The 53,787-nt window shown below is 66.6% G+C and carries 60 protein-coding genes and 1 tRNA gene (1 of these 61 only partly in view); 39 read left to right on the top strand and 22 right to left on the bottom strand.

Going from position 1 to position 53,787, the window contains the following annotated elements:
* The first annotated feature begins 3 nt into the window (after nt 1–3).
* Nucleotides 4–507: a Dps family protein gene (locus tag AC3RCE_RS23440; RefSeq protein WP_492254068.1), complete on the top strand. Its 504-nt coding sequence runs from the start codon at nt 4–6 to the stop codon at nt 505–507.
* 172 nt (nt 508–679) lie between these two features.
* Complete coding sequence (locus AC3RCE_RS23435; protein ID WP_218296811.1) at nt 680–1,048, top strand: response regulator; 369 nt, start codon at nt 680–682, stop codon at nt 1,046–1,048.
* Between the two features lie 20 nt (nt 1,049–1,068).
* Here AC3RCE_RS23435 and AC3RCE_RS23430 read toward each other — a convergent pair whose 3' ends face one another.
* Genes AC3RCE_RS23430 through AC3RCE_RS23415 form a run of 4 tightly spaced genes read right to left on the bottom strand, consistent with a single transcriptional unit; the run spans nt 1,069 to nt 7,176 of the window.
* Nucleotides 1,069–2,205: a hybrid sensor histidine kinase/response regulator gene (locus AC3RCE_RS23430; RefSeq protein WP_492255430.1), complete on the bottom strand. Its 1,137-nt coding sequence runs from the start codon at nt 2,203–2,205 to the stop codon at nt 1,069–1,071.
* Nucleotides 2,206–2,261: 56 nt separating this feature from the next.
* Entirely contained in the window at nt 2,262–2,873 is a 612-nt protein-coding gene (locus tag AC3RCE_RS23425) for a chemotaxis protein CheB (RefSeq protein ID WP_370627856.1), read from the bottom strand.
* Nucleotides 2,870–3,709, bottom strand: coding sequence for a CheR family methyltransferase (locus AC3RCE_RS23420; protein ID WP_218296812.1), 840 nt, complete (start codon nt 3,707–3,709; stop codon nt 2,870–2,872). Before AC3RCE_RS23420 ends, AC3RCE_RS23425 begins: the two co-directional genes overlap by 4 nt.
* 14 nt (nt 3,710–3,723) lie before the next feature.
* Nucleotides 3,724–7,176 (bottom strand): response regulator, encoded by a 3,453-nt coding sequence (locus AC3RCE_RS23415; RefSeq protein ID WP_492254067.1) that lies wholly within the window; start codon nt 7,174–7,176, stop codon nt 3,724–3,726.
* 129 nt (nt 7,177–7,305) lie between these two features.
* Between AC3RCE_RS23415 and ubiA the strand changes: the two genes are divergently transcribed.
* Nucleotides 7,306–8,193, top strand: a complete 888-nt coding sequence (gene ubiA, locus AC3RCE_RS23410; protein ID WP_492254066.1) for a 4-hydroxybenzoate octaprenyltransferase — start codon at nt 7,306–7,308, stop codon at nt 8,191–8,193.
* Nucleotides 8,194–8,287: 94 nt separating this feature from the next.
* Here ubiA and proC read toward each other — a convergent pair whose 3' ends face one another.
* The 4 genes from proC to AC3RCE_RS23390 all read right to left on the bottom strand — a co-directional run bounded on the left by proC (nt 8,288) and on the right by AC3RCE_RS23390 (nt 12,748).
* The gene (gene proC, locus AC3RCE_RS23405) at nt 8,288–9,124 is read right to left on the bottom strand and encodes a pyrroline-5-carboxylate reductase (RefSeq protein ID WP_218296815.1); all 837 of its coding nucleotides are present in this window, start codon (nt 9,122–9,124) and stop codon (nt 8,288–8,290) included.
* A gap of 34 nt (nt 9,125–9,158) precedes the next feature.
* Nucleotides 9,159–9,983: a VOC family protein gene (locus AC3RCE_RS23400; protein ID WP_492254065.1), complete on the bottom strand. Its 825-nt coding sequence runs from the start codon at nt 9,981–9,983 to the stop codon at nt 9,159–9,161.
* Nucleotides 9,984–10,000: 17 nt separating this feature from the next.
* Entirely contained in the window at nt 10,001–10,978 is a 978-nt protein-coding gene (locus AC3RCE_RS23395; protein ID WP_218296817.1) for a Bug family tripartite tricarboxylate transporter substrate binding protein, read from the bottom strand.
* A gap of 72 nt (nt 10,979–11,050) precedes the next feature.
* Nucleotides 11,051–12,748, bottom strand: a complete 1,698-nt coding sequence (locus tag AC3RCE_RS23390; protein WP_492254064.1) for a thiamine pyrophosphate-binding protein — start codon at nt 12,746–12,748, stop codon at nt 11,051–11,053.
* Nucleotides 12,749–12,841: 93 nt separating this feature from the next.
* On the opposite strand from AC3RCE_RS23390, the gene AC3RCE_RS23385 reads away from it, so the two are divergent.
* Nucleotides 12,842–13,561 (top strand): GntR family transcriptional regulator, encoded by a 720-nt coding sequence (locus AC3RCE_RS23385; protein ID WP_492254063.1) that lies wholly within the window; start codon nt 12,842–12,844, stop codon nt 13,559–13,561.
* 15 nt (nt 13,562–13,576) lie between these two features.
* Here the strand turns inward: AC3RCE_RS23385 and glpK are convergent, their stop codons facing one another.
* Nucleotides 13,577–15,070: a glycerol kinase GlpK gene (glpK, locus tag AC3RCE_RS23380; protein ID WP_492254062.1), complete on the bottom strand. Its 1,494-nt coding sequence runs from the start codon at nt 15,068–15,070 to the stop codon at nt 13,577–13,579.
* Between the two features lie 159 nt (nt 15,071–15,229).
* Nucleotides 15,230–15,994: a DeoR/GlpR family DNA-binding transcription regulator gene (locus AC3RCE_RS23375; RefSeq protein WP_492254061.1), complete on the bottom strand. Its 765-nt coding sequence runs from the start codon at nt 15,992–15,994 to the stop codon at nt 15,230–15,232.
* Nucleotides 15,995–16,184: 190 nt separating this feature from the next.
* On the opposite strand from AC3RCE_RS23375, the gene AC3RCE_RS23370 reads away from it, so the two are divergent.
* The 26 genes from AC3RCE_RS23370 (at nt 16,185) to AC3RCE_RS23245 (ending at nt 33,892) form a co-directional block, all read left to right on the top strand.
* Complete coding sequence (locus AC3RCE_RS23370) at nt 16,185–17,264, top strand: ABC transporter ATP-binding protein (RefSeq protein ID WP_218296822.1); 1,080 nt, start codon at nt 16,185–16,187, stop codon at nt 17,262–17,264.
* Between the two features lies 1 nt (nt 17,265).
* Complete coding sequence (locus AC3RCE_RS23365) at nt 17,266–18,342, top strand: ABC transporter ATP-binding protein (protein ID WP_492245055.1); 1,077 nt, start codon at nt 17,266–17,268, stop codon at nt 18,340–18,342.
* On the top strand, nt 18,339–19,235 hold the full coding sequence (locus AC3RCE_RS23360) for a carbohydrate ABC transporter permease (RefSeq protein ID WP_218296824.1): 897 nt from the start codon (nt 18,339–18,341) through the stop codon (nt 19,233–19,235). Before AC3RCE_RS23365 ends, AC3RCE_RS23360 begins: the two co-directional genes overlap by 4 nt.
* Complete coding sequence (locus tag AC3RCE_RS23355) at nt 19,228–20,040, top strand: carbohydrate ABC transporter permease (RefSeq protein ID WP_218296825.1); 813 nt, start codon at nt 19,228–19,230, stop codon at nt 20,038–20,040. Before AC3RCE_RS23360 ends, AC3RCE_RS23355 begins: the two co-directional genes overlap by 8 nt.
* Before the next feature lie 12 nt (nt 20,041–20,052).
* Nucleotides 20,053–20,361: a DUF2160 domain-containing protein gene (locus AC3RCE_RS23350; protein ID WP_218296826.1), complete on the top strand. Its 309-nt coding sequence runs from the start codon at nt 20,053–20,055 to the stop codon at nt 20,359–20,361.
* A 114-nt stretch (nt 20,362–20,475) separates the two neighbouring features.
* Nucleotides 20,476–22,206, top strand: coding sequence for an ABC transporter substrate-binding protein (locus tag AC3RCE_RS23345; RefSeq protein ID WP_218296827.1), 1,731 nt, complete (start codon nt 20,476–20,478; stop codon nt 22,204–22,206).
* Nucleotides 22,207–22,394: 188 nt separating this feature from the next.
* The gene (locus AC3RCE_RS23340; protein ID WP_492254060.1) at nt 22,395–23,987 is read left to right on the top strand and encodes a glycerol-3-phosphate dehydrogenase/oxidase; all 1,593 of its coding nucleotides are present in this window, start codon (nt 22,395–22,397) and stop codon (nt 23,985–23,987) included.
* 195 nt (nt 23,988–24,182) lie between these two features.
* Complete coding sequence (gene rplN, locus AC3RCE_RS23335) at nt 24,183–24,551, top strand: 50S ribosomal protein L14 (protein WP_007861702.1); 369 nt, start codon at nt 24,183–24,185, stop codon at nt 24,549–24,551.
* Between the two features lie 9 nt (nt 24,552–24,560).
* Nucleotides 24,561–24,881, top strand: coding sequence for a 50S ribosomal protein L24 (gene rplX / locus AC3RCE_RS23330; protein ID WP_184860255.1), 321 nt, complete (start codon nt 24,561–24,563; stop codon nt 24,879–24,881).
* A 9-nt stretch (nt 24,882–24,890) separates the two neighbouring features.
* Nucleotides 24,891–25,430, top strand: a complete 540-nt coding sequence (gene rplE / locus AC3RCE_RS23325; RefSeq protein WP_005793632.1) for a 50S ribosomal protein L5 — start codon at nt 24,891–24,893, stop codon at nt 25,428–25,430.
* Between the two features lie 8 nt (nt 25,431–25,438).
* Nucleotides 25,439–25,744 (top strand): 30S ribosomal protein S14, encoded by a 306-nt coding sequence (gene rpsN, locus AC3RCE_RS23320; protein WP_007861712.1) that lies wholly within the window; start codon nt 25,439–25,441, stop codon nt 25,742–25,744.
* A gap of 20 nt (nt 25,745–25,764) precedes the next feature.
* Entirely contained in the window at nt 25,765–26,160 is a 396-nt protein-coding gene (gene rpsH / locus AC3RCE_RS23315) for a 30S ribosomal protein S8 (RefSeq protein WP_008906523.1), read from the top strand.
* 25 nt (nt 26,161–26,185) lie between these two features.
* The gene (gene rplF, locus AC3RCE_RS23310; RefSeq protein WP_218296829.1) at nt 26,186–26,719 is read left to right on the top strand and encodes a 50S ribosomal protein L6; all 534 of its coding nucleotides are present in this window, start codon (nt 26,186–26,188) and stop codon (nt 26,717–26,719) included.
* A gap of 11 nt (nt 26,720–26,730) precedes the next feature.
* Nucleotides 26,731–27,096, top strand: coding sequence for a 50S ribosomal protein L18 (gene rplR / locus AC3RCE_RS23305; RefSeq protein WP_005793639.1), 366 nt, complete (start codon nt 26,731–26,733; stop codon nt 27,094–27,096).
* 16 nt (nt 27,097–27,112) lie between these two features.
* Complete coding sequence (gene rpsE / locus AC3RCE_RS23300; RefSeq protein ID WP_218296830.1) at nt 27,113–27,631, top strand: 30S ribosomal protein S5; 519 nt, start codon at nt 27,113–27,115, stop codon at nt 27,629–27,631.
* Between the two features lie 14 nt (nt 27,632–27,645).
* On the top strand, nt 27,646–27,828 hold the full coding sequence (gene rpmD, locus AC3RCE_RS23295; RefSeq protein ID WP_007861725.1) for a 50S ribosomal protein L30: 183 nt from the start codon (nt 27,646–27,648) through the stop codon (nt 27,826–27,828).
* 10 nt (nt 27,829–27,838) lie between these two features.
* A complete protein-coding gene (rplO, locus tag AC3RCE_RS23290; RefSeq protein WP_055395677.1) occupies nt 27,839–28,270 on the top strand; it encodes a 50S ribosomal protein L15 in 432 nt (143 codons plus the stop codon).
* Between the two features lie 24 nt (nt 28,271–28,294).
* Nucleotides 28,295–29,614: a preprotein translocase subunit SecY gene (gene secY / locus AC3RCE_RS23285; protein WP_218296831.1), complete on the top strand. Its 1,320-nt coding sequence runs from the start codon at nt 28,295–28,297 to the stop codon at nt 29,612–29,614.
* Nucleotides 29,615–29,763: 149 nt separating this feature from the next.
* The gene (gene rpmJ, locus AC3RCE_RS23280; RefSeq protein ID WP_005793651.1) at nt 29,764–29,877 is read left to right on the top strand and encodes a 50S ribosomal protein L36; all 114 of its coding nucleotides are present in this window, start codon (nt 29,764–29,766) and stop codon (nt 29,875–29,877) included.
* A 23-nt stretch (nt 29,878–29,900) separates the two neighbouring features.
* On the top strand, nt 29,901–30,266 hold the full coding sequence (gene rpsM, locus AC3RCE_RS23275; RefSeq protein ID WP_008906516.1) for a 30S ribosomal protein S13: 366 nt from the start codon (nt 29,901–29,903) through the stop codon (nt 30,264–30,266).
* A gap of 18 nt (nt 30,267–30,284) precedes the next feature.
* Entirely contained in the window at nt 30,285–30,689 is a 405-nt protein-coding gene (gene rpsK, locus AC3RCE_RS23270) for a 30S ribosomal protein S11 (RefSeq protein ID WP_005793662.1), read from the top strand.
* Nucleotides 30,690–30,781: 92 nt separating this feature from the next.
* Nucleotides 30,782–31,405 carry a 30S ribosomal protein S4 gene (gene rpsD / locus AC3RCE_RS23265; protein WP_218296832.1) on the top strand — a complete coding sequence of 208 codons (624 nt, stop codon included), beginning with the start codon at nt 30,782–30,784 and terminating at the stop codon, nt 31,403–31,405.
* A gap of 112 nt (nt 31,406–31,517) precedes the next feature.
* Complete coding sequence (locus AC3RCE_RS23260; protein ID WP_008906514.1) at nt 31,518–32,510, top strand: DNA-directed RNA polymerase subunit alpha; 993 nt, start codon at nt 31,518–31,520, stop codon at nt 32,508–32,510.
* A 122-nt stretch (nt 32,511–32,632) separates the two neighbouring features.
* The gene (gene rplQ / locus AC3RCE_RS23255; RefSeq protein WP_008906513.1) at nt 32,633–33,025 is read left to right on the top strand and encodes a 50S ribosomal protein L17; all 393 of its coding nucleotides are present in this window, start codon (nt 32,633–32,635) and stop codon (nt 33,023–33,025) included.
* A 22-nt stretch (nt 33,026–33,047) separates the two neighbouring features.
* A tRNA-Met gene (locus AC3RCE_RS23250) sits at nt 33,048–33,124 on the top strand.
* A 123-nt stretch (nt 33,125–33,247) separates the two neighbouring features.
* On the top strand, nt 33,248–33,892 hold the full coding sequence (locus AC3RCE_RS23245) for a LysE family translocator (RefSeq protein ID WP_492254059.1): 645 nt from the start codon (nt 33,248–33,250) through the stop codon (nt 33,890–33,892).
* Nucleotides 33,893–34,046: 154 nt separating this feature from the next.
* Here AC3RCE_RS23245 and AC3RCE_RS23240 read toward each other — a convergent pair whose 3' ends face one another.
* The 8 genes from AC3RCE_RS23240 to AC3RCE_RS23205 all read right to left on the bottom strand — a co-directional run bounded on the left by AC3RCE_RS23240 (nt 34,047) and on the right by AC3RCE_RS23205 (nt 43,376).
* Entirely contained in the window at nt 34,047–35,516 is a 1,470-nt protein-coding gene (locus AC3RCE_RS23240) for an N-acyl-D-amino-acid deacylase family protein (protein WP_492254058.1), read from the bottom strand.
* On the bottom strand, nt 35,516–36,481 hold the full coding sequence (locus AC3RCE_RS23235; protein WP_492254057.1) for a MurR/RpiR family transcriptional regulator: 966 nt from the start codon (nt 36,479–36,481) through the stop codon (nt 35,516–35,518). The genes AC3RCE_RS23240 and AC3RCE_RS23235 overlap by 1 nt, the downstream gene beginning before the upstream one ends.
* Before the next feature lie 15 nt (nt 36,482–36,496).
* Nucleotides 36,497–37,786, bottom strand: coding sequence for an amino acid deaminase (locus AC3RCE_RS23230; RefSeq protein WP_492254056.1), 1,290 nt, complete (start codon nt 37,784–37,786; stop codon nt 36,497–36,499).
* Between the two features lie 42 nt (nt 37,787–37,828).
* A complete protein-coding gene (locus AC3RCE_RS23225; protein ID WP_492254055.1) occupies nt 37,829–38,821 on the bottom strand; it encodes an ABC transporter ATP-binding protein in 993 nt (330 codons plus the stop codon).
* Nucleotides 38,818–39,870, bottom strand: coding sequence for an ABC transporter ATP-binding protein (locus AC3RCE_RS23220; protein WP_007849591.1), 1,053 nt, complete (start codon nt 39,868–39,870; stop codon nt 38,818–38,820). The genes AC3RCE_RS23225 and AC3RCE_RS23220 overlap by 4 nt, the downstream gene beginning before the upstream one ends.
* A 61-nt stretch (nt 39,871–39,931) precedes the next feature.
* Complete coding sequence (locus AC3RCE_RS23215; protein WP_218341252.1) at nt 39,932–40,801, bottom strand: ABC transporter permease; 870 nt, start codon at nt 40,799–40,801, stop codon at nt 39,932–39,934.
* A gap of 1 nt (nt 40,802) precedes the next feature.
* Nucleotides 40,803–41,750, bottom strand: coding sequence for an ABC transporter permease (locus tag AC3RCE_RS23210; RefSeq protein WP_007849607.1), 948 nt, complete (start codon nt 41,748–41,750; stop codon nt 40,803–40,805).
* A gap of 27 nt (nt 41,751–41,777) precedes the next feature.
* Nucleotides 41,778–43,376: an ABC transporter substrate-binding protein gene (locus AC3RCE_RS23205; RefSeq protein WP_492254054.1), complete on the bottom strand. Its 1,599-nt coding sequence runs from the start codon at nt 43,374–43,376 to the stop codon at nt 41,778–41,780.
* A gap of 111 nt (nt 43,377–43,487) precedes the next feature.
* Here AC3RCE_RS23205 and AC3RCE_RS23200 point away from each other — a divergent pair, with 111 nt between their 5' ends.
* Both AC3RCE_RS23200 and AC3RCE_RS23195 read left to right on the top strand, forming a co-directional pair.
* Nucleotides 43,488–43,880 carry a RidA family protein gene (locus tag AC3RCE_RS23200; protein WP_007849612.1) on the top strand — a complete coding sequence of 131 codons (393 nt, stop codon included), beginning with the start codon at nt 43,488–43,490 and terminating at the stop codon, nt 43,878–43,880.
* Nucleotides 43,881–43,935: 55 nt separating this feature from the next.
* Nucleotides 43,936–44,823 (top strand): sugar kinase, encoded by an 888-nt coding sequence (locus AC3RCE_RS23195; protein WP_492255429.1) that lies wholly within the window; start codon nt 43,936–43,938, stop codon nt 44,821–44,823.
* 142 nt (nt 44,824–44,965) lie between these two features.
* Here the strand turns inward: AC3RCE_RS23195 and nhaR are convergent, their stop codons facing one another.
* Entirely contained in the window at nt 44,966–45,862 is an 897-nt protein-coding gene (nhaR, locus tag AC3RCE_RS23190) for a transcriptional activator NhaR (protein WP_218341255.1), read from the bottom strand.
* A gap of 157 nt (nt 45,863–46,019) precedes the next feature.
* Between nhaR and AC3RCE_RS23185 the strand changes: the two genes are divergently transcribed.
* Nucleotides 46,020–46,565, top strand: coding sequence for an Rrf2 family transcriptional regulator (locus AC3RCE_RS23185; protein WP_218296843.1), 546 nt, complete (start codon nt 46,020–46,022; stop codon nt 46,563–46,565).
* Between the two features lie 42 nt (nt 46,566–46,607).
* On the opposite strand, the gene AC3RCE_RS23180 is transcribed toward AC3RCE_RS23185, so the two are convergent.
* Nucleotides 46,608–47,201, bottom strand: a complete 594-nt coding sequence (locus AC3RCE_RS23180; protein ID WP_218296844.1) for a MarC family protein — start codon at nt 47,199–47,201, stop codon at nt 46,608–46,610.
* A complete protein-coding gene (locus AC3RCE_RS23175; RefSeq protein ID WP_218341256.1) occupies nt 47,198–47,611 on the bottom strand; it encodes a VOC family protein in 414 nt (137 codons plus the stop codon). Before AC3RCE_RS23175 ends, AC3RCE_RS23180 begins: the two co-directional genes overlap by 4 nt.
* 113 nt (nt 47,612–47,724) lie before the next feature.
* On the opposite strand from AC3RCE_RS23175, the gene AC3RCE_RS23170 reads away from it, so the two are divergent.
* Complete coding sequence (locus tag AC3RCE_RS23170; protein WP_218296846.1) at nt 47,725–48,534, top strand: enoyl-CoA hydratase/isomerase family protein; 810 nt, start codon at nt 47,725–47,727, stop codon at nt 48,532–48,534.
* A gap of 133 nt (nt 48,535–48,667) precedes the next feature.
* Here AC3RCE_RS23170 and AC3RCE_RS23165 read toward each other — a convergent pair whose 3' ends face one another.
* On the bottom strand, nt 48,668–49,306 hold the full coding sequence (locus tag AC3RCE_RS23165) for a glutathione S-transferase (RefSeq protein ID WP_218296847.1): 639 nt from the start codon (nt 49,304–49,306) through the stop codon (nt 48,668–48,670).
* 123 nt (nt 49,307–49,429) lie between these two features.
* On the opposite strand from AC3RCE_RS23165, the gene AC3RCE_RS23160 reads away from it, so the two are divergent.
* The 5 genes from AC3RCE_RS23160 to AC3RCE_RS23140 all read left to right on the top strand — a co-directional run.
* A complete protein-coding gene (locus tag AC3RCE_RS23160; RefSeq protein ID WP_218341257.1) occupies nt 49,430–49,798 on the top strand; it encodes a DUF2946 family protein in 369 nt (122 codons plus the stop codon).
* 80 nt (nt 49,799–49,878) lie between these two features.
* Complete coding sequence (locus AC3RCE_RS23155) at nt 49,879–52,182, top strand: TonB-dependent receptor (protein ID WP_218341258.1); 2,304 nt, start codon at nt 49,879–49,881, stop codon at nt 52,180–52,182.
* 125 nt (nt 52,183–52,307) lie between these two features.
* On the top strand, nt 52,308–52,868 hold the full coding sequence (locus AC3RCE_RS23150) for a YcnI family copper-binding membrane protein (RefSeq protein ID WP_255591613.1): 561 nt from the start codon (nt 52,308–52,310) through the stop codon (nt 52,866–52,868).
* A 61-nt stretch (nt 52,869–52,929) separates the two neighbouring features.
* Nucleotides 52,930–53,418, top strand: a complete 489-nt coding sequence (locus AC3RCE_RS23145; RefSeq protein WP_218296851.1) for a copper chaperone PCu(A)C — start codon at nt 52,930–52,932, stop codon at nt 53,416–53,418.
* Between the two features lie 88 nt (nt 53,419–53,506).
* Nucleotides 53,507–53,787 carry the 5' portion of a PhaM family polyhydroxyalkanoate granule multifunctional regulatory protein gene (locus AC3RCE_RS23140; protein ID WP_492254053.1) on the top strand. Its footprint extends 604 nt past the window's final position, so the window shows 281 of its 885 coding nt (coding positions 1–281); it begins with the start codon at nt 53,507–53,509; its stop codon lies off the right edge, out of view.

Below are 53,787 nucleotides of genomic sequence, written 5' to 3'. Positions count from 1 at the left end.
CCCATGGCCAAGGCCCCCAAGACCACCGCAGCCCCCAGCATCAACATCGGCATCAGCGACAAGGACCGCGCCGCGATCGCGCAAGGCCTCTCGCGCCTGCTGGCCGACACCTACACGCTGTACCTGACCACGCACAACTTCCACTGGAACGTGACGGGCCCCATGTTCAACACGCTGCACACCATGTTCATGGCGCAGTACACCGAACTGTGGAACGCGGTGGACCCGATCGCCGAGCGCATCCGCTCGCTGGGCCATGTGGCGCCCGGCTCGTACGCCGAGTTCGGCAAGCTCGCCACGGTGCCCGACGCGCCCACCAAGCCGCCCAAGGCGCTCGATATGGTGCGTGTGCTGGTCGAAGGCCACGAGGCCGTGGCCCGCACCGCCCGCAGCCTGTTCCCGCTGGCGGACAAGGCCAGCGACGAGCCCACGGCCGACCTGCTGACGCAGCGCCTGACGGTGCACGAGCAGACGGCGTGGATGTTGCGCTCGCTGCTGGAGGAGTAGCCGCACCGCAGCCCTGGACGCGGGGCGGCGCCCGCGTGCGCCCCCAGGGGACGGAAGTGCGCGTTGTCCTACAGGGGGCCGCCTGGCTTGTGTGGATGATCCGGGCTTGGGCATGCCGCCTGCTGCCGTGGGGCGACGTCAGGGGCATGGAGGACAAGAAAATCTGTGATGTATGCGAATCCTCTACGTGGAAGACAACGCCGAACTGCGCGAGACCATTGGCATGCTGATGGAGGGCGAAGGCCAGACGGTGACTTCGTGCGCCACGGCCGAAGAGGCCCTGGAGCTTGATGCCCTGCAGTCCTACGACCTGCTGGTCTCGGACGTGAGCCTGCCCGGCATTTCGGGGACGGATCTCGCGCGCCGGCTGCTGGCCCAGGACCCGCAACGCTGGGTGGTCCTGTGCTCGGGCTATGAACTGGGCCACTATCCCGGCGCCTGGGGCCCCAATGTCCGGACCTTGCTCAAGCCCTTCGACCTGGAGGACCTGGAGCAGCTGCTGAGTTCCATCCGCGAGGCCGTGGCGCGCCCCGTCGCCTGACGCGCCACCGCCGTGCCGGCTCAGGCCGGCGATGCCTTGCGATCGCCGGGTGCAGGCGAGACCCGGGGCAGGGTCACGCGAAAAGAGGTGCTTGCGTCCTGTGAGCACACCTCGATGTTCCCCGAGTGCGCGCGAACGATCTGGTGCGCGATGAACAGTCCCAGCCCCAGCCCCTGGTGGCGTCCCGGCTCTCTTTCCCGTCCGTGGAACGGGTCGAAAAGATGGGGCAGCAGGCCTGGCGGTATCACGCCCCCGTTGGCCACCGAGACCGACACGCTCCCCGCCTGGGTTCCGTCCACCGCGATGCGCACGGGTTGTGCGGGATCGCCGTGGTGGATGGCATTGCCCACCAGGTTGGTCATCACCTGGCACATGCGCTCGGCGTCCCAGACCCCGGCCAGGTCCCCCGCCAGCGTGGACTCGATGCGGTGGGCCGGGAACCCGGTCTGCACCTCGTCCAGCGCGCGCTGCACCACGGCCTGCATGCCGACGGGGCCCAGCTGCAGGGCCAGCCCGCCCGCGTGGCGTATGCGGGTGACGTCCAGCAGGTCTTCGATCATCCGGCCCATGCGCTGGCTGCTGCTGAGCACCCGGTCGGCCATCGCGCCCACCTTCTCGGCATCGGGCTGGCGCTTGAGCACCGTGGCGGCCGCCGTGATCGACATCAGGGGCGTGCGCAGGTCGTGGCTCAGCACCGCCATGAACATCTCGTTGATGCGCAGCGCCGCCGTGCGCTCCTTCAGTTCGTGGGCCAGGGCCTGCTTGCGCCGGTGCAGCTCGAAGAACACGTTGGCCTTGCTGGTGAGCACGTGCGGTTCGATGGGCTTGTACAGAAAGTCCACCGCACCGCTTTCGTAGCCCCGGAACTGCCAGTTCTGCTCGCGGGAACCGGCGGTCATGAAGATCAGCGGAATATGGCGCGTGCGCTCGCTGCCGCGGATCAGTTCGGCCAGCTCGAAGCCATTCATCTCCGGCATCTGCACATCGAGCAGGGCCAGCGCCACGTCCCCGTGGGCGAGCAGCAGCTCCAGTGCCTGAGGGCCGGACTGGGCCTTCAGGATGTCGAGGCCGTCGCGCTGCAGCAGTGCTTCCAGCGCGATCAGGTTTTCAGGAATGTCATCGACGAGCAGGCATTTGATGCGGTCGGTGTGTGGCATGGTCTTCGCGTGCGGGGAGAGGATGTGGGCGTCGGGGTGGGTAAGGGCGCGGTGCATCACAGCAGGCGCTGGCGGTGCAGGTCTGCGAGCAGATCGGCAATGCCTTTGGGGGGCAGGACGTGGTGGGCCTCGGTGCAGGCCAGCGCGGCCTGCGGCATGGTGGGCATGGCCGCGCTGGCGGGTTCCTGGACGATGGCCAGCCCGCCCGCGGCGCGGATGGACCGCAGGCCGTGGGCCCCGTCCTCGTTGGCGCCCGAGAGCAGGATGCCCACCAGGCGGCCGCCATACTGGTCGGCCGCGGATTCGAAGAGCACGTCGATCGAGGGGCGCGAGAAATGCACGGGCGCGTCCACGGACAGCGCGATGCCCGGCCCCGCATCCACCAGCAGGTGGTAGTCCGGCGGCGCGAAGTACACCGTGCCCGGGGCGATGGACTGCTTGTCCTGCGCTTCGTGCAGGGGGAGCGCGCAGCGTTGCCGGAAGATCTCCGCCAGCAGGCTGCGCCGGTCGCGGGGCAGGTGCAGCACGATCAGCACCGCGGCGCGCAGGCTGGCGGGCAGCGCGGGCAGCACCTGCATGAGCGCATCGATGCCGCCGGAGGACCCGCCCACCACGATGGCGTCGTAGCCCTCCAGGGGCTCGGCTGGCGGGTGTCGTGGCCGCGTCACAGGCCCGCCTTCTTGCGGTAGATGCGGTCCTCGGGCACGAGGTCGTCAAAGGCATCCGCCTGGCCGGAGAACCGCAGCGACTCCTTGGAGCCCAGGCCCAGGAAGCCCCGGTGGCACAGCGCATCGCGGAACAGCCCCAGCGCCCGGTCCTGCAGTTCGCGCTCGAAGTAGATGAGCACGTTGCGGCAGGAGACCAGGTGCATCTCGGCGAACACGCTGTCGGTGGCCAGGCTGTGGTCCGAGAACACCATGTGCTCCTTGAGCGACTTGTCGAACACCGCCCGCCCGTAGTGGGCCGAGTAGTAGTCCGACAGGGAGCTGCGCGCGCCCGAGCGGGCATGGTTCTCGGTGAAGGACGCGACACGGGCCACGTCGAACACGCCGGCCTCGGCGGCATGCAGCGCATGGGGGTTGATGTCGGTGGCGTAGATCAGCGTGCGCTCGAGCAGGCCTTCCTCGTGCAGCAGGATGGCCAGCGAATACACCTCTTCGCCCGCGCTGCAGCCCGCCACCCAGACCTTGAGCGACGGGTAGGTGCGCAGCAGGGGCACCACCTCGTTGCGCAGCGACAGGAAGTAGCTTGGGTCGCGGAACATGTCGCTGACCTGCACCGTGAGGTACTCGAGCAGTGCCGGGAACACCGCGGGCTCGTGCAGCACGCGGTCCTGCAGCTGCGACAGCGTCTGGCACTGGAACTGCAGCAGGGCCGTGTTCAATCGCCGCTTGAGGGACGCCTGCGCATAGCCCCTGAAATCGTAGTGGTAGCGGTGGTAGATCGCATCGATCAGCAGGCGCTGCTCGATGTCCGCCGTGCGTGCCTTCTTGCGGTGGGGCATGGTGCGCTGCCGGGTTACTTGGGCATCCAGACCCGCACCAGCGACAGCAGCTTTTCCACGTCGAGCGGCTTGGCGATGTAGTCGTTGGCCCCGGCCGCCAGGCATTTTTCCTGGTCGTCCTTCATGGCCTTGGCGGTGAGCGCGATGATGGGCAGGCGCCGCCATTCCGGGCGGGCGCGAATCTCGCGCATGGCGGTGTAGCCGTCCATCTCCGGCATCATGATGTCCATGAGCACGAGGTCGATGGCATGGGCGCTTGCGCCGCTGTCGGCGCGGGCCAGGGCGTCCAGCGCTTCGCGGCCGTTGCGGGCGATCTCCACGCGGATGCCCGAGGGCTCGAGGATGCTGGAGAGCGCGAACACGTTGCGCACGTCGTCCTCCACCACGAGCACGGTGCGCCCTTCCAGGGCCGTGTCCCGGTTGCGGGCCACCTGCAGCATCTGGCGGTGTTCGGCGGACAGCTCGGACTCCACCTGGTGCAGGAACAGCGTGACTTCGTCCAGCAGCCGCTCGGGCGAGCGGGCGTCCTTGATGATGATGGACTTGGAGAAGCGCCGCAGCAGCTGTTCCTCGTCGCGCGACAGCGCCCTGCCGGTGTACACGATGACGGGCGGGAACGACACGCCGTCCTGCTCGGTCATCTGCTGCAGCAGCTCGTAGCCGTTCAGGTCGGGCAGGTTCAGGTCCATCACCATGCAGTCGAAGGTCGCGCCGCGCAGGTGTTCGAGGGCGGCGGCGGCGGTGCCGGCGCAGACGATCTCCACGCCATCGCGGCTGAGCAGGTGGCGCACGCTTTCCCGCTGGCGCTCGTCGTCTTCGACCACCAGCACGCGGTGCATGTTCTGGGTGAACTTGGCCTCCAGGCGCTCCAGCGCATGCACCAGTTCCTCGCGCTTGACCGGCTTGAGCGCGTAGCCCACGGCGCCCCGGCCCATGGCTTCCTGCGAATAGTCGGCCACCGACACCACGTGCACGGGAATGTGGCGCGTGGCCGGGTTGCGCTTGAGCTGGTCGAGCACGCCCAGTCCCGAGAAGTCCGGCAGGTTCACGTCCAGCACGATGGCGCTGGGCAGGCTCTGCGTGGCGGCCAGCATGCCGTCGGCGGCGTTCAGGGCCACGGCGCACTCGAAGCCCATTTCCTGGGCCAGGTCGCGCAGGATGTGCGCAAAGCGTTCGTCGTCCTCGATGATGAGAATGCTGCGCGCACCGGCGCGCGGCAGTGGCGCCGGGCCCGCGTGGGTGCCCGGAGGGGGCGGGGCGTCCTGCGGCGCCGCGGCAGGCAGCCGCGCGGGCGCATCGGCGGGCGGGGCGGACTCCGCGCGCACGCTCGCGGGCAGGAGGGGCGCCACCGGCATGGCCGCTTCCAGCTGCAGGGGCAGGACCAGTGTGAACACGCTGCCCTGGCCGGGCGTGCTTTCCACGGTGATGTGCCCGCCCAGCAGCTGCGCCAGGTCGCGTGAGATCGACAGGCCCAGGCCCGTGCCGCCGTACTTGCGGTGGGTGCTGCCATCGGCCTGGCGGAAGGCTTCGAAGATCAGTTCCTGCTGGTGCGCGGGAATGCCGATGCCGGTGTCTTTGACCACGAACGACAGCGTGTCGCCGGGGTTGCGGGACACGTGCAGCGCCACCGAGCCCTGCTCGGTGAACTTGATCGCATTCGACAGCAGGTTCTTGAGCACCTGTCCCAGGCGCAGGGGGTCGGTGTCCATGGTCGCGGGCACGTCCGGGGCCACGGTGGCGTTGAGCGCCAGGCCCCTTTCCTGGGCCAGCGGGCGCAGCGGGTCCACCAGTGCCTGCACGGCCCGTGCGATGGAAACCGGCTCCACGGCCACGGTGGCCTGGCCCGCCTCGATCTTGGACAGATCCAGGATGTCATTGATGAGCGCCAGCAGGTCGTTGCCGGCCGCGTAGATGGTCTGCGCGTACTTCACCTGGTCGCTGCTGAGGTTGCCGGGCTTGTTGTCCGACAGCAGCTTGGCCAGGATCAGCGTGGAGTTGAGGGGCGTGCGCAGCTCATGGCTCATGTTGGCCAGGAATTCGCTCTTGTACTGGCTCGACAGTTCCAGCTCGCGGGCCTTGTCGGTCAGCGCGCTCTGGGCGCGCAGGAGCTGTTCGCGCTGGTGCTCGAGCTGCTGGGTCTGCTCTTCCAGGTGCGCATTGGTCTGCTCCAGCTCGGTCTGCTGCACTTCCATCTGCGCCTGCGATTCCTGCAGCACGCGGCTTTGCTGCTCCAGCTCCTCGTTGTTGACCCGCAGCTCTTCCTGCTGCATCTGCAGCTCCTCGGACTGGCGCTGGGTTTCTTCCAGCAGGGATTCAAGGCGCGTGCGGTCGATGCCCGAGCGGATGGCCACGGCCAGCATCTCCGAGGCGCGCTCCATCAGGTCGCGCTCGGCCTCGCCCACCGGCCGGTAGAAGCCCAGCTCGATCACGGCGAAGACTTCGCCGTTTTCCACTGCGGGCGCCACCAGCAGCTCGGCCGGGCCGGACTGCCCGGTGCCCGAGGCGACCTGCAGGTGGCCCGGCGGCACATCGCGCACATGCAGCAGCTGGCGCGAGCGCACGGCCTGCCCGACGAGGCCCTCGCCCGCGAGGAGCTTCTGCTCCAGGCGTTCGCGCGGCAGGGCATAGCCGCCAAACAGCGCGAAGCTGCCGTGGCCATTGGCCGCATAGCCCGCGCCGACGGAGGCCTTGAGGTAGGTGGCCAGGTATTCCAGGGCCAGCTCGCCGATGTCCTCGAGCCGGTGGTCGCCCTGGATGCGCTGGCCCAGGCCGGTGAGGCCCGCCGCCACCCAGGACTGCAGGGCCTTGGCGCGGTATTCGCGCGCGGTCAGCGCGGCGGAGACGCAGATCAGCACCAGCAGCACCAGCGAGCCGCCCCACGAGTAGTAGGCGGAGGCCGTGGCGGCATCCACCCACTGCTGGCGGCGGGCTTCCAGCTGCTGGCTTTGCAGCGTGAACAGGTCGGCGGCCAGGTCGCGCACGCGGTCCATGAGGTTCTTGCCGGCATCGGTGCGCACGAGCGCCATCGCGCCGTCGGCATTGCCGGCCTTGCGCAGCTCGATGGTTTCGTTCAGCTCGCGCAGCTTTTGCTGGGCCAGGTCATCGATCTGCACCACCAGCCGCCGCTGCACGGGGTTGTCCGCCGTGCTGGCCTTCAGGGCGGACATCTGCCGCTCCACCGCGGTGAGCGCGAGCTGGTAGGGCTGCAGGTAGGGGGCTTCGCCCGTCAGCAGGTAGCCCCGCTGGCCCGTCTCCGCGTCCTTGAGGGCCGAACTCAGCAGATTGAGCTGGCGCATCGCCAGGGTGGTCCGGTCCATCGCATCGACCGCGTCGGCGCGCAGTTCGGAGGCGCGGAAATTGACCAGAGCGATGACCAGCGTGGCCAGGGCCGCCACCACGAAACCCGCCAGCAGCGTGCGGGGGATGGCAAAGCGCGTGGCGGCCTGGGGGCTCGATGATCGGGGCATGCGGGCTGGTCCGTAGTGGAAGGGAACGGGAGACTTTACCGGTTCTTCGGGCTGCCCGTACCCTCCCTGCTACATTCGGTGCGCCCGCGTGTCCGGCGGGTTTCCACCGTCCTTTTCCGCTCAGCCCGCATGCCGTCCGTATCTTTGCGCAGCCGCTTCGCCCTGTACCTTGACCTCATCCGCTGGGACCGCCCCGCCGGCTGGCTGGTATGCCTGTGGCCCACGCTCAGCGCGCTGTGGATCGCAGCGGAAGGGTTTCCGGGCTGGCACCTGCTGGCGGTGTTCGTGCTGGGCACCATCCTCATGCGCAGCGCGGGCTGCTGCGTGAACGACGTGGCCGACCGCGACTTCGACAGGCATGTCAAGCGCACGGCGCAGCGCCCGGTCACCACGGGCGCCGTGGGCGTGAAGGAAGCCCTGGCCCTGGGCGCGGTGCTGGCGCTGCTGGCGTTCGGCCTGGTGCTCACCACCAACGCCGCGGCCATCGCCTGGTCGGTGCCCGCGCTGCTGGTGGCCATCGCCTACCCGTTCTCCAAGCGCGTGATCTCCATGCCGCAGGCGGTGCTGGGCATCGCGTTCAATTTCGGCATCGTGATCGCGTTCGCCGCGGTGCAGGGCGCGGTGCCTGCCGTGGCCTGGTGGATGTGGCTGGGCAACCTGTTCTGGGTGCTGGCCTACGACACCGAATACGCCATGGTGGACCGCGACGACGACCTGCGGATCGGCATCAAGACCTCGGCCATCACGCTGGGCCGCCTGGACGTGGCGGCCATCGTGGCGTTCTATCTGCTCTTCCTGTCCATTTGGGCTGTAGCGCTTTATCGGCATGCGCTAGGTGCTATGTTTTGCATAGCAATCGCCGGGGCGCTCGCGCAGGTGCTGTGGCATTGGCGCCTGATCCGCCACCGCACCCGCGAGGGGTGCTTCAAGGCCTTCCGGGTCAACCACTGGCTCGGCGCCACGGTGTTCGCGGGGATCGCCGGCAGCTATCTGCTGCGCCAGCTGGCGGCCCATTGACCCGTTTGCAGACGGTGTCTCCGCTTGTCACGGGGCTGCGCGGTACCCGCTGGCCGCGGACGGCATGGCCCCGGCCAGGGCAGCGCCTCGGGGCTTAGCCGCCGAATTCATCGCCCAGTTCAAGCGCCCGCTGCTCGGCGGCGCGCATGGCGGCCTCGAAGCTCGCGCCCATGCCCGCGGCCTCCATGGACTGCAGCGCCGCGTAGGTGGTGCCGCCTTTGGAGGTGACGCGCTGGCGCAGCACGGCGGGCGGCTCGTCGGAGCGGCGCGCCAGCTCCGATGCGCCCACGAACGTGCCCACGGCCAGCTGGTGCGCCTGCTGCTGCGACAGCCCCATGCCGACGCCCGCGCGGGTCATGGCTTCCAGGAAGTAAAAGACATACGCCGGGCCCGAACCCGACAGCGCCGTGACCGCGTCGAGCTGCTTTTCGCTTTCCACCCACAGGAATTCCCCGGTGGACGCCATGATGGACTCGACCTGCACGCGGGCGGCCGCGTCCACGGCGGGGCGGGCATACAGCGCGCTCATGCCCTTGCCCACCAGCGCCGGCGTGTTGGGCATGGTGCGCACGATGCGTTCGGTGCCCAGCCATTGGGCGATGCTGTCCGAGCGGATGCCGGCGGCCACGCTCAGGTGCAGCGCGTCCTGCGTGTGGGCCCGGGCCTGGGCGGCCGCGTCCTTGAAGGTCTGGGGCTTGACGGCCCAGACCACGATGCGGGCGCGCTGCAGGGCGGGGCCGGCTTCGGGCTGGGCCTCGATCCCGTAGTTCTTGCGCAGCGCCTCGCGCGCTTCGGGCCAGGGCTCGACCACTTCGATGTCGCGGGCGGGGTGGCCCTGGTGGATCAGCCCGCCAATGATGGCGCTGGCCATGTTGCCACCGCCGATGAAGGCGATGACGGGCAGGGAGGTGGGAGCGGCGGTGGTGTTCATGTCGGGCAGGCGGAGGGAATCAAAAGCTGGCAGTTTAGGGAATCTCGGCGGCCAGCCATTGGAGCGCGACGCCGTGGGTGGCCGCGGTGCCGGGCGGGAGCGTGTCAGCGCGGCGGCGAAGGACCAGCGCGCAGGGCCCTTCGCCGCGCGAGGCCAGCCGCTCGCGCAGCGCCTGGGCGGCGGGCGGTTCTGCCGCGCCGGGGGCGCTGGCCGCGCGCTCGGGGCTCTGCAGCCACAGCAGCGTGCTGCCCAGCGGGAGCCGCGCGGTGCGGATTCCGCCTGCGCTGGCCAGGGTGGCGGCCTGCGCCTGCGCGCCCAGCAGGGCCTGGTAGCGCGCCAGGGTGGCATCCAGGTCGTGCACGGCCACCGTCAGCGCCGCAGCGCCCTCTGCGCCGTTGGGGTGGACCCGGGCGGCGCCTTCGGGCACGCGCAGGGCCCGGGGGGTGATGTCGCCGCACAGGAAGGGAACGTCCGGCGTGGCGTGGCGCGCGGTCTGCCAGCGAAGCTGCGCGCCGTCGGGCCGCAGCCGGCCGCCGTCGACCGGGCCGGTCAGGGTGCCGAGCCCGCGCGCGCGTGCGTCCGCCAGCGCCTGCACGGTGTCCGGCGCACGCAGCGCGAAGTCCACCAGGCCCTCGCCATGGTCGCGCAGCGTGCGGTACCAGCGCTCTTCGGGGGCCGGGGCCCGCCATGCGATGAGTTCCAGGTAGGCGCCGTCCGCAAACACCACCAGGGCGTTGTGCGAGGTGCGCCCCGGGTGCTGCCCGCCGGGAAGCACCTGCAGGCCCAGGGCGCGATAGTCGGCGATGGCGGCTTGCAGGTCGGCCACGGCGATGACGATGTGGTCCAGGGCGAAGGGCATGGCGTGGGGCTCCATGGTCATTCGTCCAGCTTCAGCCGGGTTTCGCGCACGAATTTGCCCCAGCGCTCGTATTCCTCGCGCACGTGGCGCTCCAGGCCCGGCCCGTCGCTGGCGACGACTTCAAAGCCCGCCTGCGTGAGCCTGGCCTTGATGTCGGGCGTCTGCAGGGTGGCCTGGAAGTCCTCGGTCAGCTGGTGCACCGTGGCGGCCGGTGTCGCGGCGGGCACGAACAGCCCGATCCAGGAATAGGCCTCGAAGCCGGGGAATCCCGATTCGGCCACGGTGGGCACGTCGGGCAGTTCGGGCAGGCGCCGGGCGCCCGTCACGGCCAGCGGCTTGATCTTGCCCGCGGCGATCTGGCCGCGCAGCGCCGCATAGCTGAGCAAGGTCAGGCTGGCCACGTCGCCCAGCACCGCCTGGACGGCGGGGCCGCCGCCGCCAAAGGGCACATGCAGCACGAAGGTGCCGGAGCGGCGCTTGATGTCCTCCATTACCAGGTGGTTCATCGAGCCGAGGCCGGTGGATGCGTAGCTGTATTTGCCGGGCGCCTTGGCGGCCAGGTCGAGAAAGCCGCGCAGGTCCTTGGCCGGCACGGAGGCGGCGGCGCCGATCACCAGCGGAAACCGCAGCGCCAGCGAGACGCCCGCGAAATCCTTGAAGGTGTCGTAGGGCAGCCGGGGCTTGGCGATGGGGTTGATGGCGTGGGTGTCGAAGCTCACCAGCACGGTGTTGCCGTCCGGGGCCGACTTGGCCACGTACTGCGTGGCGATCTGGCTGGCCGCGCCGGGCCGGTTCTCCACGACCACCGGGCGGCCCGCCTTCTCGGCCAGGCGGGGCTGCAGGATGCGCGCCGCGATGTCGGTGCTGCCCCCCGGTGGAAAGGTGATCACCAGCTTGAGGTTGGCATCGTTGCTGGCCAGCGCGGGGCCGCCCAGCCCCAGGGCGGATGCAAGGGCGGCCGACAGGATCTGGCGGCGGGACGCGGTGCGGGTCATGGAAACTCCTCTTCAAGTGAATCAGCGGCGGGCGCCAAGGCTGGCGCCCGCGGACATGCCGGGGGGCGGGCCTCAGCCCATCCACTGGCTCACGGGCACGGCCGTGTCCTGTAGTTCCTGCGAGACCACGTCGACCAGCGCCGGGCCGTCGTGCAGGAGGGCCGCCCTGATGGCGCCCTCGAGGTCGGCGGGGTCCTCCACCTGCCAGGCCTTCACGCCGAAGGCCTCGGCCACGCGCGCATGGTGGGTGCGGTTGAAGTCCACGGAGAAGTAGCGCCCGTCGTAGCCGGTTTTCTGGCTGGCCTTGATCCAGCCATAGACCGCATTGGAGAACACGATCATCTTCAGGGGCACGTTGCGGCGCACGATGGTCTCCAGCTCCCCGCAGGTGAAGCCGAAGCTGCCGTCGCCCATGACGGAAACCACCACCGAGTCCGGCTGCCCGAACGCCGCGCCCACGCCGGCCGACATGGCGAAACCGAGCGCGCCGTGCGCCCGGTTGGTGATGAAGTGGCGCCCTGATTGCGGTGCGTTGAAGTAGGCGGTGAAGTAGGGGCAGGGCGTGCCGGGGTCGGCCACCACGATGGCGCGGGGCGGCAGCAGCCGGTTGAGCACGTCCACCACGCGCTCGGGCTTGATGGGGCGGTCCAGCGATGCCGCCAGCGGTGCGAAGAAGGCCTGCTTGCGGGCGCGTGCCTCGCCGGCCAGCGCCCCGCCATCGGCCGCGTGGGCGGGGCGGCGCCCGATGCGCGCCTGCACCGCGGCGTGCAGCGCCTGCAGGCCGAGCAGCGCATCCCCGACCAGCGCCACGTCGGTGCGGTAGTTGGTGCCGATGGTCATCGCATCCACGTCAAGGTGCAGGATGGTGACCTTGCGGGACGGCATCTGCCAGTGCTCGGTGGTGGTGGAGCCCGCGCGCGCGCCGATGAACAGGACGAGGTCGGCCTGCGCCACCACGGCGCGGGTGGCATCGATCCCGCCATTGGTGCCGACCACGCCCGCGTTCAGCGGGTGCGTGTCGGCCAGGCTGCCCTGGCCGCTCACGCTGGTGCAGACCGGCGCGTTGAGCAGCGTGGCCAGGGCGTCGAGCGCCGCGCTGGCGCCAGCGATCACCACGCCGCCGCCGCAGATGAGCACGGGCGACGTAGCCGCCACGAGGCGGTCGGCGGCCTCGTCCACCGCCGCGGGGTCGGGTGCCGAGCGGTGGGCGGGAAACTCGCCATGCCCTGGCTGCGCCCAAACCTCCGAGGGGTCGATGGCATGTTTTTGCACGTCGTAGGGCAGGCAGATGTGGGCCGCGCCGGGGCGGCCCGTGGTCATGGCACGGAAAGCACTGCGCACGGCATGCGGAATCTGGTCCACCCGGTCGATGGTGGTGTTCCATTTGGTCAGGGGGCGGTAGAGCGCCTGCTGGTCGAGTTCGGTCAGCGGGAATTTGCCGCGCGCGCCCACCGACACATCCGAGGTGATGCCCAGCACCGCCACGGAGGACTCGTTGGCCTCCACCAGCCCGGGCAGCAGGTAGGTGGCGCCCCCGCCGCTGGGGCCCTCGCACACACCCACCTTGCCGGTCACGCGGGCGTAGGCGTCGGCCATGTAGCCGGCGCTGCGCTCGTCGCGGGTAAGGATGTGGTCGATGCCGTGGTCCAGGCGCGCCAGGGCGTCATAGAACGGCAGGCTGGTGTCGCCGCACAGGCCGAAGATGTGCTTCACGCCGTTGTGCTGCAGCATGCGCACCATCGCATCGGCGCCATTGAAAGGGGTCGTCATGTCGGAGGGCCTTCGTCGGGTTGGGTGATTCGCGAGAATTCATTTAAGTATACCTAAATGAATTCTGAAAGAGCGCGTGCACAATACACCCTCATGACAGCTCCCATAGCCAAAATTCGCCGCGAGAGAGGTTCCAGCGTCTACAACACGCTGCGGCACATGGCGATTGCCTACCAGTTCAAGCCCGGAGAGCGCCTGAGCGAAATCGAGCTGGCCGAGCGCCTGGGCGTGAGCCGCACGCCCGTGCGCGAGGCCCTGGGGCGGCTGGTGACGGAAGGGTTCCTGCAGCCGGCCACGCGGGGCTACATGCGCCGCCCGCTCGACGTGCAGGAAACGCTGGACCTGTATGAAGCGCGCGTGGCGATCGAGCGCGAATGCATGCGGCTGGCGATCGAGCGGGCAACGGACGCCGAGGTGGAAGAGGCCTGTTCCTACCTGGAGGAGAGCCGGCGCGTTCCCGCCGCGGCTGCGGTGCAGCGGCTGGTGGAGCTGGACGAGGGCTTTCACATGCGCATCGCGGACATGGCGGGCAATTCCGAATTGCGGCGAATGCTGCTGAGCCTCAATGAACGCATCCGGTTCATCCGCTGGATTGACATGGAAAACGTCGGGCGCGATTCCACCCAGCATGAGCACCAGGACATCCTGCAAGCCCTGCGCGCGCGGGACCCGGCCCTGAGCGAGCGTCTGCTGTCCGCGCACATCGCATTGCGGCGCGACCAGATCGTGGACGCGATCACGCGGGGGCTGGCGCGCATCTACCTGCCGCAGGAGCAGGCGCAGCCGCCCGGGGCCATGCCGCCCGCGGCCTGAAGGCGGTGAGCCTGCCTATGCGGCCGTGGTCTGCCGCACGGCGTGTTCCCAGTTCGCCATCAGCTCCTGCGCGCGCGCGCTGCCCAGCGTGGGCACGAAGCGGCGGTCGGCGCGCCACAGCTGCGAGAGTTCGTCCGTGCTGCGGTACACGCCGCTCGACAGCCCCGCCAGGTAGGCCGCACCGAGGGCCGTGGTTTCGATGACGGCCGGGCGCACCACGGGGATGCCCAGCAGGTCGGCCTGGAACTGCATCAGCAGGTCGTTGATGCAGGCGCCGCCGTCCACGCGCAGCTCGCTGACCGGTGCGCCGCCGGCGGCCACGGCATCGCGGCTCATGGCCAGGAGCAGGGCGGCGCTCTGGTAGGCGATGCTTTCCAGCGCTGCGCGGGCGATGTGGCCCAGCGTGGTGCCGCGCGTGAGGCCCGTGATGGTGCCGCGCGAATCGGGCTTCCAATACGGGGCGCCCAGGCCCGTGAAGGCGGGCACCATCATCACGCCGCCCGAGTCGGGCACGCTCTGCGCCAGCGACTCGACCTCGTTGCTAGTGGAGATGGCGCGCAGGCCGTCGCGCAGCCACTGCACCACGGCGCCGCCCACGAAGACACTGCCCTCCATGGCGTATTCGGGCGCCGTGCCTGCCTGCGCCGCGCTGGTGGTGAGCAGGCCGTTCTGGCTGGTCTGGAACACGCCGCCCGTGTGCATCAGCATGAAGCAGCCGGTGCCGTAGGTGTTCTTGGCCATGCCGGCCGTGAAGCAGGCCTGGCCGAACAGCGCGCTTTGCTGGTCGCCCGCCACGCCGCCGATGCGGATGGAGTGGCCCAGCAGGTCGGGGGCGATGTCGCCAAAGTGGGCGCTCGACGGCAGCACTGCGGGCATCAGCGCCCTGGGAATGCGCAGCAGCGCCAGCAGCTCGTCGTCCCACTGGTTGGTGTGCACATTGAAGAGCATGGTGCGCGAGGCGTTGCTCACGTCCGTCACATGCACCTGGCCATGGGTGAGTTTCCACATCAGCCAGCTGTCCACCGTGCCAAAGGCCAGGTCGCCGCGCTCGGCGGCTTCGCGCGCACCGGGGACATGGTCCAGCAGCCACTGCAGCTTGGTGCCCGAGAAGTAGGCGTCCACCAGCAGCCCGGTCTTGGCCTGGATGGTGGCTGCGTGGCCTTGTTCGCGCAGCTGTGCGCAGGCGGGTTCGGCACGCCGGTCCTGCCAAACGATGGCGTGGTGCACGGGCTGGCCGGTCCTGCGGTTCCACAGCACCGTGGTCTCGCGCTGGTTGGTGATGCCCACCGCGCGCACGGCGCTCGCCGCTATGCCCGCCTTGGCAAGCGCATCGCGTGCCGTGGCCAGCTGGGTGCGCCAGATCTCCAGCGGGTCATGCTCGACCCAGCCGGGCTGTGGGTAGATCTGCGGCAGCTCCAGCTGCGCCTGCGCCACGATGTGGCCGCCTTCGTCAAAAACGATGCTGCGGGAGCTGGAGGTGCCTTGGTCGAGGGCGAGCAGGTAGGTCATGGTGACGAGGGGCTCCGAAATGTATGAATCCACGTAGTGTCCACGGCGGTCGATCAGCGCGCGGCCCAGGCCAGCGGACGCCGAGCAAGGGCCGCCCCGCAGCGAGGGCGTCGTCCACCACCGGGGGAAGGCGCCGCAGGCGACTCGGGGGGCCTTCTGTCATGCAGCGACCATGCAGATGACCTCGGCGTCCTGGAGCAATACGGGAAAGGGCTCGGGCGGTGGCGCATCGGTGAACAGGCGGTCGATCTGCTGCAGCGTGGCCAGCTGCACCATGGCCGGGCGGTTGAACTTGCTGTGGTCGGCCGCCAGCCAGACCTCGCGCGACTGCTCAATGATGGTTTGCGCCACCTTCACCTCGCGGTAGTCGAAGTCGCGCAGCGAGCCGTCGGGCTCGACGCCCGAGATGCCGATGAGCGCGATGTCCACCTTGAACTGGCGGATGAAATCCACCGCCGCCTCGCCCACGATGCCGCGGTCGCGCGCGCGCACCACGCCGCCGGCCACGATGACCTCGCACTCGGGGTTGCCGCTCAGGATGGCAGCCACGTTCAGGTTGTTGGTGATCACGCGCAGGCCGCGGTGGTGCAGCAGCGCCTTGGCGATGGCTTCCGTGGTCGTGCCGATGTTCAGGATCAGCGAGCAGTCGTTGGGCACCTGTTCGGCCACGGCGCGCGCAATGCGTGCCTTGCCTTCGGCATGCAGCGTCTCGCGCTGGGTGTGGGCCAGGTTCTCCACCGTGGAGCTGGGCACGCGCACGCCGCCATGGAAGCGCGTGAGCAGGCCGGACTCGGCCAGGCGCTGCACATCGCGGCGCACGGTCTGCAGCGTCACGCCCAGCGTGTCGGCCAGTTGTTCGACCGTGGCGGACTTGCGCGCGCGGACTTCTTCGAGAAGCAGCAGTTGTCGGGGGTTCGTATTCACGCGAATCAATGGTCTGAGGATTGGAGATACTTTAAATCGAACAAAAAGGAACCTGTTAAGGGTAAACCTTGATTCAATACGATCAAAAAAGAACAAAAATGAACGCAATCGAAAACGAGGCGTTTTGCTGCGTGCGCGGCAGGGAGCCAGATCCACCCGGCCCTCAGGGGCCCATTAGAAAGGTTGCGTGATGCAGCTGGCACTGGACAGCATCAGCAAGAAGGTTGGTCCGCAGACCTGGCTCCATGACATGAGCCTGGCGCTGCACAGCGGCGCCGTGACGGTGCTGCTGGGCGCCACGCAGGCAGGCAAGACCAGCCTCATGCGCATCATGGCCGGGCTGGACACGCCGACCGCGGGCCGCGTGACGGTCGATGGCGTGGATGTGACCGGCATGCCCGTGCGCGACCGCAACGTGGCCATGGTGTACCAGCAGTTCATCAACTACCCCTCGATGAAGGTGGCGGCCAACATTGCGTCGCCGCTCAAGCTGCGCGGCGAAAAGAACATCGACGCCCGGGTGCGCGAGATCGCCAGCCGCCTGCACATCGACATGTTCCTGGACCGCTATCCTGCCGAGCTGTCGGGCGGGCAACAGCAGCGCGTGGCGCTGGCCCGCGCCCTGGCCAAGGGTGCGCCCCTGATGCTGCTGGACGAACCCCTGGTGAACCTGGACTACAAGCTGCGCGAAGAGCTGCGTGAAGAACTGACGCAGCTGTTTGCCGCCGGCCAGTCCACGGTGGTCTATGCGACCACCGAGCCGGGCGAGGCCCTGCTGCTGGGCGGCTACACCGCCGTGCTGGACGAGGGGCAGCTGCTGCAGTACGGCCCGACGGCGGAGGTGTTCCATGCGCCCAACTCGCTGCGCGTGGCGCGTGCCTTCAGCGACCCGCCCATGAACCTGATCGCCGCATCGGCAACCCCGCGTGGCGTGCGCCTGGAGGGCGGCGTGGAGCTGGCCGTGCCGCTGCCGCAGGGTGTGGCCACGGCCGCGGGGCTCACCGTGGGCGTGCGCGCCAGCGCGCTGCGCGTACATGCCCGCCCTGATGACATCAGCGTGGGGGGCGTGGTGGAGCTGGCCGAGATTTCCGGGTCCGACACTTTCGTGCACGCCACGACGCCCTGGGGTGACCTGGTCGCCCAGCTGACGGGGGTGCATTACTTCGAACTGGGCACGCCCCTCACGCTGCATCTGGACCCGGCGCAGGCCTATGTGTTTGGCGCTGACGGCCGGCTGGCATGGGCGCCCGCGCGCCAGGGAGGGCGCTGAAATGGCGCGCATTAGTCTGGATCTGGCGCATTCCTACAAGCCCAACCCGCAGCAGGACAGCGATTACGCGCTGCTGCCGCTCAAGATGGAGTTCGAGGACGGCGGTGCCTATGCGCTGCTCGGCCCCTCGGGCTGTGGCAAGACCACCATGCTCAACATCATGTCGGGCCTGCTCGTGCCCTCGCACGGCAAGGTGCTGTTCGATGGCCGCGACGTGACGCGCGCCAGCCCGCAGGAGCGCAACATTGCGCAGGTGTTCCAGTTCCCCGTGATCTACGACACCATGACGGTGGCCGAGAACCTGGCCTTCCCGCTGCGCAACCGCAAGGTGCCCGAAGACCAGATCAGGCAGCGCGTGGGCGTGATCGCCGAGATGCTGGAGATGAGCGGGCAGCTCAACCAGCGCGCGGCCGGCCTCGCGGCCGATGCCAAGCAGAAGATATCGCTGGGCCGTGGCCTGGTGCGCGCCGATGTGGCGGCCGTGCTGTTCGACGAGCCGCTCACGGTGATCGACCCGCACCTCAAGTGGCAGCTGCGGCGCAAGCTCAAGCAGATCCACCACGAACTCAAGCTCACGCTGATCTATGTGACGCACGACCAGGTCGAGGCACTGACCTTTGCCGATCAGGTGGTGGTGATGACGCGCGGCAAGGCGGTGCAGGTGGGCTCGGCCGACGCGCTGTTCGAGCGGCCCGCACACGTGTTTGTGGGCCACTTCATCGGCTCGCCCGGCATGAACTTCCTGCCCGCCCAGCGCGATGGAGCCGCGTTGTCGGTGGCGGGCCACCGCCTGGCCGCGCCGGTGGACCGCGCCCTGCCCGAAGGTATGTTGCAGGTGGGCGTGCGGCCCGAGTACCTGGCCCTGGCCGAGCCCGGCCAAGCCGGTGCGTTGCCCTGCACGGTGGTGCAGGTGCAGGACATCGGTACCTACCTGATGCTGACCGCCAAGGTGGGTGAGCACACGCTCAAGGCGCGCTTCAGCCCGGAAGCACGGCTGCCTTCCGCGGGGGATGCCGTCTGGCTGCAGGTGCTCGGTGAGCACACGTGCTTCTATCAAAACGAGGAGCTGCTGGCATGAGCACCACCACCAAGCCCGTGAACCAGAAGGCCTGGTTCCTGATCCTTCCGGTCATCATCTGCGTGGCTTTCTCGGCCATCCTTCCGTTGATGACGGTGGTCAATTACTCCGTGCAGGACATCATCTCGCCCGAGCGGCGCGTGTTCGTGGGCACCGAGTGGTTCGCCGCCGTGATGCGCGACGAGGAGCTGCACGCCGCGCTGTGGCGCCAGATCACGTTCTCGCTGGCCGTGCTGGCGGTGGAGATCCCGTTGGGCATCCTGCTCGCGCTGTCCATGCCCGCGCAGGGGTGGAAGTCGTCCGCCGTGCTGGTAGTGGTGGCGCTGTCGCTGCTGATTCCCTGGAACGTGGTAGGCACCATCTGGCAGATCTATGGCCGCGCGGATATCGGCCTCATGGGGCGCCTGCTGCAGGAGGCGGGCATCGAGTACAGCTACACCGGCAACGCCGCGCATGCGTGGCTCACGGTGCTGCTGATGGACGTGTGGCACTGGACGCCGCTGGTGGCGCTGCTCGCCTTCGCCGGCCTGCGCTCCATTCCTGATGCGTACTACCAGGCCGCCCGCATCGACGGCGCCAGCAAGTTCGCGGTGTTCCGCTACATCCAGCTGCCCAAGATGCGTGGCGTGCTCATGATCGCGGTGCTGCTGCGCTTCATGGACAGCTTCATGATCTACACCGAGCCCTTCGTGCTCACGGGTGGCGGGCCGGGCAATGCCACCACCTTCCTGAGCCAGTACCTGACGACCAAGGCCGTGGGCCAGTTCGACCTGGGTCCCGCCGCAGCGTTCTCGCTGATTTATTTCTTCATCATCCTGCTGCTGTGCTTCATCCTCTACAACTGGATGCAGCGCGTGGGCACCGCCAGCAACGAAGGGGCCGGCCATGAATGAAAAACGCTTCCACAAGCGGTCGGTGTTCCTGATCGCCTACCTGGTCTTCGCCGTGCTGCCCATCTACTGGATGGTCAACATGAGCTTCAAGACCAACGCGGAGATCCTCTCGACGTTCTCGTTCTTTCCCCAGAACTTCACGTGGGACAACTACAAGACCATCTTCACCGACGAGTCCTGGTACTCGGGTTACATCAACAGCCTGATCTACGTGGCCATCAACACGGCGATATCGCTGACCGTGGCGCTGCCGGCGGCCTATGCGTTCTCGCGCTACCAGTTCCTGGGCGACAAGCATGTGTTCTTCTGGCTGCTGACCAACCGCATGACGCCGCCGGCCGTGTTTTTGCTGCCGTTCTTCCAGCTCTACACCACCGTGGGGCTGATGGACACGCACATTGCCGTGGCGCTGGCGCACCTCTTGTTCAACGTGCCGCTGGCGGTGTGGATCCTGGAAGGCTTCATGAGCGGCATTCCGCGCGAGATCGACGAGACGGCCTATATCGATGGCTACAGCTTTCCGCGGTTTTTCATGACGATCTTCCTGCCGCTGATCAAGGCCGGCGTGGGCGTGGCGGCGTTCTTCTGTTTCATGTTCAGCTGGGTGGAGTTGCTGCTGGCGCGCACGCTGACCAGCGTGAATGCCAAGCCCATCGTGGCCACCATGACGCGCACGGTGAGCGCGAGCGGCATGGACTGGGCCACGCTGGCCGCCGCCGGCGTGCTGACCATCGTGCCGGGTGCCATCGTGATCTGGTTTGTTCGGCACTACATCGCGAAGGGTTTCGCGATGGGCCGGGTTTGAGGAGATATCGCCATGTTTGAGTGGATGGCTTGGACGCTGCCCGTGGCGGTGTTCTTCATTTGCATCGTACTGATGCTGATTGGCATGACGGTGTGGGAGATCAAGTCGCCCACGACGATGCGCAAGGGTTTTTTGCCGCTGGAGACGACGCGCGGTGATCGGCTGTTTATTGGGCTGTTGTCAGCGGCCTACGTGAATCTGATTTTTGTGGGCATCAGCGGCAAGCTGGCCCAGTGGTTCAGCCTTCAGGGCGATCCTTCGATCTGGATCAGCTTCGTGCTGTCGATGGCGCTGCTGGCGCTGATCCTGCGCAAGGGGTAGCGCGTTCGCAGGCAGCTTTCATTCCGTTGGTTCCCGTCGCGCGGCTCAACCCTTCCCCGGAGCCGGGCGACCCTTGCATCCAAAAGGGGAGATGACTATGAGGAGACAGGCACTATGAAGACGCGGTACACAGCGCTGGCATTGGCAGTTGCGGTCATGACGGGCCAGGCCGCCATGGCGGGCGAGGCGGAAGCCAAGAAGTGGATTGACAGCGAGTTCCAGCCTTCCACGCTGAGCAAGGACCAGCAGATGGCCGAGATGAAGTGGTTCATCGATGCGGCCAAGAAGCTGCAGGCCAAGGGCGTGAAGGAAATCTCGGTGGTGTCTGAAACCATCACCACCCACGAATACGAATCCAAGACGCTGGCCAAGGCGTTCGAGGAAATCACGGGCATCAAGGTCAAGCACGACCTGATCCAGGAAGGCGACGTGGTCGAGAAGCTGCAGACCTCCATGCAGTCCGGCAAGTCGATCTATGACGGCTGGATCTCGGATTCGGACCTGATCGGTACGCACTACCGCTACGGCAAGATCATGAGCCTGACCGACTACATGGGCGGTGCGGGCAAGGAATTCACCAACCCCGGCATCGACCTCAAGGACTACATCGGTACCAAGTTCACGACCGGCCCGGACGGAAAGATGTACCAGCTGCCCGACCAGCAGTTCGCCAACCTGTACTGGTTCCGCGCCGACCTGTTCGACCGCAAGGACATCAAGGACAAGTTCAAGGCCAAGTACGGCTACGACCTGGGCGTGCCGCTCAATTGGAGCGCCTATGAGGACATCGCCGAGTTCTTCACCAACGACGTGAAGAACATCGACGGCAAGCCCATCTATGGCCACATGGACTACGGCAAGAAGGACCCTTCGCTGGGCTGGCGCTTCACGGATGCATGGCTGTCCATGGCGGGTACGGCGGACATTGGCGCGCCCAACGGCCTGCCGATCGACGAGTGGGGCATCCGCGTGGCCGACGACAAGTGCACGCCCGTGGGCGCCTCGGTGGCCCGTGGCGGCGCTACCAACTCGCCTGCGGCGGTCTACGCGCTGACCAAGTACGTGGACTGGATGAAGAAGTACGCGCCCAAGGAAGCCACGGGCATGACCTTCGGCGAAGCCGGCCCCGTGCCCGCCCAGGGCCAGATCGCCCAGCAGATCTTCTGGTACACCGCCTTCACGGCCGACATGACCAAGCCCGGCCTGCCTGTGGTGAATGCCGACGGCACGCCCAAGTGGCGCATGGCCCCCGGCCCGAACGGCCCGTACTGGAAGCAGGGCATGCAGAACGGCTACCAGGACGTGGGCAGCTGGACCTTCTTCAAGGACCACGACGCCAACAAGACCGCCGCCGCCTGGCTCTACGCCCAGTTCGTGACGGCCAAGACCACGTCGCTCAAGAAGACCATCGTGGGCCTGACCCCGATCCGCGAGAGCGACATCCAGTCCAAGGCCATGACCGACATGGCGCCCAAGCTGGGCGGTCTGGTCGAGTTTTATCGCAGTCCCGCCCGCGTGGCATGGTCGCCCACCGGTACCAACGTGCCTGACTACCCCAAGCTGGCACAGCTGTGGTGGAAGAATGTGGCGCAGGCGGTCACGGGTGAGAAGACGCCCCAGGGCGCCATGGACACGCTGGCCGACGAAATGGACCAGGTGATGGCCCGTCTGGAACGTGCCGGCATGGCGCATTGCGCCCCCAAGCTCAATCCGAAGAGCGACAACGCCAAGTGGCTGAGCGACAAGCAGGCGCCTTGGGCCAAGCTGGCCAATGAGAAGCCGAAGGGCCAGACGATTGCGTACGGCACGCTGCTGCAGGCTTGGAAGGACGGCAAGGCACGTTGAGACCCTGAAGCGGTCGCTTCTTGACGACTGATGCCACCGGCAGCCAGGGCTCACAAGGTCTCTGGCTGCCTTTTTTACTCCATGCCGCCCCCCGGAGTTCCTTCCCCTTGGGCGGTTTCTCATCCCGGAAGTGCCAAGAATTCAAGGGTAAACCCTTAATTTTTGTTCCGCCCATGGACAATCACCCCATGACCATCGCCACTGCCCCCCTTCCTACGCGACGCGCCGACCTGCTGGCCCGTCTGGCCCAGCCGCACCACTACGACCTTGCCGTGATTGGTGGCGGGGCGACGGGGCTGGGAGTCGCTGTGGATGCGGCCGCGCGCGGTTTCAGCGTGGTCCTGGTGGACTCGCACGACTTCGCCAAGGGGACCTCGTCCCGCGCCACCAAGCTGGTGCATGGCGGTGTCCGCTACCTGGCTCAGGGCAACATCGCGCTGGTGCGCGAGGCGTTGCACGAGCGCACAACCTTGCTGAACAACGCGCCGCATCTGGCCCAGCCCCTGCCTTTCGTGATGCCCTCGTACCGTTTCTGGGAGACGCCCTTTTATGGCATCGGGCTCATGATGTACGACGCCTTGGCCGGAAAAGCCGGACTGGGTGCCACCCAGTTCCTGGGCCGTGCGCGCACCCTGGAATGCCTGCCCACGGCCCGGACCGAGGGGCTCAAGGGAGGGGTCAAGTACTGGGACGGGCAGTTCGACGATGCCCGGCTGGCCCTGGCGCTGGCGCGGACGGCGGCGGGTCTGGGCGCCCTGGTGGTCAACTACTGTCCTGCGCGGGCCCTGGTCCATGAGGCGGGAAAGGTGGCGGGCCTTGTCTGCGAGGACGCCGACAGCGGCCAGCAGTTCACTGTTCGCGCCCGCACCGTGGTGAATGCCACCGGCGTGTGGGTGGATGCCCTGCGCCAGATGGACGGCGAGGCCATTGGCCGCCCCGTCAAGCCGATCGTGGCGCCAAGCCAGGGCGTGCACATCGTGGTGGATCGCGAGTTCCTTCCCTCCGACCATGCCCTCATGGTGCCCAAGACGGCCGATGGCCGGGTCCTGTTTGCAGTGCCCTGGCTGGGCAAGCTCATTCTGGGGACGACGGACAGCCCGCGCCAGGACATCGTGCGGGAGCCGGAGCCTTTCCACGAGGAAGTCCAGTTCATCCTGGAAGAATCGGCGCGCTACCTCACCCGCGCCCCCAAGATCGGGGACATCCGCAGCATCTGGGTGGGCCTGCGTCCCTTGGTGAAGCCGCAGGACGACGATGGCGACAACACCAAGAAAATCAGCCGCGAGCACACCGTCCTGGCCAGCCGCAGCGGCCTGATCACCGTGACCGGTGGCAAATGGACCACCTACCGCGCCATGGCTGAAGATGTGTTGCAAAAATGCTTCACCACGGGCCTGCTGCCCGAAAAACCCGCGGGCGTGACCAATCATTTGCCCCTGGTGGGAACGCCCCCGGGGCCTGTGCGGCACCGCATCAGCGATGCACAGGGGCTGCACTCCTATGGCAGCGAAGCGGCGGCCGTTCAGGAAATGCCGGGTGCACAGACGGATCTGGGCGGCGGCCTGACGGAGGCGATGGTGCGGTTCGCGGCGCGGCATGAATACGCCCGCACGGTGGAAGATGTGCTGGCGCGCCGCTGCAGGCTGCTGTTCCTCGATGCCCGCAAGGCCATTGAACTGGCGCCCGCCGTCGCTGACCTCCTGCAGGAGGAACTGGGTTCGGACCCTCGTCTCGGCGACTTTCTGGCGCTGGCGCAACAGTATCTGCACGCCCCTGGCTGATGCGGCGCTTGACTTCCTGGAAGTCCTTTGCAATAATCGAGGGCTTCGCGTTTCCTACGTGAAGTTTCTGCCCAGCGGGAAGTGCTGCAAATGGTTTGCGGTGCGGACGACGGGCCCAAGACTGACTGGCTGATCCGCAGCCCTTGAGAAGTTCTCTGGGGCTGTTGTCTTCTGGTGCAAGTTGGGAATATTGAAATGATCCAGACAGAATCTCGGTTAGAGGTTGCCGACAATACCGGCGCTAAGTCCGTCCTTTGCATCAAGGTGCTGGGTGGTTCCAAGCGTCGCTATGCAAGCGTTGGCGACATCATCAAGGTGAGCATCAAAGAAGCCGCTCCACGTGGCCGCGTCAAAAAAGGCGAGGTTTACAGTGCGGTGGTCGTTCGCACGGCGAAGGGTATTCGCCGTGGCGACGGTTCGCTCGTCAAATTCGATGGCAACGCTGCAGTGTTGCTGAACGCAAAGTTGGAGCCTATCGGCACCCGCATCTTTGGACCCGTGACGCGTGAATTGCGTACCGAGAAGTTCATGAAGATCGTGTCCCTGGCTCCTGAAGTTCTCTAAGGACGCGCCATGAACAAGATTCGCAAGGGCGACGAAGTCATCGTGCTGACCGGCCGTGACAAGGGCAAGCGTGGCACGGTGTCGCTGCGCAAGGATGACTCCCACCTCGTCATCGACGGCATCAACCTCGTCAAGAAGCACGCCAAGCCAAACCCCATGAAGGGTACGACGGGCGGCATTGTTGAAAAGGCCATGCCCATTCACCAGTCCAATGTGGCCATCTTCAATGCCGCGACCGGCAAGGCTGATCGCGTGGGCATCAAGGTGCAGGCTGACGGCACGCGCGTTCGCGTGTTCAAGTCCAGCGGCGCTGAAATCAAGGCGGCCTAAGGGGTAAACATGGCACGACTCCAAGAAATTTACCGCGACAAGATCGCTCCCGAACTGACCAAGCAGTTCGGTTACACCTCGCCGATGCAGGTTCCCCGTCTGACCAAGATCACCCTGAACATGGGCGTGAGCGAGGCAGTCTCGGACAAGAAGGTGATGGACAACGCCGTGGCCGACCTGACCAAGATTGCTGGTCAGAAGCCCGTGGTGACCAAGGCCAAGAAGGCTATCGCCGGTTTCAAGATCCGCGAAGGCCAGGCCATCGGTTGCATGGTCACGCTGCGCGGCGTGCAGATGTATGAGTTCCTGGACCGTTTCGTGACCGTGGCTCTGCCCCGCGTTCGTGACTTCCGTGGTATCTCCGGCCGCGCTTTCGACGGCCGCGGCAACTACAACATCGGCGTCAAGGAACAGATCATTTTCCCTGAAATCGAGTACGACAAGGTGGATGCCTTGCGCGGTCTCAATATCAGCATCACCACGACGGCCAAGTCGGACGAAGAAGCCAAGGCTCTCCTCGCTGGTTTCCGTTTCCCGTTCAAGAACTGAGGCGAAGCATGGCTAAAGTAGCTTTGATCCAGCGCGAACTGAAGCGCGAAAAACTGGCAGCCAAGTACGCAACCAAGTATGCGGAACTGAAGGCAATCGCTGGCGATGCCAAGCGCAGCGACGAAGAGCGCGATGCAGCCCGCCTGGGCCTGCAAAAGCTCCCCCGCAATGCCAACCCGACGCGTCAGCGCAACCGTTGCGAAATCACCGGTCGTCCTCGCGGCACCTTCCGTCAATTCGGTCTGGCTCGCGCCAAGATCCGTGAACTGGCTTTTGCAGGCGACATCCCTGGTGTCACCAAGGCCAGCTGGTAAGCAGGCAGGAGAGATTAAACATGAGCATGAGTGATCCCATCGCTGACTTGCTGACCCGCATCCGTAATGCACAGATGGTCGCCAAGGCCACGGTTCTGGTGCCTTCTTCCAAAGTGAAGATTGCCATCGCCCAGGTGCTGAAGGACGAAGGTTATATCGACGGCTTCCAGGTGAAAACCGAAGCTGGCAAGTCGGAACTCGAAATTGCCCTGAAGTACTACGCAGGCCGTCCCGTGATTGAGCGCATCGAGCGCGTCAGCCGCCCCGGACTGCGTGTCTACAAAGGCCGTGATTCCATTCCACAAGTCATGAACGGTCTGGGTGTGGCAATTGTCACGACGCCCAAGGGCGTGATGACCGATCGCAAGGCGCGCGCTACCGGTGTCGGTGGCGAAGTGCTCTGCTACGTGGCCTAACCCGCGGCATTGAGGAGAAACTGAAATGTCCCGAGTAGGAAAAATGCCCGTGACCATCCCCGCTGGCGTGGATGTGTCCGTGAAAGATGACCAGATCTCTGTCAAGGGTTCTGGTGGCGCACTCTCGCTCGCACAGAATGTGCTGGTGAAGGTGTCGAGCAATGAAGGCAAGCTGAGCTTTGCGCCTGTCAACGACTCCCGCGAAGCCAATGCCATGAGCGGCACGATTCGCCAGTTGGTCAACAACATGGTGGTCGGTGTCAGCAAGGGCTTTGAAAAGAAGCTGAGCCTGGTGGGTGTGGGTTACAAGGCTGCTGCTTCCGGTTCCAAGCTGAACCTGGCTGTGGGCTATTCGCACCCGGTCAATATCGAAATGCCCGCTGGCATTACGGTCGCAACCCCCACGCCCACGGAAGTGGTGATCAAGGGTGCTGACCGCCAGCGTGTGGGGCAAATCGCTGCTGAGATCCGTGCTGTTCGTCCACCCGAGCCCTACAAGGGCAAGGGTATCCGCTATGCGGACGAAAAGATCACGATCAAAGAGACCAAGAAGAAATAAGGAGCTGCAACATGTTGACCAAGAAAGAGCAGCGTCTTCGTCGTTCGCGCCAGACCCGCATCCGCATTGCACAGCAAGGCGTGGCGCGTCTCACCGTGAACCGTACGAACCTCCATATCTACGCCAGTGTGATCTCCGGCGATGGCAGCAAGGTGCTGGCAAGTGCATCGACGGCAGAAGCCGACGTGCGCAAGTCGCTCGGCGGTTCGGGCAAGGGTGGCAATGCCGCTGCAGCCCAGATCATCGGCAAGCGCATCGCTGAAAAAGCGAAGGCTGCGGGTGTCGAGAAGGTTGCATTTGATCGCGCAGGCTTTGCCTACCACGGTCGCGTCAAGGCCCTGGCCGACGCAGCCCGTGAAGCCGGCCTGCAGTTCTAAGCGGAGCGAATAAAAAATGGCTAAATTTCAACCCAAAGTGCAGAGCGAAGGTCAGGACGACGGTCTGCGCGAAAAAATGATCGCGGTCAACCGCGTGACCAAAGTCGTGAAGGGCGGCCGTATCCTCGGCTTCGCCGCACTGACGGTGGTTGGCGACGGTGACGGCCGTGTTGGCATGGGCAAGGGCAAGTCCAAGGAAGTGCCTGCTGCCGTGCAAAAGGCGATGGAAGAAGCCCGCCGCAACATGGTCAAGGTATCGCTCAAGAACGGCACCATCTACCACAACGTGACGGGCCACCATGGCGCTGCTGTCGTGATGATGGCTCCCGCTCCCAAGGGTACCGGCATCATTGCTGGCGGCCCCATGCGCGCCGTTTTCGAAGTGCTGGGCGTGACGGACATCGTGGCCAAGAGCCATGGTTCCTCCAACCCCTACAACATGGTCCGTGCCACTTTTGATGCGCTCGTCAATTCGACCACTCCGTCGAATGTGGCAGCCAAGCGCGGCAAGACGGTCGAAGACATCTTCGCCTGAATCGGAGCCTGAAAATGACAACGCAACAAACCGTCAAGATTCAATTGGTGCGCAGCCCTATCGGCACCAAGGAATCGCACCGCGCCACCGTCCGTGGCCTGGGCCTGCGCAAGCTCAACAGCGTGAGCGAACTGCAGGACTCGCCCGAAGTGCGCGGCATGATTAACAAGATCAGCTATCTGGTCAAAGTCCTCTGAGAGATAGATCATGGAACTCAATAGCATCAAGCCCGCAGACGGTGCCAAGCATGCCAAGCGCCGTGTAGGCCGTGGTATCGGCTCCGGCCTGGGCAAGACCGCTGGCCGTGGTCACAAGGGTCAGAAGTCGCGCGCCGGTGGCTACCACAAGGTGGGCTTCGAAGGCGGTCAAATGCCTCTGCAACGTCGCTTGCCCAAGCGCGGCTTCAAGTCGCACCTGCTCAAGTTCAATGCAGAAGTGACGCTGACGGCGCTCGATCAGCTCGGCCTGGCCGAAGTGGACGTGCTGGCACTCAAGCAAGCTGGCCTCGTGGGCGAGCTGGCCAAGGTGGTCAAGGTCATCAAGAGCGGTTCCCTCACCAAGGCTGTCAAGCTCAATGGCGTGGGCGCTACGGCAGGTGCCAAGGCAGCGATCGAAGCTGCTGGCGGCAGCGTCGCCTGAGTGTGGCTCTGAAGGAAGGCATCTGTGGCTACTAGCGCAGCTCAAATTGCAAAGACCGGCAAGTTCGGCGACCTGCGTCGCCGTCTGGTTTTTCTGTTGCTTGCGCTGGTCGTGTATCGCATAGGGGCTCATATCCCTGTGCCTGGTATCGATCCAGCCCAACTCCAGCAGCTGTTCAGTGGCCAGCAAGGCGGCATCCTGAACCTGTTCAACATGTTCTCGGGTGGTGCGCTGTCGCGTTTCACGGTCTTCGCTCTGGGGATCATGCCGTACATCTCGGCATCGATCATCATGCAGCTGATGACTTACGTGATTCCCACGTTCGAGCAGTTGAAGAAGGAAGGCGAAGCCGGTCGCAGGAAGATCACGCAGTACACCCGCTACGGAACGTTGGGCCTGGCCCTGTTCCAGTCGCTGGGTATTGCCGTCGCGCTGGAAAGCTCCGCAGGCCTGGTGCTGAGCCCTGGTTTCGGGTTCCGCATGACCGCCGTCGTCAGCCTGACCGCCGGCACGATGTTCCTGATGTGGCTGGGTGAGCAGATCACTGAACGTGGTTTGGGCAACGGTATCTCGATCCTGATCTTTGCAGGTATCGCAGCCGGATTGCCCAGTTCCATCGGTGGTCTCCTTGAACTGGTTCGTACGGGTGCCATGAGCATCCTGGCCGCCATCTTCATCGTCCTCGTGGTCGGTCTGGTGACCTACTTCGTGGTGTTTGTGGAGCGTGGTCAGCGCAAGATTCTGGTGAACTACGCCCGTCGGCAGGTAGGTAACAAGGTCTACGGCGGTCAGTCGTCGCACTTGCCCCTCAAGCTGAACATGGCTGGCGTGATTCCTCCGATCTTTGCTTCGTCGATCATCCTGTTGCCCGCCACGGTGGTGAACTGGTTCAGTGCAGGCGAGTCGATGCGCTGGTTGAAGGACATCTCGGGTGCGTTGACTCCTGGTCAGCCCATCTATGTGATGTTCTACGCTGCCGCGATTGTGTTCTTCTGCTTCTTCTATACGGCACTGGTGTTCAACAGCCGTGAGACTGCAGATAACCTGAAGAAGAGCGGTGCGTTCATCCCAGGCATCCGGCCCGGTGAGCAGACGGCCCGTTATATCGACAAGATCCTGGTTCGCCTGACCTTGGCAGGCGCTGTGTACATCACCTTCGTGTGCTTGCTGCCAGAGTTCCTGATCTTGAAGTACAACGTTCCGTTCTACTTTGGTGGGACATCGCTGCTGATCATTGTGGTGGTGACAATGGACTTCATGGCCCAGGTTCAGAACTACATGATGTCGCAACAGTACGAATCGCTGCTCAAGAAAGCGAATTTCAAGGGCAACGCAGGCGGTTGATGATGATGAAGGAAGGCAGTTGGTCGCGTAGCGGCGACTGCCTGCAGAACTGGATATCGGTTGAGTTGGCGCCCCACGATTTTTCGCGGGCACAAATTGTGTTCCGTGCGAAACAGCCGGGACGGATGGAAAAGTTTTAGGAGAATGCAATGAGAGTTTCGGCTTCGGTCAAAAAAATCTGCCGCAACTGCAAGATCATCCGCCGCAAGGGTGTGGTGCGCGTGATCTGCACGGATCTGCGTCACAAGCAGCGCCAAGGTTGATTGGAAAGTATTAGAGGACGCATATGGCACGTATCGCTGGCATTAACATTCCGCCGCACAAGCACGCGGAAATCGGTTTGACCGCCATTTTTGGCATTGGTCGCACCCGCGCTCGCAAGATCTGCGAAGCAACTGGTATCGCTTACTCCAAGAAGATCAAGGATCTGACGGATGGTGATCTGGAAAAAATTCGCGAGCAAATCGAGCAGTTCACCATTGAAGGTGACCTGCGCCGCGAAACCACGATGAACATCAAGCGCTTGATGGACATCGGCTGCTATCGTGGCTTCCGCCATCGCCGCGGTCTGCCAATGCGTGGTCAGCGCACCCGTACCAATGCACGCACTCGCAAGGGTCCGCGCAAGGGTGCAGCTGCACTGAAGAAATAAAGAGATTGAAAGATCATCATGGCTAAGTCTCCTGCCAATAACGCAGCTCAGCGCGTTCGCAAGAAGGTCCGGAAGAATGTTTCGGACGGCATTGCACACGTGCACGCCTCGTTCAACAACACCATCATCACGATCACCGATCGCCAGGGCAATGCCCTGTCGTGGGCATCGTCCGGTGGCCAAGGTTTCAAGGGCTCGCGCAAGTCCACTCCCTTCGCGGCCCAAGTGGCTTCGGAAGTGGCTGGCCGCGCTGCCATCGACCAAGGCATCAAGAACCTTGACGTTGAAATCAAGGGTCCTGGCCCAGGCCGTGAATCCTCGGTGCGCGCTCTGGGCGCCCTGGGCATTCGCATCACGTCCATCTCCGATGTGACCCCCGTGCCTCACAACGGCTGCCGCCCTCAAAAGCGCCGTCGTATCTAATCTCTCTCTAAGCCCACCGCCGCCTGTGAACGCGCAAGCGCCTCAGGCGGCTCCCGCAATGGTTTGCGGTAGATGACACAAAGGAAGCTCAAGTGGCACGTTACCTCGGCCCCAAGGCCAAACTCTCCCGCCGTGAAGGCACGGACCTGTTCCTCAAGAGCGCCCGCCGCTCGATTGCCGACAAGTCCAAGTTCGACTCCAAGCCAGGCCAGCACGGCCGCACCTCCGGTGCCCGCACGTCCGACTACGGCCTGCAACTGCGTGAAAAGCAGAAGGTCAAGCGCATGTACGGCGTGCTGGAAAAGCAGTTCCGCCGCTACTTCGAAGCCGCCGAAGGCAAGAAGGGCAATACCGGCGCCAACCTGCTGTTCCTGCTGGAATCCCGTCTCGACAACGTGGTGTACCGCATGGGCTTCGGCTCGACCCGCGCCGAAGCGCGCCAGCTGGTCTCGCACAAGGCGATCACGGTGAACGGCAAGTCCGTGAACATCGCGTCCTACCTCGTGAAGACGGGCGATGTGGTGGCCGTGCGTGAAAAGTCCAAGAAGCAGAACCGCATTGTTGAAGCCCTGCAATTGGCTGCCCAGGTCGGCATGCCTGCGTGGGTGGAAGTGAACGCCGAGAAGGCCGAAGGTATCTTCAAGAAGGTGCCGGACCGTGATGAGTTTGGCGCCGACATCAACGAATCCCTGATCGTTGAGTTGTACTCGCGCTAATCGCTCGGTACATATTTCAAGAAAACCGTCCCTGAACCGCGAGGCATCGCGGTTTAGGCGCTTCACCAGCCTTACCGGTGTAACGAGCTGGGGGTATTGAGAGGAAGTCTGAATGCAAACCAATTTGCTGAAACCCAAGGCGATCAATGTCGAGCAGCTTGGCCACAACCGTGCCAAGGTCGCGCTGGAGCCGTTCGAGCGTGGGTACGGCCACACGCTGGGTAACGCCATTCGGCGTGTCCTGCTCTCGTCCATGGTGGGTTACGCAGCGACGGAAGTCACCATTGCAGGCGTTCTGCATGAGTACTCGTCCATTGACGGCGTTCAGGAAGATGTGGTCAACATCCTGTTGAACCTCAAGGGCGTGGTGTTCAAGCTCCACAACCGTGATGAAGTCACGCTGAGCCTGCGCAAGGATGGCGAAGGTGTGGTTACCGCACGCGATATCCAGACCCCTCACGACGTGGAAATCGTCAACCCTGACCACGTGATCGCGAATCTGTCGGCCGGCGGCAAGCTGGACATGCAGATCAAGGTCGAGAAGGGCCGTGGCTACGTGCCCGGCAGCCTGCGCCGCTACGCCGACGAGTCGACCAAGTCGATTGGCCGGATCGTGCTGGATGCATCGTTCTCCCCTGTGAAGCGCGTGAGCTACACGGTGGAAAGCGCTCGCGTGGAGCAGCGTACCGACCTGGACAAGCTGGTTGTCGAGATCGAGACCAATGGTGCCATCACTGCCGAAGACGCAGTGCGCGCATCGGCCAAGATCCTGGTGGAGCAGCTGGCGGTGTTCGCGCAGCTGGAAGGTGGCGAGCTGGCTGCGTTCGACGCACCGGCAGGCCCGCGCGGCAATGCCACGTTCGATCCGATCCTGCTGCGTCCTGTGGACGAGCTGGAACTGACCGTGCGTTCCGCCAACTGCCTGAAGGCCGAGAACATCTACTACATCGGTGACCTGATCCAGCGCACCGAGAATGAGCTGCTCAAGACGCCTAACCTGGGGCGCAAGTCGCTCAACGAAATCAAGGAAGTGCTCGCATCGCGTGGTCTCACGTTGGGCATGAAGCTTGAGAACTGGCCACCAGCCGGTCTGGACAAGCGTTAAGTTATAATTCTGGGTTCCCCGAATCGCGGGAACCCGGTTTTTGGTTCCCTTGGATGGGAACAGTGCCTCGGGCAGTACCTTACACGGCTGCCTGATTTAATTTTAAATAAGGAAAAAGCACCATGCGTCACGGTCACGGCCTCCGCAAACTCAACCGCACCAGCTCGCACCGCCTTGCGATGCTGCAGAACATGATGAACTCGCTCATCGAGCACGAAGTCATCAAGACCACCGTCCCCAAGGCCAAGGAACTGCGCCGCGTGATCGAACCCATGATCACCCTGGCCAAGGAAGACTCCGTTGCCAACCGCCGCCTGGCCTTCAACCGCCTGCGCGACCGTGACAGCGTGACCAAGCTGTTCAACGACCTGGGCCCCCGCTTCAAGGTGCGTCCTGGTGGCTACACCCGCATCCTCAAGATGGGTTTCCGTGTGGGCGACAATGCACCCATGGCCCTGGTTGAATTGGTGGATCGTGCTGCAGAAACCGAAAATAATTCGGCAGCAGCTGAATAATAGGGTATAATTTATTTCTTACCGCGCGATGGAGCAGTCTGGTAGCTCGTTGGGCTCATAACCCAAAGGTCGGAGGTTCAAATCCTTCTCGCGCAACCAATATGTAGCGGTCTCCGCTCACAGAAAACGCCCACTTCAACGTGGGCGTTTTTGTTTGTGCCCTGCCATTGCAGTGAGCGGCTTTCCTCTTTGGTGGGGTGTGCATTCCAGGAGGCCTCTTCCATGGATGCAGGTTTTCTGTCCCCGGCCCTGCTGGTGGCGCTCATGGCCTATACCGTTGGTGTTGCAAGCCCTGGCCCCAGCAATCTGGCGATCATGGCGGCCGCCATGTCGCATGGACGGAGGCGTGCCATGGCCCTGGCTGCCGGGGTGGTCCTCGGCTCGGTGTTTTTGGGTGTGGCCGCTGCACTGGGCATGTCGGCACTCATGCGCAGCTATTCATGGTCCTTGCTCGTCCTGAAGGTGCTGGGCGGCATCTGCATGCTCTGGCTGGCCTGGAAGGCGGCGCGTGCCGCATTCACGCCGAATGCCCTGCACGAGGCCTCCGACACCACGGGCCGCGACCACCTCCAGGCTTTTCGGCGCGGCCTGGCGATGCACATGACCAACCCCAAGGCCGTCTTCGTGTGGCTTTCCATCGTCGCTCTCGGCGTGCCCGCCGGCGCCGGACGCAGCCATGCCCTGGCGGTCGTGGCGTGTTGCGCCGGCATCGGAGCTTGTATCTTCATGGGCTATGCCCTGGCATTTTCGACACCGTTGGCACATGCGGCATACGCCCGCATCCATCGCGCATTCAATGCGCTGCTGGCTGGAGTCTTCGTGTACGCAGGCATCCGGCTGCTGCTGACCCGCTCAGCCGTGAGCTGACGGATCACCGTGCCAGCAGGCAAGTCCGCCCAGACGGCGAAACTCCTGGGTCTTGGTGCCACAGCTGCACGCGGTTGACGGCAGGCTCGGCAGGAGAAGATGGAATTCCTGGGGGCATGGATGATGATCCAGGCCCCGCAGGCAAATCGCCCCTTCAGGCCGGTAGTGCCTGACGCCGGATGAACCGCCCGGCCCGCGCGCCCGTGGCACGACCAGCCGCGGTGTAGCTCAGCACGCCGTTGACCCAAACCTGCTCGATCCCCTCGCTGAACTGCACGGGTTGTTCGTAGCTCGCGGTATCGCGCACGCGCGCCGGGTCGAACACCACGATATCGGCCATGCAGCCGGCTTCCAGCCGCCCGCGCTCGCCGATGCGAAAACGCTGGGCCGACAGGCCGGTCATCTTGTGGATGGCTTCCTCCAGGCGCAGCAGGCCCTTCTCGCGCCAGTAGCAGGCCAGCACGCGCGGGAAGGCGCCCCACAGGCGGGGATGCGGCCGCTCGTCATGGGGCAGGCCGTCCGAGCCGATCATGGACAAGGGGTGGGCAATCACGCGCTCTACATCGTCCTCGCGCATCTGGAAGTAGCAGGCACCGCCGGGCTGCAGCCGGTCGCAGGCCGCCTGCTCGGTCGTGTCCCATTCCCGCGCGATGTCCTTGAGGTAGCGGCCCACCATTTCCGGGTGTGGCTGGCTGCCGGTGATCAGGATGTCGATCACACCGTCGACCAGGTCGGTGCGCAGCACCGTCGAACCCGCGGTGTAGGGGTACACGTCCAGGCTGATGGGCTGGCCCTTTGCGAGGGACTCGATCAGCGGCAGCGTCTCGCGCGTGCGGCCCCAGTTCGAGGCGCCGGCGCACTTGTGGTGCGACAGCACAAGCGGCAGCCCGGCATGGCGCGCCGTGAGCGCCGCCTCCTGCAGCGCCGGGAGGATGCCGGCGAGTTCGTCGCGGATGTGGGTGGCGTACACGCCGCCATTGCGCGCAGCCACGCTGGCCAGTTCGGTCAGCTCGGTGAGGTCGGCCGCGTAGGCTTCCTTGTAGAACACGCCCGATGACAGGCCCAGCGCGCCCGCGTCCATGGCCTCCTGCATGTCGACCGCCATGGCGGCGCGCTCGCTGGCCGTGGCCGCACGGCCCAGCTCGGGCAGGTGGCGCATGCGCAGGGCCGTGTGGCCCAGCAGCGCGGCCACGTTCACCCCGGGCCGCGCGGCATCCACGGCGCGCGCATAGTCGGCCATGCGCGCGTGGCGGAACTGGTGCTGGCCCAGCAGCGACAGCGGTGCGGCCGGTGCGGCCGTCACCATGGGCGACAGCGAGATGCCGCAGTTGCCCACGATCACCGTGGTCACGCCCTGCGACAGCTTGGGCAGCATGTCGGGCGCGTCGATGGCGGCCGCGTCGTCGTGCGTGTGCACATCGATGAAGCCGGGCGCTATCACGCGGTCCGTGCAGTCGATGGCCTGCACCGCCATGCCGGCGAACAAGGCCGGGTCGATGGCGCCGGGCGCGGCCAGCGCCACGATGCGCTCGCCTGCCAGCAGCAGGTCGCCCACCCACCCGGGGCGGTCGGTGCCGTCGATGATGGTTCCGTTCTTCAGCAGGGTTGCTTGCGTTGCTGCCATCAATTGTCTTTCTGGCCCGGCTTGTGCATGCCCGGGCCGTGGTCCATGGCGCCCGAATACTCGGCGCTGTCGAATCCGTGTTTGTGCAAAAGCTGCTTGAACTGCTGCAGGCCCCGCGTGGCCACCGGCCCCAGTTGCTGCGCCAGGCGCACCATCAGGATCTCGATCACCACCAGGTGGGCCAGGTAGGCCTCTGTGCCCACGCGCATCACCGCGTCCTGAGGCACCGACACGGCCAGCACCAGGTCGGCCGTCTCGGCCAGCGGCGTACCGGGCTGGGTCAGCGCGATCACCGTGGCGCCCTGCGAGCGGGCAAAACGCGCCGCCTCCACCGTGTAGGGCATGCGCCCCACGTGCGAGATGACGAAGGCCACGCCCTCGGGCCCCAGGGTGCTGGCCGAGACCAGTTGCTGGTGCGCGTCGAAGATCGCGTTGGCCGTGAGGCCCAGGCGGAACAGCCGGCTCTGCAGCTCGCTGGCCGTGAAGGTCGATGCCGCGCCGACCGAGTAGCAGTCGATGCGCCGCGCCTTGGCGAGTTTGGCCGCGACCTGGTCGATCACGTCCACGTCGATGCGCCGGCCCAGCTCGGTCAGCGACGAGACGGCCGCGTGGATGATCTTGCTGGAGACGTCCTGCGCCGTGTCCTCGGCGAGCACGCTGCGGTGCAGGTAGGAGCCCGAGACCGCCAGGTCCTGCGCCAGCGCCAGCATGAACTCGCGCACCGAGTCGTAGCCGAAGCTGCGGCAGGTGCGCACGATGGTCGGCATGGACACGCCCGCCTGCTGCGCCAGCTGCTCCACCGTGGCCGCCACGGCAACGCGCGGGTCTTCGAGCACGGCACGCACCACGCTGCGCTGCGCATCGGGCAGGCTGTCCTGGCGCTCGCGCAGTTGCTGCAGCAGGCCCGGCGTGGGGTTGGGCGGCTGGGTGGAGGACGAGGGCGAAGGAGGCAGGCTGCTGTTCATGCGCTTCTCCGCGTCTCAGAACCGGGTGCTGATGGCACCCGTGATGGCGCCATCGTCTTCCACCAGCGGCATCCAGCGCCACTTGTCGAAGGTGGTGCAGGGGTGCGAGATACCCAGCGCCACGCGGTCGCCCACGCGGGGCGCACCGGCGTCGCCGGCTGCGGCATCGAAGCGCAGGTAGGCATGCTGGTCGTTCAAGGCGCTCACGCTCCAGCCGGAAGGAGCTGCCGCCGCCGTGCGCTCGCCGCGCCGCGCCAGCTGCACCGGGATGGGCATCTCCAGGTCGTAGGAGATGTCGCGGCGCCCGCAGGTCAACAGGGCCAGGCCCGGCTCCGGCACCGACTGCACCATGGCCCAGACCGTGAGGGCCGGGCGCAGCGAGGCATCGAGCCCTTCGCGCTGCTCCACGTTCTTGAGGAAGCGCGCGTAGTTGCCATGGTCGTGCGTCACATAGCAGCCCGAGCGCAGCACGCCCTCCACGGGGCGTGACAGGCCCTGGGCCTGCAGCAGCGGTACCACCAGGTCGAACACGGCCGAGCCGCCGGCCGTGAGCAGGATGCGCTCGCTGGCGAACAGGTGCGCTGCGTCGCAGGTGCGGGCGACCTCCAGCACGCGGCGCACCAGGGCGGTCACTTCACGTGCGTCATGGTCGTTGTCGCAGCGCGCCACGCCGCCCTCGTAGCATTCGATGCCATCGAACTGCACCGCCTTCGAGGCCGTCAGCGCGCGCGCCAGTGCCAGAGCCTCGTCCAGCGTGCGGCAGCCGGTGCGCTGACCGGGGATGCCCATCTCCAGCAGCACGTTGAACACCCGGGCACTGCCGCGGCGCTGCTTCCAGCCCTCCACCAGTGCGAGCTGCGCGAGCGAATCCACGAGGAACCACACGGCGAGATCGCCATGGCGCGCCAGCAGCGCGTCGAGCGCATCCAGGTCGGCATCGCAGACCACCTGGTTGGCGATGATGATGCGGCGCGCGCCTGCCTCCACCCCTGTGGCGACCTGGAAGGCCGTGGCGAAGGTCAGGCCCCAGGCGCCGGCAGCCAGTTGCTGCGCGAACAGCTCGGGCGACATGGTGGTCTTGCCGTGCGGCGCCAGCGCAATGCCCTTGCGCGCCGCGAAATCCTGCATCCAGGCCAAGTTGTGCGCCAGCGCCGTGCGGCTGAGCACTGCCAGCGGGAAAGCCAGGTCGTCGGCCAGCACATTCCAGCCGCGTGCGGCGATCTCGCTGGCGCGGCAGGGCGCCGCCGCGATGGGAAAGCTCTTGCTGGTGGCGTCCAGGGTGAAGTCAGTGGTGGTGTTCGTCATGTCGTCTCGTCATGTTGGAGGGACGCAGCGGGGCTGCGCCGGTCAGATGTCGTCGCGCCAGCAGGCCTTCCAGTGCTCGGTGCCCACGGGGCGCAGGGCCATGTCGGCGCTGGCGCATTCGGCCTCCGCATGCGGGCAGCGCGTGCGGAACACGCAGCCCGAGGGCGGATTGGCGGGGCTGGGCAGGTCGCCCTGCAGCAGGGGGATGGTACGCCGCTGCGCCGGGTCGGGGATGGGGGCCGCGGCCAGCAGGGCGCGCGTGTAGGGATGGGCTGGCCGCGCATACAGCGCGCTGGTGGGCGCGATCTCCATCACGCGGCCCAGGTACAGCACCACCACGCGGTCGCACAGGTACTCCACCACGTCCAGGTCGTGCGAGATGAACAGCAAGGTCAGGCCCAGCTGCTGCTTGAGGTCGCCCAGCAGGTTCACCACCTGCGCCTGGATCGACACGTCCAGCGCCGACAGCGGCTCGTCCGCCACGATGAAGTTCGGCTGCACTGCCAGCGCGCGCGCAATGCCGATGCGCTGGCGCTGCCCACCCGAGAACTCGTGCGGAAAGCGGTCCGCATGCTCGGGCCTGAGGCCCACCTGCGTGAGCAGCTCGTGGATGCGCGGCAGGCGTGCCGCACCGCGCGCCTGGCGGTGCGTGTCCAGCGCCTCGCCCAGCACCTCGCGGATGCGCATGCGCGGGTTCAGGCTGGCGTACGGGTCCTGGAAGATGATCTGGATCTTCGAGCGCAGCGGGCGAAACTGGCCCTGGCTCATTCCGGCCAGGTCCTGCCCGCCAGCGTCGCTGCCGTGGTACAGCATCTGGCCCGCCGTCGGGTCCACCAGGCGCGTCAGCAGGCGGCCGATGGTGCTCTTGCCCGAGCCCGACTCGCCCACCAGGCCCAGGGTCTCGCCGCGCCGGATGGCAAAGCTCACGTCGTCCACCGCGCGCACCGGGTGCGGGCCGCTGCCGAAGTACTTGCGCAGGCCGCGCACCTCGATGAGGTTGTCGCCCGGGGTCGGGGCCATGGCCACGGCGTTCATGCGCTCACCTCCTGCTGCGCCTGCTCGCCCACACGGATGCAGCGCACCCGCCGGCCGGCCTCGGTGGCACTGCCGTCGGACAGGGCCGGCATGCGCGCATCGCAGGCCGCGATGCGGCGCTCGCAGCGCGGCGCAAAGGCGCAGCCCGGCGGCGGCGCGAGCGGGCTCGACACCTGGCCCGGTATGGCCACCAGGCGCGGGCGCTGCCCGGCCACCGCGACCGCATGGCGCCTGGCCACGCCGGGCAGGCAGGCCAGCAGGCCGCGCGTGTAGGGGTGCTCGGGCTGCGCGAACAGGTCGTGCACCGGGGCCGACTCGACGATGCGGCCGGCGTACATCACGGCCACCGCGTCGGCGTACTGCGCCACCACGCCCAGGTTGTGGGTCACGAACAGCATGCTCATGCCCGTCTCCTTCTGCAGCCGGCCCATGAGGGCCAGGATCTGCGCCTGGATGGTCACGTCCAGCGCGGTGGTCGGCTCGTCGGCGATCAGCAGCGTGGGGTTGCAGGCCATGGCCAGCGCAATCATCACGCGCTGGCGCATGCCGCCCGAGAGCTGGTGCGGGTACTCGTGCACGCGCTGCTTGGCGGCCGGTATCTCCACCAGCTCCAGCATGCGCTGGGCATGGGCCAGTGCAGCGCGGCGGTCGAGCTTGAGGTGCAGGCGCACCGATTCGGCGATCTGCTCGCCCACGGTCAGCACCGGGTTCAGGCTGGTCATGGGCTCCTGGAAGATCATCGCGATCTCGTTGCCGCGCAGCGCCCGGCGCTCGGCCTCGGGCAGGGCCAGCAGGTCCACGCGCCGGCCGTCGCGCCGGGTGAACCAGGCCTGGCCACTGACCTGGGCCTGCGAGGTCTTGGCGTGCAGGCCCATCAGCGTCAGGCTGGTGACGGACTTGCCCGAGCCCGACTCCCCGACCAGCGCCAGCGTCTGGCCCGGGTGGATGGCAAAGGACACGTCGGCCACGCTCTGGATGCGGCCGGCGTCGGTGGCGAACGAGGTGGACAGGCCCTGCACTTCGAGCCGGGCAGCCGTGGGGGTGGTCATGGGGTGGGTGCCTTCGTAACGCGCTCGCCAGGGGCGGGCGCTTGCGTGGGTCGGTGAAAGCTCATGCGGCCTTCTTGAGCTTGGGGTCGAGCAGGTCGCGCACGCCGTCGCCCAGCATCTGCAGCGACAGGGCGGTGAACACGATGGCCAGGCCCGGGTAGAGAATCGTCCAGAACGCGCGGTCGGCCGATTCCAGGCTGCCCGCGATCATGGTGCCCCAGGTGGGGATGTCGGGCGGCACGCCCACGCCCAGGAAGGACAGGCCCGCCTCGGCCAGGATGGCATAGGCGAAGATGAAGGTCACCTGCACCAGGATGGGCGAGACCAGGTTGGGCAGGATGTGCTTGAGCAGGATGCGCGGCGTGCGCACGCCCAGGGCGCGCGCGGCGTCCACGAACAGCAGCTCGCGCAGCACCAGGGTGCTGGCCCGCACCACGCGCGCCACGCGCGGCGTGTAGACGATGACCAGCGCCAGCATCACGTTCCACAGCGAGGCCCCCAGGATGGACACCAGGGCGATGCCCAGCAAGATGTCGGGGAAGGACATCATCGCGTCCACCACGCGCATCAGCGGCGCGTCCAGCCGCCGGAAGAAGCCCGCGAACATGCCCAGCAGCGTGCCGAACAGCACCGCGCCCGCGGCCGTGAGCCCGCCGATCAGCAGCGAATAGCGCGCGCCGTGCACGATGCGCAGCATCACGTCGCGCCCCAGCTCGTCGGTGCCGGCCCAGTGCGCGGCGGAGGGCGCGTTCAGGCGCTCGCTGATCGAGATGGCGTTGGGGTCGGCGTCCGACACCCAGGGGAACACCGTGGCCACCACGACCACCAGCGCCAGCACGATGGCCGAGGCCAGCACCACCTTGCGTGCGAACAGCTTGCGCGCCAGCGGCAGCCAGTAGTCCTTGAGATTGCGAATCAGGCCTTGCACCATGTCACTTGCCCTCCAGCCGGATGCGTGGGTCGACCAGCGTGTACAGGAAGTCGATGGCCAGGTTGATGAATACATAGATGGCCGCTATGACCAGCAGCGTGCCCTGGATCACCGGGTAGTCGCGGCGCAGCACGGCACGCACCACCAGGTTGCCCACGCCGGGCAGGTTGAACACCGTCTCGGTCACCACCGTGCCGCCGATCATCAGCGCCAGCGTCAGGCCCAGCACCGTGACGATGGGCACCAGCGCATTGCGCAGCACGTGCTTGACCATCACCGTGCCCTCGGCCAGGCCCTTGGCGCGTGCCGTGCGCACGTAGTCCTCACCCAGGATGTCGAGCATCGAGGCGCGCGTGAAGCGGATGATCAGCGCCGAGTTCAGCAGCCCCAGCACCAGCGCCGGCAGCAGCAGGTGCGACAGGCGCTCGGCCAGCGGCGAGGCCGGGTCGCCATAACCCGAGGCCGGGAACCAGCCGAGCTTGACCGCGAACAGCTGGATCAGGATCAGCCCGAGCCAGAAGCTGGGCACGCTGGCGCCCAGCATGGCCACGCCGCTCAGGGCCTGGTCACCGGGGCTGCCGCGCCAGATGGCGGCCGCCATGCCGCAGGGGATGCCGATCAGCGCCGCGATGCCCACCGCGAACAGCGCCAGGAACAGCGTGGGCTCGGCGCGCTCGAGCAGCGCCTGCGCCACCGGGCGCTGCAAAAAGATGGACTGGCCCAGGTTGCCCTGCAGCAGCTCGCCCACCCAGAGCACGAACTGCGTGGGCAGGGGCTTGTCCAGCCCGTACTGCACGCGCGCCGCGGCGATGTCCTCGGCCGTGGCCTGCTCACCCAGCAGTAGCGCCACCGGGTCGCCCGAGGCCAGGCGCGTGAGCGCGAACACCAGCACCGCGACAAGGGCCAGCACCACCAGGGCGCCGCCCAGGCGGGTCATCAGAAAACGCATGGCAACGAACCTTCGTGCAGTGGGGGCTTACTTGGCCAGGCCCGTGTTCCAGAAGAACGGCCAGATCGCCGGCGTGTAGCCTTCCAGCTTGGCCGAGCGCGCCGAGAGTCCGTTGAACTTGCCGACCTCGATGAAGGGCACTTCGTCGTACACCACCTGCTGCACGGCACCCCACAGCGGGCCGCGCTTGGCGACATTGGTCTCCTGGTTGAAGGCCGTGAGCGTGGCCTTCTTGGCGGGCGAATCCCACCAGCCCGGCGCGCCGTCACCCAGCTGCGGCGGCGAGAGCATGGGCTCGGGGAACAGGCCCGAGTGCGTGAAGTACACGTCCCACAGCTTGGCATCGTTGCGCCGCTGCACCAGCGTGGCCCAGTCCACCACCTGCAGTTCGGTCTTGAAGCCGGCCTTCTTGAGCTGCTCGGCCATCACCAGCGCCATGTTGTAGTGGAACTCGTACTGCCGGCTGGCCATGATGCGCACCGGCTGGCCGTTGTAGCCGGCCTTGGCCGCCTGGTCCTTGGCAGCCTGCGGGTTGCGCTCGTTGTACAGCTTGCTGCCCGCATCCGAGTAGTAGGGCGTGCCCTTGGGGAAGAAGTTGGGCTCCACCACGAAGAAGCGGTTGTCGCCAAAGCCCGCAGCCAGCAGCTCGCCCGAGCCCACGGCGGTCTGCACCGCGCGGCGCAGCGGCTGCGCGGCCAGCACGCCTTCCTTGGTGTTGAAGACGATGTAGGGGAAACCGAAGTTCTTGGTCACGATGGGCACCACGGCAGGGGCACCCTTGTCGATGCGGCTGGCCGCTTCCACGGGCAGCAGGTCGGCGTACTGGAACTGGCCCGACAGGGCGCCCTCCACGCGGGTGTTGGCGTTGGGCACGGGCACGAAGCGCAGTTCGTCGAGCAGGGCCTCGCGGCGGCCGGCATAGCCGCTCGGGGCCTCCTTGCGGGCGCTGTAGGTGTCGTGGCGCACCAGCACCGTGAACTGGTCGGGGCGGCGCTCCTTGAACTTGTAGGGACCGGTGCCGACGAAATCCTTGAGCTGCGGCGCGATGCTCTCCTTGGCCATGATGGCGGCCATGCCGCTGGGCAGGGCCAGTTGGGCCAGCAGCGGCGCGTAAGGTGCCTTGAGCTTGAGCTCCACCGACAGCGGGCCCTTGGCGGTGAGCGAGGCCACCTCCTTGCCCACGGCCTTGCCACGCGGCGACAGCTCCATCCAGCGCTGCAGCGAGGCCACCACGTCGTCGGCATTCAGGTCGCGGCCGTTGTGCAGCTTCACTTCCTTGCGCAGGGCGATGGTGTAGGTCAGGCCGTCCTTGGACACGGAGGGCAGGCCCTCGGCCAGCATGGGCGCCACGGCCCAGTTCGCGTCGAAGGTGTACAGCGGCTCGTAGACGTGCTGCATGATGGTGCCGACCAGGTCGGCCGTGCTCACCATGGGGTCCAGCCCCTGGGGCTCGCCGACCATGGCCAGGTTGGCGGCGCCCCCCTTGGCGGGGGCGGCCAGGGCGGGCTGGCCCGACCCCAGGGCCACGAGCACGGCAGCACTTGCTGCCAGGCCCAGAACGCTGCGCCTGGCGGCCTGAACAGGCCTTCCGGGCGTCAACCAATCACGGATGGATGAGGATTGCATCGTGGCTCCATAAGTAATAACATTACATTTTTAATCGTAGATGACTCGTTTGTGAAAGTCAAACGGGTTTTTTCCGATGATTTATGTAAATTCATTACACAAGGAGCTTGCATGAGCCATGTAGAACTGCTGGGCCAGTCCCCCATCGCATCCGACCGCCAGGCGCGTCCCCTGTCGCCCGCCACGCGCGCCGGCGACTTCGTCTTCGTCTCGGGCCAGGTGCCCACGGACGACCAGGGCCAGGTCATCGTCGGTGGCATCGAGGCCCAGACGCGCCAGGTGTTCCAGCGCGTCAAGGACGCCCTGGCTCTGGCCGACTGCACCCTGGCCGACGTGGCCAAGGTCAGCGTCTGGCTGGCCGATGCGCGCGATTTCGGCAGCTTCAACCGCGTCTACATGGAGTGCTTCGGCGAGCACCGGCCGGCCCGCTCCACGGTGGAGTCGCGCCTCATGATCGACGCCAAGGTCGAGATCGACGTGACCGCCTACAAGCCCCGTGCCTGAGCGTTCCACCACCTCCGTGGGAAAGACCTTCGACGTGGCCGCGCTGGGCGAGGCCATGGTCGAGTTCAACCAGGTCCACCCCGGCCAGCCGCAGTACCTGCGCGGCTTCGGCGGCGACACCAGCAATGCCGCCATTGCGGCGGCACGGGCCGGCGCGCGCGTGGCCTACCTCACGCGCATCGGGCAGGACAGCTTCGGCCAGGCGCTCACCGCGCTGTGGCGCACCGAGGGGGTGGACACCCGCGCCGTGCAGAGCGACGGCGAACACCCCACCGGCATCTACTTCGTCTCGCACGGGGCGGCCGGGCACGAGTTCAGCTACCTGCGCGCAGGGTCGGCCGCGAGCCGCATGGCGCCGCAGTGGCTGGCCGGCGAGCCCACGGCCGTGCTGCAGGCCGCGCGCATCCTGCACCTGTCGGGCATCTCGCTGGCCATCTCGCCGCAGGCCTGCGACACCGCCTTCGAGGCCATGCGCCTGGCGCGCGAGGCCGGCACCCTGGTGGCCTTCGACTCCAACCTGCGCCTGAAGCTCTGGCCGCTGGCGCGGGCCCAGGCCTGCATCGCACAGGCCGTGGCGCTGTGCGACATCTTCCTGCCCAGCCTGGAGGACATGCAGGCCCTGACCGGCCTGTCCGATCCCGACGCCATCGTCGACTGGGGCCATGCGCGTGGCGCGGCCACCGTGGTGCTCAAGCTCGGTGCCGAAGGCGCGCTGGCGAGCGACGGCCAGCGCAGGGAACGCATCGCAGGTCTGCGCGTCACGCCCGTGGACGCCACCGGTGCCGGCGACTGCTTCTGCGGCAACCTGCTGGCCCGCATGGCCCAGGGCGACGACGTGTTCGCGGCGGCGCGCTATGCCAATGCCGCGGCCGCGCTGGCCGTGCAGGGCTATGGTGCTGTGGCACCGTTGCCGTACGCGCGCCAGGTGCAGGTGACGGCTTGATGTAAGGGGAGCGTGGCAATAGTCGCAGCCTCAGGAAACTGGCGCGACCTGGGCGAGTGCTCCCGCGCAAGGGCCGCCCCGCCGCGCTGGGGGCGTCCCCCTCTGGGGGGAAGACGCGAAGCGGCTCAGGGGGGCTACCCCATTACGCTGCGAACAGGTCGGAGCGGGCGGCCTTGGTGATGGCGGCCACACAGGGGTGGCTGATGCGCCGCTCCACCGAGATCGCAAAGAACTCCTCGACCAGCTCCGACGAGCGGCCGATCACCTCCACTCCGAACTGGGCCTGGGTCTCCTCTTCCAGCACCGTGGGCGAGGTGAACACCCCGCGCCCCTCGCGCCCGAAGGCGTTCATCAGCGCGCTGTCGTCGAACTCTCCCACCAGGCGCGGCTGCAGCTGGTGCTTGTTGAACCAGTGATCGAGCTGCTGGCGCACCGAGGACATGGGCCCCTGGATCAGCATCGGCGCGCCATGCAGGCACCTGGGGAAAGGCCCTTGCAGTTGGCTGCGCAGGGCCGGTGCGCAGAAGAAGCTCATGGAGCTGGTGCCCAGGCCGTGGTTGAAGGCCTTGACGCCGATCTTCTTGGAGACCGGCTCGTCCGCCAGCACCAGGTCCAGCCGGTTCAGGCTCAGCTGCGCCACCAGCTCGGGGAACTTGCCCTCGTGGCAGGTCATGTGCACCTGCTCGGCCAGGCCCAGGGCAGGCTCCAGCAGGTGGTAGGCGACCGATTTGGCCACCGAATCCGCCACGCCCACGCGGAACTCCAGCGGGCGCGACTGCCCGCGCGCCAGGCGGATGGACTTTTCCAGCTCGTCGCCCAGCGCGAAGATCTGCTCCGCATAGCCCAGCGCCACGCGGCCTTCGCTAGTCAGCTCCAGCCCCCGGCCGCGCTTCTTGAACAGGTCGTGGCCCAGCCATTCCTCCAGCTGCTTGATCTGGCCCGACAGCGTCTGCGGCGTGGTGTTGAGCTGCTCGCCGGCTCGCATGATGCCGCCCGCCTTGGCCGTGGTCCAGAAGTAGCGCAGGTGCTTGAAGTTCATGCCGTCTCCTTGATACTTCGTAAAAATCGAAGTGAAAATCTCGATAAATCGAATATACGCGAAGTGTCAAGATCCCTACAGTACGTTCATGGACAGATCGCGGAACGCCCCTTCGGGCACCGAACCCTGGCCATACACCGTTCACAAGGAGTCAAAGATGCGGATCACCACCAGAGGACAACTCGCAGTCTCGGCCATGACCGATCTGGCCCTGCGCCAGAAAATGCGGCCCGTGGCCCTGTCGACGATCAGCGCGCGCCAGGGCACCTCGCTGTCTTACCTGGAGCAGCTGTTCAGTGCGCTGCGGCGCGCCGGGCTCGTGGATAGCACGCGCGGCCCCGGAGGCGGCTATACCCTCGCACGCAACACGGACGAGATTTCCGTGGCCGAGATCATCCTGGCGGTCGAGAACCTGAAGGCCGATGACATCCAGAACATGGCGCCCGGCCAGGCCGCGCAGGTGAAGTCGATGACGGGTGAGCTGTGGTCCACCTTCAACGCCCGGGTGATGGAATACCTGCAGTCGGTCACCCTGCAGGACCTCGTTGCCCAGCAGCTGGAGAAGGGCGTGGTCCCGCAAGAGGCCGCGCCCGCGGCCCCGCGGCCCAAGCTGAGCGCCAAGCCCCGCCCCCTGATGGCGCGGGTCGGCGTGCCCAACTCGGTCTTTGCCCTCGGCACGATCCCGTTGCTGCAGCGCCGCTGAGGGGGCGGCGCTCCTGGTGCGCCCGGAGCTCCGCCGCCGTGGCTACAGCTGGTGGGCGAGCTGCTTGATGCCGCGAATGAGCATCTCCACGGAGATGGCCACCAGGATCAGCCCCATGAGGCGCTCGAAGGCCATGACCACGCGTTCGCCCAGCAGGCGCTGGATGCGCTCGGCCATCAGCAGCACGACCGCGCACACCGCCATGGTCACGCACAGCGCGCCCACCCATTCCAGCCGCCGCTCGGGCGCCTGGGCCACGAGCAGCATCACCGTGGCCATGGCCGACGGCCCCGCCAGCGCGGGGATGGCCAGCGGCACGATCAGGGGTTCTCCGGGCAGCTCGGTCTGCGGCCCGGTGTCCGGCGGGAAGATCATGCGCAGCGCGATCAGGAACAGCACGACCGCGCCCGCGAGCTGCAGCGACAGGTCGCTCAGGTTCATGACCTGCAGGAACTGGGCGCCGAAGAACAGGAACACCAGCAGCAGCGCGAATGCGATCAGCACCTCCCGCAGGATCACGCGGGCGCGGCGCTCGGGGGCCACGCCGCGCAGGGCATTGGCGAAGATGGGGATGTTGCCCAGCGGATCCGTGATCAGCAGGAGCAGGATGGTGGCGGACGCGAAGGTGTAGCTCACGTGGCGTACACCCCATCGAGCGACCGGAAACCCTTGATCTCGATCGGGTTGCCGCTCGGGTCGTGGAAGAACATGGTCCATTGCTCGCCGGGCTCGCCCTCGAAGCGCACCTGCGGCTCCAGCACGAAGGGCGTGCGTGCCGCCTTCAGCCGTGCGGCCAGCGCATGCCACTCGGGCAGCTCCAGGATGGCGCCGAAATGCGGCATGGGCACCATGTGGTTTCCCACGTGGCCGGTGGGGGCGCTGGCGAAAGGCGCTCCCAGGTGCAGGGAGATCTGGTGGCCAAAGAAGTCGAAGTCCACCCAGGTGTCGGTGCTTCGGCCCTCCTGGCACCCCAGCACGCCGCCGTAGAAGCGGCGCGCGGCGTCCAGGTCGGTGACGTGAAAGGCGAGGTGAAAGAGGCTGCGCATGCGCACAGGATAGCAGCGGGATTTGCGCAGCGCACGGGTTCCGGCGCCGCCGCCCCCGCGCCACAATGCCGCATCTTCCCCAACTGCACCGCGCTTGCCGCGCGCACACCGCCATGCCTGCTTCTTCCCCCGACTACCAGCGCTACGAGACGCTGAACATCACCCGCCGCGGCGCCGATGGCGCGGTGCTGGACATCCAGATGCGCGCGCTGAACGGCAAGCTGCCCACGGCGGGTCATGTGGGCCACCGGGAGCTGTGCGGGGTCTGGCGCGACGTGAGCGACGACGACAGCGTCCGCTGCGCCGTGCTGCGCGGCGAAGGCGCGGGCTTCTCGGGCGGGGGCGACCTGGCCATGGTGCAGGACATGACCGAGGATTTCGAGTTGCGCTGCCGCATCTGGAAGGAAGCGCGCGACCTGGTCTACAACATCGTGCACTGCGACAAGCCCATCGTCTCGGCCATCCACGGCCCGGCCGTGGGCGCGGGCCTGGTGGCGGGCCTGCTGGCCGACATCTCCATCGCGGCGCGTGGCGCGAAGATCGTGGACGGCCACACCCGCCTGGGCGTGGCGGCCGGCGACCACGCGGCCATCGTGTGGCCGCTGCTGTGCAGCATGGCCAAGGCCAAGTACTACCTGCTGCTGTGCGACCCGGTGAGCGGCGAGGAGGCCGAGCGCATCGGTCTCGTATCGCTGGCCGTGGACGAGGCCGAGCTGCTGCCGCGCGCCTACGAGGTGGCCGACCGGCTGGCGGCCGGCTCGCAGACCGCCATCCGCTGGACCAAGCATGCGCTCAACCAGTGGCTGCGCCAGGCGGGCCCGATGTTCGAAACCTCGCTGGCGCTCGAATTCATGGGCTTTGGCGGCCCCGACGCCCGCGAGGGCGTGGCGTCCCTGCGCGAGAAGCGCGCCCCCAAGTTCTGACCACCAACTGCACGCGACGCGCAGTGCCCGCGCCCCTCCGGTCCCGTCCGCACCAACATCCACAGCCGCGTGAAACTGGTGCAGCCCCCTCCGGGGGAAGCCGCGCAGCGGCTCAGGGGGCTGCGCTCAAGCTTCACTTCCTCGCCAGCATGTCGGCGGTGTTCGTCTTGCGGTCGGCGTTCACGCGCTGCACGTGCGGGCGTTCGGCCATGCGCGCGAGGTAGTCGCGCACGGGCAGCGCGGCCAGGTAGTCGCGGCCATAGATGATCTTGGTGGCCGAGCTCACCAGTGGCAGGTGAACGATGGCCGCGCAATCGGCCATGGTGAACGTGTCGCCCGCCACGTAAGGGCTGAATTTCGCCAGCTGGCCGAACGCCGCGATGTTCTTCTCCAGCTGCGCGCCCACCTTGTCGCGGGCGGCCTCGCTCACGCTGCCGCCAAAGAAGGCCTGGGGGTACAGGTTGCGCGCCACCAGCTCCAGGTGCAGTTCCAGGAACGTGATCAGCTCGCGCACCTTGGCGGCCTGATAGGGGTCCGCGGGCAGCAGGGCGGGCTGGGGGTGGGCCATCTCGATGTAGTCGGCGATCACGGCCGATTCGCACAGTGGCCCGTGGGGGGTGCGCAGGTAGGGCACCTTGCCCAGCGGGCTGGCGCTGCGGTCGGTCTCGCCGACCCAGGCCAGCTCCTCGGTGAAGGGCAGGCCCTTTTCGAGCAGGGCGAGCTTGGCCTTGTTGTAGTAGTTGCTGGCGGAAAAGCCGCAGAGTGTGAGCATGGTGGAGTCTCCTTTGTAGTTGTGGATGACAGGCGCATGGTAGGCGGGCGCTCCTGCCGCGTCCGTCGCGCAGATGACCCTGATCAAGGCGGCCGGGGCCGGGCCACCTACAATCACCCTGCCATGCCTTCCTCCCTGCAAACCATCCGCGGCCTTCGCTGGCTCGCCCGCCTTGTGCTGGCGTGGTTTGTCCTGTCCATCGGCGTGGCCGTGGCCTCGCCCCTGGTCAACCCCCAGGCGATGGAGCTGATCTGCTCGGGTTCGGGCGCGATCAAGCTGCTGGTCAAGACCGACGATGGCATGCAGGAGATGTCCAGCCACACGCTCGATTGCCCCCTGTGCGCGCATGTCGGCGCTCCACCTCCCGTGTCCCAGGCCCGGCTGCCTGTGGTCCACCCCCTGGCGCACGCCCTGCGCCCCATCCCCGCCGCGCACATCGCTGCGCGCACCGCCGCGCCGCTGCCGCCGCGCGGGCCCCCCGCGTTCTCCTGAAATTGCTATTTGTTTGATAGCTGTTTGCGCTTGATGGATAAGCGCTGACGGCCTATTTGGCTTGAAATTCAGGAGTTCCCATGCGCAAAAGCCGCATGGCGCTGGCCGTGGCCGGCGCCTTTCCCCTTGCCCTGTCCTGGGCCGTGCCCGCGTGGGCCCAGACCGCTGACAGCAGCACGCCCGTCAAGGAGCTGGGCGTGGTCACCATCCGCGGCGGCCAGCCCACGTCGCTGCCCACGCAGATTCCCACCACCATCGAGGGCGTGACGCGCGAGCAGATCGAGCACTCGATCAACGCCACCGACAGCGAAGATGCCCTCAAGTACCTGCCCAGCCTGCTGGTGCGCAAGCGCTACATCGGCGACTACAACCACGCCGTGCTGTCCACCCGCGCCTCGGGCACGGGCAACCCGGCGCGGTCCATGGTGTTCGCCGACGGCATCCTGCTCTCCAACTACCTGGGCAACGGCCCCACCAACGCGCCGCGCTGGATGCTGGTCACGCCGGAAGAAATCGAGCGCGTGGACGTGCTCTACGGCCCGTTTTCGGCCGCCTACGCCGGCAACTCGGTGGGCGCGGTGGTGGACTATGTGACGCGCATGCCCACAAAGTTCGAGGCGCATGCGCAGGTGAGCTACCAGCACCAGCCGTTCGATCTGTACGGCACCAGCGCCACCTACGCGGGCAAGCAGGTCAGCGCCTCGGTGGGCAACAAGAATGGCGACTGGTCGTGGTTCCTCAACTTCAACAAGACCGACAGCGAGGGCCAGCCGCTCACCTTCCCCACGCGCCTCGTGTCTGCAGGCGCCGTGGGCCATGCAGGCACGCCGGTGACGGGTGCCGTGCTGGGCGACAACCGCGGCAACCAGCCCTGGTACCTGCTGGGCACGGCCACGCAGTACCACACGCAGCAAGACCATATCAAGGCCAAGATCGCCTACGACGTCTCGCCCACCGTGCGCGCGGCCTACACCCTGGGCTGGTGGCACAACGAATCCGAAGGGCGCCCCGCCAGCTACCTGCGCGACGCCAACGGCAATGCGGTGTACGGCGGCACGGTCAACATCAACGGCCGCTCGTACACGCTGGCGCCCACCGACTTCAATGTGTCCAACGAGAACCTCACGCACTTCATGCACGGGCTCTCGGTCAAGAGCCACACGCAGGGCACGTTCGACTGGGAAGTGGCCGCCAGCCTGTACGACTACCAGACCGACACCCTGCGTGCCGCGACGGTGGCGATGCCCGCCGCGTTGCATGGCGGCGCGGGCCGCATCGTCAACGGCAAGGGCACGGGCTGGAACACGCTGGCCGCCAAAGGCACCTGGCGGCCGGATGGCGTCCAGGGCGCCCACATCGTGGACTTTGGCCTGCAGCGCGACAGCTACCAGCTGCGCACGGTGGAGAACGCCACGGCGAACTGGATCAACGGCGCTGCGGGCGCCCGCAACCAGGCGTTCAACGGCGACACACAGCTGCTGGGCCTGTGGGCGCAAGACACCTGGAAGATCGCGCCCCAATGGAAGGCCGTCCTGGGCGCCCGCGCCGAACGCTGGAGCGCCAGCAACGGCCAGACCGGCAACGCCACCACCACGGTGAACCACCCCGGGCGCAACGAGACGTACTTCTCGCCCAAGGCCGCCGTGGCCTGGCAGGCCAGCGACCTGTGGGTGTTGAAAGCCTCCACCGGCCGCGCGGTGCGCATGCCCACCGTGGCCGAGCTGTACCAGGGGGGCATCAGCGGCAGTGGCACGCTCATCAACAACGACCCGAACCTGAAACCCGAAAAGAGCTGGACCACCGAGCTCACGGCCGAGCGGGACATGGGCAACGGGCTGCTGCGCCTGACCGCGTTCTTCGAGCGCACCAGGGACGCGCTGTACTCGCAGACCAACGTGCTCGTCACGCCCAACGTGACCAACGTGCAGAACGTGGACGCCATCCGCACCAAGGGCATCGAGCTGTCGTATCAGGCCGCCAATGTGCTCCTGCGTGGGCTCGACCTCGGGTCAAGCCTGACCTGGACGGACTCCAGGATCACCCGCAACGACAAGTTTCCCGCCAGCGTGGGCAAGTGGCAGCCGCGCATCCCCGAGTGGCGCGCGAGTGCCGTGGCCACGTACCGGCCGGACGACAAATGGTCGTACACCCTGGGCGCGCGCTACAGCGGCAGGCAGTACAGCACGCTGGACAACACCGATGTGAACGGTTTTGCCTACCAGGGCGCGAGCCGCTACTTCACCACCGACGTGCGCGTGCGCTACCAGATCACCAAGCAGGTGAGCGCCGCCGTGGGCATCGACAACCTCAACAACTACCAGTTCTGGAACTTCCACCCCTACCCGCAGCGCACCTACATGGCAGAACTAAAGATAACCCCCTGAGCGGCTTCGCCGCATCCCCCAAGGGGGACGCCTCCAGCGGCCCGGCGAAGCCGGTTCCGCGGCGGCGCTCGCCTCGGGCGCGCCAGTGTTGAATGCAATGCATCGTTGAAACGAAAGGTCTGAATATGAAATCAAATACTATGAAAAATATAGCGGCTACCGCTTTGCTGTTAAGCGCTGCAGGCATTTTTGGCTCTGCATCCGCCCATGTGGTGCTCGAATACCAGGTGGCCCCGGCGGGCGCCAGCTACAAGGCGAGCTTCAAGGTCGGCCACGGCTGCGGCGCGTCGCCCACGCGGCAGATCGCGGTGGACATCCCGGCCGGCATGCGCGGCGCGCGCCCCATGCCCAAGCCGGGCTGGACGCTCGATGTGCAACGCGACAAGCTGGCCCAGCCGTACACCAGCCACGGCCGCAGCATCACCGAGGACGTGGTGCGCATCACCTGGACGGCCAAGACCCCGGAGGACATGCTGCAAAGCGCGCACTACGATGAGTTCGTGCTCGTGGCCCAGGCGCCCGAGCAGGCGGGCACCGTGTACTGGCCCGTGCGCCAGGCCTGCGCCGAAGGCCGGAACGACTGGACTGACGTGCCCAAGGCGGGCCAGAAACTTTCGGACCTGAAGTCCCCTGCGGCGGCGCTGGAGATTCTGCCCACGGGCGGCGGCGTTGCCCACCATCATTGACAGTCAGGCCCACGGGCTTGTTCCATCCAATTTTCCTTCTGATATCCGAAAGACATCCATCATGAAAAAACTGCTTCGCACCGCCGCCCTCGTTTCCACACTGGCCGCGACCTTGGCCAGCGCCCCTGCTGCGTGGGCACAGACCGCCGCCGTCAAGGTCGAAGGCGCCTGGGCGCGCGCCAGCGTGCAGGGCCAGAAGGGCACCGGCGCCTTCATGCAGCTGACCGCCCGGGACGGCGCCCGCCTGGTGCGCGCCGAGTCGCCCGCTGCGGGCGTCACCGAAGTGCACGAGATGAAAATGGAAGGCGACGTGATGAAGATGCGCGCCGTGCCCGCGCTGGACCTGCCCGCGGGCAAGACCGTGGAGCTCAAGCCCGGTGGCTACCACGTCATGCTGCTGGACCTGAAGGCCCCGCTGGCCAAGGACAGCTCGGTGCCCATCACGCTGGTGTTCCAGGACGCCAAGGGCGCGGAGAGCAAGCTGGAACTGAGCGTGCCCGTGGGCACGTCGGCGCCCGGCGGCGCCAAGGCGCATGAGCACAAACACTGAGGATTTGGCCTGCGCCACTGCCTTCGCGGCCGCAACGCATTGGAGTAAGCTGTGACCCCACCACAGACCCACCTCTTGCGGAGCGGCCATGAGCGACACATCGAATTTCGGTTTCGGCAAACTTGTTCCCGGTTTTGACTTTCTGCAGAGCCTGGCCAAGGGGGCGTCCAGCGGCATTCCGCAGTTGCCCAACCTGAGCAACTGGGTAGCGCCCACCATCAGCGTGGAAGAGCTCGAAAAGCGCATCGACGAACTCAAGGCCGTGCAGTTCTGGCTGGAGCAGAACTCGCGCGCGCTGGCCGCCACCATCCAGGCGCTGGAGGTGCAGAAGATGACCCTGGCCACGCTCAAGGGCATGAACTTCAGCAT

It is taken from the genome of Acidovorax sp. GW823-FHT05D11 (assembly GCF_058795695.1).
This window is presented reverse-complemented; position numbering and strand designations above follow the sequence as displayed.

Excerpts from the sequence above, each read along its gene's own strand:
- AC3RCE_RS23440 (WP_492254068.1), top strand. The coding sequence starts at position 4 with ATGGCCAAGGCCCCCAAGACCACCGCAGCCCCCAGCATCAACATCGGC.
- AC3RCE_RS23435 (WP_218296811.1), top strand. The coding sequence starts at position 680 with ATGCGAATCCTCTACGTGGAAGACAACGCCGAACTGCGCGAGACCATT.
- AC3RCE_RS23430 (WP_492255430.1), bottom strand. The coding sequence starts at position 2,205 with ATGCCACACACCGACCGCATCAAATGCCTGCTCGTCGATGACATTCCT.
- AC3RCE_RS23420 (WP_218296812.1), bottom strand. The coding sequence starts at position 3,709 with ATGCCCCACCGCAAGAAGGCACGCACGGCGGACATCGAGCAGCGCCTG.
- AC3RCE_RS23415 (WP_492254067.1), bottom strand. The coding sequence starts at position 7,176 with ATGCCCCGATCATCGAGCCCCCAGGCCGCCACGCGCTTTGCCATCCCC.
- ubiA (WP_492254066.1), top strand. The coding sequence starts at position 7,306 with ATGCCGTCCGTATCTTTGCGCAGCCGCTTCGCCCTGTACCTTGACCTC.
- proC (WP_218296815.1), bottom strand. The coding sequence starts at position 9,124 with ATGAACACCACCGCCGCTCCCACCTCCCTGCCCGTCATCGCCTTCATC.
- AC3RCE_RS23400 (WP_492254065.1), bottom strand. The coding sequence starts at position 9,983 with ATGCCCTTCGCCCTGGACCACATCGTCATCGCCGTGGCCGACCTGCAA.
- AC3RCE_RS23395 (WP_218296817.1), bottom strand. The coding sequence starts at position 10,978 with ATGACCCGCACCGCGTCCCGCCGCCAGATCCTGTCGGCCGCCCTTGCA.
- AC3RCE_RS23390 (WP_492254064.1), bottom strand. The coding sequence starts at position 12,748 with ATGACGACCCCTTTCAATGGCGCCGATGCGATGGTGCGCATGCTGCAG.
- AC3RCE_RS23385 (WP_492254063.1), top strand. The coding sequence starts at position 12,842 with ATGACAGCTCCCATAGCCAAAATTCGCCGCGAGAGAGGTTCCAGCGTC.
- glpK (WP_492254062.1), bottom strand. The coding sequence starts at position 15,070 with ATGACCTACCTGCTCGCCCTCGACCAAGGCACCTCCAGCTCCCGCAGC.
- AC3RCE_RS23370 (WP_218296822.1), top strand. The coding sequence starts at position 16,185 with ATGCAGCTGGCACTGGACAGCATCAGCAAGAAGGTTGGTCCGCAGACC.
- AC3RCE_RS23365 (WP_492245055.1), top strand. The coding sequence starts at position 17,266 with ATGGCGCGCATTAGTCTGGATCTGGCGCATTCCTACAAGCCCAACCCG.
- AC3RCE_RS23360 (WP_218296824.1), top strand. The coding sequence starts at position 18,339 with ATGAGCACCACCACCAAGCCCGTGAACCAGAAGGCCTGGTTCCTGATC.
- AC3RCE_RS23355 (WP_218296825.1), top strand. The coding sequence starts at position 19,228 with ATGAATGAAAAACGCTTCCACAAGCGGTCGGTGTTCCTGATCGCCTAC.
- AC3RCE_RS23350 (WP_218296826.1), top strand. The coding sequence starts at position 20,053 with ATGTTTGAGTGGATGGCTTGGACGCTGCCCGTGGCGGTGTTCTTCATT.
- AC3RCE_RS23345 (WP_218296827.1), top strand. The coding sequence starts at position 20,476 with ATGAAGACGCGGTACACAGCGCTGGCATTGGCAGTTGCGGTCATGACG.
- AC3RCE_RS23340 (WP_492254060.1), top strand. The coding sequence starts at position 22,395 with ATGACCATCGCCACTGCCCCCCTTCCTACGCGACGCGCCGACCTGCTG.
- rplN (WP_007861702.1), top strand. The coding sequence starts at position 24,183 with ATGATCCAGACAGAATCTCGGTTAGAGGTTGCCGACAATACCGGCGCT.
- rplX (WP_184860255.1), top strand. The coding sequence starts at position 24,561 with ATGAACAAGATTCGCAAGGGCGACGAAGTCATCGTGCTGACCGGCCGT.
- rplE (WP_005793632.1), top strand. The coding sequence starts at position 24,891 with ATGGCACGACTCCAAGAAATTTACCGCGACAAGATCGCTCCCGAACTG.
- rpsN (WP_007861712.1), top strand. The coding sequence starts at position 25,439 with ATGGCTAAAGTAGCTTTGATCCAGCGCGAACTGAAGCGCGAAAAACTG.
- rpsH (WP_008906523.1), top strand. The coding sequence starts at position 25,765 with ATGAGCATGAGTGATCCCATCGCTGACTTGCTGACCCGCATCCGTAAT.
- rplF (WP_218296829.1), top strand. The coding sequence starts at position 26,186 with ATGTCCCGAGTAGGAAAAATGCCCGTGACCATCCCCGCTGGCGTGGAT.
- rplR (WP_005793639.1), top strand. The coding sequence starts at position 26,731 with ATGTTGACCAAGAAAGAGCAGCGTCTTCGTCGTTCGCGCCAGACCCGC.
- rpsE (WP_218296830.1), top strand. The coding sequence starts at position 27,113 with ATGGCTAAATTTCAACCCAAAGTGCAGAGCGAAGGTCAGGACGACGGT.
- rpmD (WP_007861725.1), top strand. The coding sequence starts at position 27,646 with ATGACAACGCAACAAACCGTCAAGATTCAATTGGTGCGCAGCCCTATC.
- rplO (WP_055395677.1), top strand. The coding sequence starts at position 27,839 with ATGGAACTCAATAGCATCAAGCCCGCAGACGGTGCCAAGCATGCCAAG.
- rpmJ (WP_005793651.1), top strand. The coding sequence starts at position 29,764 with ATGAGAGTTTCGGCTTCGGTCAAAAAAATCTGCCGCAACTGCAAGATC.
- rpsM (WP_008906516.1), top strand. The coding sequence starts at position 29,901 with ATGGCACGTATCGCTGGCATTAACATTCCGCCGCACAAGCACGCGGAA.
- rpsK (WP_005793662.1), top strand. The coding sequence starts at position 30,285 with ATGGCTAAGTCTCCTGCCAATAACGCAGCTCAGCGCGTTCGCAAGAAG.
- AC3RCE_RS23260 (WP_008906514.1), top strand. The coding sequence starts at position 31,518 with ATGCAAACCAATTTGCTGAAACCCAAGGCGATCAATGTCGAGCAGCTT.
- rplQ (WP_008906513.1), top strand. The coding sequence starts at position 32,633 with ATGCGTCACGGTCACGGCCTCCGCAAACTCAACCGCACCAGCTCGCAC.
- AC3RCE_RS23245 (WP_492254059.1), top strand. The coding sequence starts at position 33,248 with ATGGATGCAGGTTTTCTGTCCCCGGCCCTGCTGGTGGCGCTCATGGCC.
- AC3RCE_RS23240 (WP_492254058.1), bottom strand. The coding sequence starts at position 35,516 with ATGGCAGCAACGCAAGCAACCCTGCTGAAGAACGGAACCATCATCGAC.
- AC3RCE_RS23235 (WP_492254057.1), bottom strand. The coding sequence starts at position 36,481 with ATGAACAGCAGCCTGCCTCCTTCGCCCTCGTCCTCCACCCAGCCGCCC.
- AC3RCE_RS23230 (WP_492254056.1), bottom strand. The coding sequence starts at position 37,786 with ATGACGAACACCACCACTGACTTCACCCTGGACGCCACCAGCAAGAGC.
- AC3RCE_RS23225 (WP_492254055.1), bottom strand. The coding sequence starts at position 38,821 with ATGAACGCCGTGGCCATGGCCCCGACCCCGGGCGACAACCTCATCGAG.
- AC3RCE_RS23220 (WP_007849591.1), bottom strand. The coding sequence starts at position 39,870 with ATGACCACCCCCACGGCTGCCCGGCTCGAAGTGCAGGGCCTGTCCACC.
- AC3RCE_RS23215 (WP_218341252.1), bottom strand. The coding sequence starts at position 40,801 with ATGGTGCAAGGCCTGATTCGCAATCTCAAGGACTACTGGCTGCCGCTG.
- AC3RCE_RS23210 (WP_007849607.1), bottom strand. The coding sequence starts at position 41,750 with ATGCGTTTTCTGATGACCCGCCTGGGCGGCGCCCTGGTGGTGCTGGCC.
- AC3RCE_RS23205 (WP_492254054.1), bottom strand. The coding sequence starts at position 43,376 with ATGCAATCCTCATCCATCCGTGATTGGTTGACGCCCGGAAGGCCTGTT.
- AC3RCE_RS23200 (WP_007849612.1), top strand. The coding sequence starts at position 43,488 with ATGAGCCATGTAGAACTGCTGGGCCAGTCCCCCATCGCATCCGACCGC.
- AC3RCE_RS23195 (WP_492255429.1), top strand. The coding sequence starts at position 43,936 with ATGGTCGAGTTCAACCAGGTCCACCCCGGCCAGCCGCAGTACCTGCGC.
- nhaR (WP_218341255.1), bottom strand. The coding sequence starts at position 45,862 with ATGAACTTCAAGCACCTGCGCTACTTCTGGACCACGGCCAAGGCGGGC.
- AC3RCE_RS23185 (WP_218296843.1), top strand. The coding sequence starts at position 46,020 with ATGCGGATCACCACCAGAGGACAACTCGCAGTCTCGGCCATGACCGAT.
- AC3RCE_RS23175 (WP_218341256.1), bottom strand. The coding sequence starts at position 47,611 with ATGCGCAGCCTCTTTCACCTCGCCTTTCACGTCACCGACCTGGACGCC.
- AC3RCE_RS23170 (WP_218296846.1), top strand. The coding sequence starts at position 47,725 with ATGCCTGCTTCTTCCCCCGACTACCAGCGCTACGAGACGCTGAACATC.
- AC3RCE_RS23165 (WP_218296847.1), bottom strand. The coding sequence starts at position 49,306 with ATGCTCACACTCTGCGGCTTTTCCGCCAGCAACTACTACAACAAGGCC.
- AC3RCE_RS23160 (WP_218341257.1), top strand. The coding sequence starts at position 49,430 with ATGCCTTCCTCCCTGCAAACCATCCGCGGCCTTCGCTGGCTCGCCCGC.
- AC3RCE_RS23155 (WP_218341258.1), top strand. The coding sequence starts at position 49,879 with ATGCGCAAAAGCCGCATGGCGCTGGCCGTGGCCGGCGCCTTTCCCCTT.
- AC3RCE_RS23150 (WP_255591613.1), top strand. The coding sequence starts at position 52,308 with ATGAAATCAAATACTATGAAAAATATAGCGGCTACCGCTTTGCTGTTA.
- AC3RCE_RS23145 (WP_218296851.1), top strand. The coding sequence starts at position 52,930 with ATGAAAAAACTGCTTCGCACCGCCGCCCTCGTTTCCACACTGGCCGCG.